General features: G+C 71.4%; 43 protein-coding genes and 7 pseudogenes (1 of these 50 only partly in view). 24 read left to right on the forward strand and 26 right to left on the reverse strand.

Annotated elements, in window-relative coordinates:
* Positions 1-52: 52 nt before the first annotated feature.
* Genes paaC through paaA form a run of 3 tightly spaced genes read right to left on the reverse strand, consistent with a single transcriptional unit; the run spans position 53 to position 2,227 of the window.
* The gene (gene paaC / locus ORI94_RS22540) at positions 53-850 is read right to left on the reverse strand and encodes a 1,2-phenylacetyl-CoA epoxidase subunit PaaC (RefSeq protein WP_266078543.1); all 798 of its coding nucleotides are present in this window, start codon (positions 848-850) and stop codon (positions 53-55) included.
* Positions 834-1,145, reverse strand: a complete 312-nt coding sequence (paaB, locus tag ORI94_RS22545) for a 1,2-phenylacetyl-CoA epoxidase subunit PaaB (protein ID WP_266078545.1) — start codon at positions 1,143-1,145, stop codon at positions 834-836. Before paaB ends, paaC begins: the two co-directional genes overlap by 17 nt.
* The gene (gene paaA / locus ORI94_RS22550) at positions 1,142-2,227 is read right to left on the reverse strand and encodes a 1,2-phenylacetyl-CoA epoxidase subunit PaaA (RefSeq protein ID WP_266078547.1); all 1,086 of its coding nucleotides are present in this window, start codon (positions 2,225-2,227) and stop codon (positions 1,142-1,144) included. The genes paaB and paaA overlap by 4 nt, the downstream gene beginning before the upstream one ends.
* 324 nt (positions 2,228-2,551) lie before the next feature.
* On the opposite strand from paaA, the gene ORI94_RS22555 reads away from it, so the two are divergent.
* From ORI94_RS22555 to ORI94_RS22565, 3 genes are all read left to right on the forward strand, one after another.
* The gene (locus ORI94_RS22555) at positions 2,552-2,803 is read left to right on the forward strand and encodes an acyl carrier protein (protein WP_266078549.1); all 252 of its coding nucleotides are present in this window, start codon (positions 2,552-2,554) and stop codon (positions 2,801-2,803) included.
* Positions 2,803-4,281 (forward strand): class I adenylate-forming enzyme family protein, encoded by a 1,479-nt coding sequence (locus ORI94_RS22560; RefSeq protein ID WP_266078551.1) that lies wholly within the window; start codon positions 2,803-2,805, stop codon positions 4,279-4,281. The genes ORI94_RS22555 and ORI94_RS22560 overlap by 1 nt, the downstream gene beginning before the upstream one ends.
* A 111-nt stretch (positions 4,282-4,392) precedes the next feature.
* Positions 4,393-5,106, forward strand: coding sequence for a 4'-phosphopantetheinyl transferase superfamily protein (locus ORI94_RS22565; RefSeq protein WP_266078553.1), 714 nt, complete (start codon positions 4,393-4,395; stop codon positions 5,104-5,106).
* 87 nt (positions 5,107-5,193) lie between these two features.
* On the opposite strand, the gene ccrA is transcribed toward ORI94_RS22565, so the two are convergent.
* The 3 genes from ccrA to ORI94_RS22580 form a co-directional block, all read right to left on the reverse strand.
* Positions 5,194-6,378: a crotonyl-CoA carboxylase/reductase gene (gene ccrA, locus ORI94_RS22570; protein WP_266078702.1), complete on the reverse strand. Its 1,185-nt coding sequence runs from the start codon at positions 6,376-6,378 to the stop codon at positions 5,194-5,196.
* Between the two features lie 109 nt (positions 6,379-6,487).
* Positions 6,488-10,300 (reverse strand): type I polyketide synthase, encoded by a 3,813-nt coding sequence (locus ORI94_RS22575; RefSeq protein ID WP_266078555.1) that lies wholly within the window; start codon positions 10,298-10,300, stop codon positions 6,488-6,490.
* Positions 10,293-19,007 carry a non-ribosomal peptide synthetase gene (locus tag ORI94_RS22580; protein WP_266078556.1) on the reverse strand — a complete coding sequence of 2,905 codons (8,715 nt, stop codon included), beginning with the start codon at positions 19,005-19,007 and terminating at the stop codon, positions 10,293-10,295. Before ORI94_RS22580 ends, ORI94_RS22575 begins: the two co-directional genes overlap by 8 nt.
* A 433-nt stretch (positions 19,008-19,440) precedes the next feature.
* Between ORI94_RS22580 and ORI94_RS22585 the strand changes: the two genes are divergently transcribed.
* Together ORI94_RS22585 and ORI94_RS22590 are read left to right on the forward strand one after the other, a co-directional pair.
* Complete coding sequence (locus ORI94_RS22585) at positions 19,441-20,790, forward strand: phthiocerol/phthiodiolone dimycocerosyl transferase family protein (RefSeq protein WP_266078558.1); 1,350 nt, start codon at positions 19,441-19,443, stop codon at positions 20,788-20,790.
* A 62-nt stretch (positions 20,791-20,852) separates the two neighbouring features.
* Positions 20,853-21,371, forward strand: coding sequence for an RNA polymerase sigma factor (locus ORI94_RS22590; protein WP_266078560.1), 519 nt, complete (start codon positions 20,853-20,855; stop codon positions 21,369-21,371).
* Positions 21,372-21,430: 59 nt separating this feature from the next.
* On the opposite strand, the gene ORI94_RS22595 is transcribed toward ORI94_RS22590, so the two are convergent.
* The 3 genes from ORI94_RS22595 to ORI94_RS22605 form a co-directional block, all read right to left on the reverse strand.
* Complete coding sequence (locus ORI94_RS22595; protein ID WP_266078562.1) at positions 21,431-21,976, reverse strand: helix-turn-helix transcriptional regulator; 546 nt, start codon at positions 21,974-21,976, stop codon at positions 21,431-21,433.
* A 721-nt stretch (positions 21,977-22,697) separates the two neighbouring features.
* Positions 22,698-23,021, reverse strand: coding sequence for a hypothetical protein (locus tag ORI94_RS22600; RefSeq protein ID WP_266078564.1), 324 nt, complete (start codon positions 23,019-23,021; stop codon positions 22,698-22,700).
* A gap of 849 nt (positions 23,022-23,870) precedes the next feature.
* Positions 23,871-24,188 carry a DUF6404 family protein gene (locus ORI94_RS22605; protein ID WP_266078565.1) on the reverse strand — a complete coding sequence of 106 codons (318 nt, stop codon included), beginning with the start codon at positions 24,186-24,188 and terminating at the stop codon, positions 23,871-23,873.
* A gap of 348 nt (positions 24,189-24,536) precedes the next feature.
* Between ORI94_RS22605 and ORI94_RS35360 the strand changes: the two genes are divergently transcribed.
* Positions 24,537-24,875 (forward strand): transposase family protein, encoded by a 339-nt coding sequence (locus ORI94_RS35360; protein WP_323056080.1) that lies wholly within the window; start codon positions 24,537-24,539, stop codon positions 24,873-24,875.
* Positions 24,784-25,107, forward strand: coding sequence for a DUF4259 domain-containing protein (locus ORI94_RS22610; RefSeq protein WP_323056079.1), 324 nt, complete (start codon positions 24,784-24,786; stop codon positions 25,105-25,107). The genes ORI94_RS35360 and ORI94_RS22610 overlap by 92 nt, the downstream gene beginning before the upstream one ends.
* Positions 25,108-26,663: 1,556 nt before the next feature.
* Here ORI94_RS22610 and ORI94_RS22615 read toward each other — a convergent pair.
* Both ORI94_RS22615 and ORI94_RS22620 read right to left on the reverse strand, forming a co-directional pair.
* Positions 26,664-26,820, reverse strand: a pseudogene (locus ORI94_RS22615) (IS110 family transposase); the annotation flags it as partial.
* Between the two features lie 13 nt (positions 26,821-26,833).
* Positions 26,834-26,995 (reverse strand): hypothetical protein, encoded by a 162-nt coding sequence (locus tag ORI94_RS22620; protein WP_266078566.1) that lies wholly within the window; start codon positions 26,993-26,995, stop codon positions 26,834-26,836.
* Between the two features lie 197 nt (positions 26,996-27,192).
* Between ORI94_RS22620 and ORI94_RS22625 the strand changes: the two genes are divergently transcribed.
* Complete coding sequence (locus ORI94_RS22625) at positions 27,193-27,798, forward strand: hypothetical protein (RefSeq protein ID WP_266078567.1); 606 nt, start codon at positions 27,193-27,195, stop codon at positions 27,796-27,798.
* Positions 27,799-27,935: 137 nt separating this feature from the next.
* Here ORI94_RS22625 and ORI94_RS22630 read toward each other — a convergent pair whose 3' ends face one another.
* The 3 genes from ORI94_RS22630 to ORI94_RS22640 are packed head-to-tail and all read right to left on the reverse strand — an operon-like array spanning position 27,936 to position 29,538.
* On the reverse strand, positions 27,936-28,829 hold the full coding sequence (locus tag ORI94_RS22630; RefSeq protein WP_266078569.1) for a potassium channel family protein: 894 nt from the start codon (positions 28,827-28,829) through the stop codon (positions 27,936-27,938).
* Positions 28,826-29,113 (reverse strand): hypothetical protein, encoded by a 288-nt coding sequence (locus ORI94_RS22635; protein WP_062192492.1) that lies wholly within the window; start codon positions 29,111-29,113, stop codon positions 28,826-28,828. The genes ORI94_RS22630 and ORI94_RS22635 overlap by 4 nt, the downstream gene beginning before the upstream one ends.
* The gene (locus ORI94_RS22640) at positions 29,110-29,538 is read right to left on the reverse strand and encodes a DUF1622 domain-containing protein (protein ID WP_266078574.1); all 429 of its coding nucleotides are present in this window, start codon (positions 29,536-29,538) and stop codon (positions 29,110-29,112) included. The genes ORI94_RS22635 and ORI94_RS22640 overlap by 4 nt, the downstream gene beginning before the upstream one ends.
* Positions 29,539-29,709: 171 nt before the next feature.
* Between ORI94_RS22640 and ORI94_RS22645 the strand changes: the two are divergent.
* Positions 29,710-29,903 (forward strand): annotated as a pseudogene (locus ORI94_RS22645) (IS5/IS1182 family transposase); the annotation flags it as partial.
* A gap of 379 nt (positions 29,904-30,282) precedes the next feature.
* Here the strand turns inward: ORI94_RS22645 and ORI94_RS22650 are convergent.
* The gene (locus ORI94_RS22650) at positions 30,283-31,422 is read right to left on the reverse strand and encodes a PucR family transcriptional regulator (RefSeq protein ID WP_266078576.1); all 1,140 of its coding nucleotides are present in this window, start codon (positions 31,420-31,422) and stop codon (positions 30,283-30,285) included.
* Positions 31,423-31,508: 86 nt separating this feature from the next.
* Between ORI94_RS22650 and ORI94_RS22655 the strand changes: the two genes are divergently transcribed.
* The gene (locus ORI94_RS22655) at positions 31,509-32,564 is read left to right on the forward strand and encodes a ferredoxin reductase (protein WP_266078578.1); all 1,056 of its coding nucleotides are present in this window, start codon (positions 31,509-31,511) and stop codon (positions 32,562-32,564) included.
* Positions 32,565-32,571: 7 nt separating this feature from the next.
* Positions 32,572-33,690 carry a fatty acid desaturase family protein gene (locus ORI94_RS22660; protein ID WP_266078580.1) on the forward strand — a complete coding sequence of 373 codons (1,119 nt, stop codon included), beginning with the start codon at positions 32,572-32,574 and terminating at the stop codon, positions 33,688-33,690.
* A 627-nt stretch (positions 33,691-34,317) separates the two neighbouring features.
* Here ORI94_RS22660 and ORI94_RS22665 read toward each other — a convergent pair.
* Positions 34,318-35,610, reverse strand: a complete 1,293-nt coding sequence (locus ORI94_RS22665) for a cation:proton antiporter (RefSeq protein WP_266078582.1) — start codon at positions 35,608-35,610, stop codon at positions 34,318-34,320.
* Positions 35,611-36,264: 654 nt separating this feature from the next.
* Between ORI94_RS22665 and ORI94_RS22670 the strand changes: the two are divergent.
* Positions 36,265-36,432, forward strand: a pseudogene (locus ORI94_RS22670) (universal stress protein); the annotation flags it as partial.
* A 190-nt stretch (positions 36,433-36,622) separates the two neighbouring features.
* Here ORI94_RS22670 and ORI94_RS22675 read toward each other — a convergent pair.
* Complete coding sequence (locus tag ORI94_RS22675; RefSeq protein WP_266078714.1) at positions 36,623-36,790, reverse strand: hypothetical protein; 168 nt, start codon at positions 36,788-36,790, stop codon at positions 36,623-36,625.
* Between the two features lie 42 nt (positions 36,791-36,832).
* Here ORI94_RS22675 and ORI94_RS35595 point away from each other — a divergent pair.
* From ORI94_RS35595 to ORI94_RS22690, 4 genes and pseudogenes are all read left to right on the forward strand, one after another.
* A pseudogene (locus ORI94_RS35595) lies at positions 36,833-36,997 on the forward strand (hypothetical protein); the annotation flags it as partial.
* Between the two features lie 13 nt (positions 36,998-37,010).
* Positions 37,011-37,370 carry a Na+/H+ antiporter NhaA gene (locus ORI94_RS22680; RefSeq protein WP_266078584.1) on the forward strand — a complete coding sequence of 120 codons (360 nt, stop codon included), beginning with the start codon at positions 37,011-37,013 and terminating at the stop codon, positions 37,368-37,370.
* Positions 37,325-38,344 (forward strand): TerC family protein, encoded by a 1,020-nt coding sequence (locus tag ORI94_RS22685; RefSeq protein WP_266078586.1) that lies wholly within the window; start codon positions 37,325-37,327, stop codon positions 38,342-38,344. The genes ORI94_RS22680 and ORI94_RS22685 overlap by 46 nt, the downstream gene beginning before the upstream one ends.
* Before the next feature lie 267 nt (positions 38,345-38,611).
* Positions 38,612-39,541, forward strand: a complete 930-nt coding sequence (locus tag ORI94_RS22690; protein WP_266078588.1) for an ATP-binding protein — start codon at positions 38,612-38,614, stop codon at positions 39,539-39,541.
* 93 nt (positions 39,542-39,634) lie between these two features.
* Here the strand turns inward: ORI94_RS22690 and ORI94_RS22695 are convergent, their stop codons facing one another.
* Both ORI94_RS22695 and ORI94_RS22700 read right to left on the reverse strand, forming a co-directional pair.
* Positions 39,635-40,480: an RNA polymerase sigma factor SigF gene (locus ORI94_RS22695; RefSeq protein WP_266078590.1), complete on the reverse strand. Its 846-nt coding sequence runs from the start codon at positions 40,478-40,480 to the stop codon at positions 39,635-39,637.
* Between the two features lie 615 nt (positions 40,481-41,095).
* Positions 41,096-42,286, reverse strand: a complete 1,191-nt coding sequence (locus tag ORI94_RS22700) for a PP2C family protein-serine/threonine phosphatase (RefSeq protein WP_266078592.1) — start codon at positions 42,284-42,286, stop codon at positions 41,096-41,098.
* Between the two features lie 811 nt (positions 42,287-43,097).
* On the opposite strand from ORI94_RS22700, the gene ORI94_RS22705 reads away from it, so the two are divergent.
* Positions 43,098-44,555, forward strand: a complete 1,458-nt coding sequence (locus ORI94_RS22705; RefSeq protein WP_266078594.1) for a serine/threonine-protein kinase — start codon at positions 43,098-43,100, stop codon at positions 44,553-44,555.
* Positions 44,556-44,662: 107 nt separating this feature from the next.
* Here ORI94_RS22705 and ORI94_RS22710 read toward each other — a convergent pair whose 3' ends face one another.
* A complete protein-coding gene (locus tag ORI94_RS22710) occupies positions 44,663-45,607 on the reverse strand; it encodes a MerR family transcriptional regulator (protein WP_266078704.1) in 945 nt (314 codons plus the stop codon).
* A 124-nt stretch (positions 45,608-45,731) separates the two neighbouring features.
* Here ORI94_RS22710 and ORI94_RS22715 point away from each other — a divergent pair, with 124 nt between their 5' ends.
* Complete coding sequence (locus ORI94_RS22715) at positions 45,732-47,237, forward strand: alpha/beta hydrolase (RefSeq protein ID WP_266078596.1); 1,506 nt, start codon at positions 45,732-45,734, stop codon at positions 47,235-47,237.
* Between the two features lie 901 nt (positions 47,238-48,138).
* On the opposite strand, the gene ORI94_RS22720 is transcribed toward ORI94_RS22715, so the two are convergent.
* Both ORI94_RS22720 and ORI94_RS22725 read right to left on the reverse strand, forming a co-directional pair.
* On the reverse strand, positions 48,139-48,432 hold the full coding sequence (locus ORI94_RS22720) for a hypothetical protein (protein ID WP_266078598.1): 294 nt from the start codon (positions 48,430-48,432) through the stop codon (positions 48,139-48,141).
* Between the two features lie 69 nt (positions 48,433-48,501).
* On the reverse strand, positions 48,502-48,696 hold the full coding sequence (locus ORI94_RS22725) for a double zinc ribbon domain-containing protein (RefSeq protein ID WP_266078600.1): 195 nt from the start codon (positions 48,694-48,696) through the stop codon (positions 48,502-48,504).
* Between the two features lie 121 nt (positions 48,697-48,817).
* Between ORI94_RS22725 and ORI94_RS22730 the strand changes: the two are divergent.
* A pseudogene (locus ORI94_RS22730) lies at positions 48,818-49,021 on the forward strand (ISAzo13 family transposase); the annotation flags it as partial.
* Positions 49,022-49,305: 284 nt separating this feature from the next.
* On the opposite strand, the pseudogene ORI94_RS22735 reads toward ORI94_RS22730, so the two are convergent.
* Positions 49,306-49,460 (reverse strand): annotated as a pseudogene (locus ORI94_RS22735) (short-chain dehydrogenase); the annotation flags it as partial.
* Positions 49,461-50,012: 552 nt separating this feature from the next.
* Between ORI94_RS22735 and ORI94_RS22740 the strand changes: the two are divergent.
* From ORI94_RS22740 to ORI94_RS35365, 5 genes and pseudogenes are all read left to right on the forward strand, one after another.
* Positions 50,013-51,083: an alpha/beta hydrolase gene (locus tag ORI94_RS22740; protein WP_266078602.1), complete on the forward strand. Its 1,071-nt coding sequence runs from the start codon at positions 50,013-50,015 to the stop codon at positions 51,081-51,083.
* 194 nt (positions 51,084-51,277) lie between these two features.
* Positions 51,278-51,523 (forward strand): DUF6411 family protein, encoded by a 246-nt coding sequence (locus tag ORI94_RS22745; RefSeq protein ID WP_416237869.1) that lies wholly within the window; start codon positions 51,278-51,280, stop codon positions 51,521-51,523.
* Positions 51,520-52,479: a polyphosphate kinase 2 gene (gene ppk2 / locus ORI94_RS22750; RefSeq protein WP_266078604.1), complete on the forward strand. Its 960-nt coding sequence runs from the start codon at positions 51,520-51,522 to the stop codon at positions 52,477-52,479. Before ORI94_RS22745 ends, ppk2 begins: the two co-directional genes overlap by 4 nt.
* A 302-nt stretch (positions 52,480-52,781) precedes the next feature.
* Complete coding sequence (locus tag ORI94_RS22755) at positions 52,782-54,167, forward strand: DEAD/DEAH box helicase (RefSeq protein ID WP_266078606.1); 1,386 nt, start codon at positions 52,782-52,784, stop codon at positions 54,165-54,167.
* 53 nt (positions 54,168-54,220) lie between these two features.
* Positions 54,221-54,583, forward strand: a pseudogene (locus tag ORI94_RS35365) (IS5/IS1182 family transposase); the annotation flags it as partial.
* Between the two features lie 108 nt (positions 54,584-54,691).
* Here the strand turns inward: ORI94_RS35365 and ORI94_RS22760 are convergent.
* From ORI94_RS22760 to ORI94_RS22770, 3 genes are all read right to left on the reverse strand, one after another.
* Positions 54,692-55,180, reverse strand: coding sequence for a hemerythrin domain-containing protein (locus tag ORI94_RS22760; RefSeq protein ID WP_266078608.1), 489 nt, complete (start codon positions 55,178-55,180; stop codon positions 54,692-54,694).
* A gap of 100 nt (positions 55,181-55,280) precedes the next feature.
* On the reverse strand, positions 55,281-55,583 hold the full coding sequence (locus tag ORI94_RS22765; protein ID WP_266078609.1) for an STAS domain-containing protein: 303 nt from the start codon (positions 55,581-55,583) through the stop codon (positions 55,281-55,283).
* Positions 55,583-57,671, reverse strand: partial view of a SpoIIE family protein phosphatase gene (locus tag ORI94_RS22770; RefSeq protein WP_266078611.1) — the 3' portion only. Its footprint extends 2,081 nt past the window's final position; 2,089 of the gene's 4,170 nt are visible here — the last part of the coding sequence; the start codon falls outside the window, past its right edge; its stop codon occupies positions 55,583-55,585. Before ORI94_RS22770 ends, ORI94_RS22765 begins: the two co-directional genes overlap by 1 nt.

The following is a 57,671-nucleotide window of genomic DNA, read 5'->3' on the forward strand; positions in this document are numbered from 1 at the left end:
GGGGCTGCCGTCCTGAGCGGTACCCGTCGCGTCGGCGAGGGGGCGCGACCGTTCACCAGCGGCCTCCCGGGAACTGGCGGTGCACCGACTGCAGTTCGGCGATCAACGGCCCGAACTCCTCGGTGTGCAGGCCTGTGCGTCCACCGCGGGCCTGCCAGCCAGGAGCCGGCACGGTCAGACCCGCACGGGTCACGACCTCGCCCACACACCGCTCCCACTCCGGGCGCAGCGGGGCCGGCGAGGGGACCGTGCCCGCCGCCACGAGGTGGCGGAGGACGTCGTCCTCGTCGAACAACTCGGCGGTGTAGGGCCACACCCGTTCCAGGCCCCGCTGCATACGGCGGGAGCTCTCCGGGGTGCCCAGTCCCAGCCGCAGCGTCCAGGTGTCGGCGTGCATCCGGTGGAAGGCCACCTCCCTGGCGGCCCGCTCGCCGAAACCTGCCGGCCGGGGATCCGCGCAGCCGGCCAGGGCCTCGTAGTACAGGACCGCGTAGTGGGTGTACGCGAGCTGCCGGGCGACGGTGACCGCGAAGTCCCCGTTGGGCAGTTCGGTCAGCAGGGCGTTGGTGAACTCGCGGTCGGAGCGGGTGAAGGCGAACTCGTCCTCGGTGCGTCCGGTCGCGTCGACGCGACCGCTGAGGGTGAGCAGCGTGCGGGCGTGGCCGATCAGGTCGAGAGTGATGTTGGACAGGGCCATGTCCTCCTCGATGGCCGGTGCCCGCGTGATCCACTGGCACAGCCGCTGCCCGAGGACGAGCGCGTCATCGCCGAGGCGCAGCAGGTGCACGGCGAGGTAGGCGTCGACGCGGCCGGTGTCCGCGACCGCGGCCGGGTCAGTCGAAGTGGTCACCTTCAGGGCCTTTCTCGGTCAGTGGCGCGAACTGCTCCGGATACCGGTAGGGCTTGTGCCGGGCGCCCGCGAAGAACGGGTCGCGTTCGTCCGGGGAAGCCGCGTGCACGGCGTCGGATCGGACCACCCACAGCGACAGCGGGTCGGCGCGCCTGGTGTACAGGTCCCGGGCGCGCAGCAGGGCCGTGTCGGCGTCGGCGGCGCGCACGGACCCCACGTGCTGGTGGGCCAGGCCCCGGCGCGGCCTGAGGAAGACCTCCCAGGACGCCGGGGCGCCCTCCCGCTGCGGGCTCATACGCGCTCACCCGCCCGGTCCCGCGCGGCTTCGGCCGCGTCCGCGTCCGGGGCCGCCTGCGGCACCGTGCCCGGGTCCGTGGGAGGCCCGTCGGCCCCGAAGCGCGCGGCGTACGCGGCGGACGCCTCCCGCACCCAGGCGCCGTCCTCGTGCGCCGCGCGCCGGTGCGCGACGCGCTGCCGGGACCAGTGCGTGTCGTCGCCGAGCGCGGCGCGGTAGACGTCCCAGTCGACCGGAGTGAAGTCGTAGTGGCCGCGTTCCTCGTTCCAGCGGATCGCCGGGTCCGGGAGGGTGAGTCCGAGGCGTTCGGTTTGGGGGACGCAGCTGTCGACGAAGCGCTGGCGCAGTTCGTCGTTGGTGTGGCGCTTGATGCCCCAGGCCATGGCGCGGCGGGAGACCGCGGCGCCGAGGGCCGCGGTGCGGGCGTCGACGCCCGCACCGGTGTCGGGCGGGCCGAACATCAGCGCCACGGCCGGCAGCCACCAGCGGTTCACCGCGTCCTGGGCCATCGCCTTCTGCTCCGGTGTGCCTTGGCACAGGGCGCGCAACATGTCGTACCCCTGCCGCACGTGGAAGGCCTCCTCCTGGCAGACGCGGCGCATCGCCCGGGCGTACGGCCCGTAGGACGTGCGGCACAGGGGCGCCTGGTTGATGACCGCGGCGCCGTCCGTCAGCCAGGCGATGGCACCGGTGTCCGCCCACGTCAGCGCGGGGTGGTTGAACGTCGCCGAGGCCCGCTGCTGCCCCCGGTGCAGGGCGTCGAGCAGGTCGGCCCGGTCCACGCCCAGTGTCTCGGCGGCGGAGTAGAGGTACATGCCGTGCCCGGCCTCGTCCTGGACCTTGGCGATGAGAACCGACTTGCGGTACAGGGAGGGAGCCCGGGTGAGCCAGGCGCCTTCCGGCTGCATGCCGATGATCTCGGAGTGGGCGTGCTGCGCGATCTGACGGACCATCATCCGGCGGTAGCCGTCGGGCATCCAGTCGCGGGGCTCGATGGTCTCCCCCGCGGCGATGAGGCCCTCGAAGTGCGCGGGCAGCTCGCCCTGCGCGGCGGGCGCGGTGTCGGTCGGCTGTGCGCTCATGCGGCGCTCCCGCGTCCGGATCCCGCCACGGCGGGCATGTAACGGCCCTCGGACCGGGCGTGTGGCCTGGGCACTGGCATCATTCCTTCGGCACTCCTCGGGCTCCGGCACGCCCGGCGCGTCACGGCGGGCGGTGGGTGCGGCCTCCGCCCCGGAAAGAGGCTCCGGACAGGCCCCGCTATCCCCGGGCCCGCCGGTGCGGACGCGTGACAAAGGTCACGCCGGGCCGTGGGGATTGTGCTGCGCCGAGCGGCCCTCTTGCTGAGGTGACAAGGACCCACGAGATCCGGCCGCCGGCCGCCGGCCGCGGTGAAAGGGGAAAGCATGAGCACCATCAGGGAGCTGCTGGTCGAACTCACCGGTACCGCGGAGTTCGCCGATGCCGAGCGGATCGGTGACGACACCGACCTCGCCGCGAGCGGCATCGACTCCGGTGACCTGGTGCGTCTCGTCCTGCTCGTCGAGCAGCGGCTCGGCGTGGAGATCACCGCCGACGACATGGAGGAGCTGCGCACGATCGCCGACTACGAGCGGTTCACGGCAGAGCGTTCCGGCGCCGTCGCCGGCGGTGCGTGATGTGGCTGACGCAGCTGCTGGAGCGCAACCGCCAATGCCACCCGGACCGGTTGGCCCTGGTCGACGAGCGGCGCCGGCTCACCTGGACGCAGTTCCACGACCGCGTGCTCGAACTCGCGCGGGGGCTGGCCGACCTCGGCATCGAGCGCGGCGACCGCGTCGCGGTGCTGTCCAGGGACCGCGTCGAGGTCCTGGAGGCCTACTTCGCGCTCGCCCGGCTGGGCGCGCTGTTCGTCCCGCTCAACCACAGTCTGGCCGTGCCCGAGGTCGCCGGCATCGTGGAGCGCGTCGGCGCGGTGGCCGTCCTCGGCGAGTCGGAACTGCTGGACCGGCACCCCGGGCTGCCGGCGTCGGTGCGGATCAGGATGGCGCTGGACAAGCCGGCGTTCGAGGCCCTGGGCACGCTGGCCGCCGAGCGGGACCTGCCCGAGGTGGCCGACACCGATCCGATCGCCGTGCTGCACACATCGGCGACCACGGGGCAGGCCAAGGGCGTCACGGTCGACGGCGCCTCGTTCCGCGCCATCGCCCTGGGCTGGCTGGTCATGGCACGCCCCACCGGCGACATCGTCATGGTCAACTGCTGCCCCCTCTACCACGGCAGCATGGTGGTGTCCCTGACCTACCTGGCCGCCGGCGCCACCATCGTGCTCATGCCCGGTTTCACCCCGCAGCGGGCGCTGGCCGCGGTGGAGGAGCACCGCGCCACCCACATGTGGCTGGTCCCGCAGATGCTCCGCTTCATGCTCCAGGCCAAGGGCGCCGGGCGCACCGACCTGTCCTCACTGCGGGAGGTCCTGTACGGTGCCGCCCCCATGCCCCCGGACGTGTACGCCGACGCCGTGGAGCGCCTCGGCTGCGGTTTCCGGCAGGTCTACGGCATGACGGAGGTCGGCGGCCCGTTCGTCACCCTCGGCCCCGACGAGCATCCGGCTCCCGGGGACGTCACCGCCCGCATCCCCTGCGGACGTGTCGTGCCCGGCATGTCCGCCCGCGCGGTCGACGGGACCGGACGGGAACTGCCCCGCGGCGAGATCGGCGAGATCGTCGTGCGCGGACCGGGTGTGATGCAGGGGTACTGGAACGATCCCGAGGCCACGCGCGAGATCACCCTCGACGGCTGGATCAAGACGGGTGACCTGGGCTTCGTCGACGAGGCGGGCCGCATCCACCTTGTGGACCGCACCAAGGACGTCATCATCCGGGCCGGACAGAACGTCTACCCCTCGGAGATCGAACGCGCCCTGGTGTCCCACCCGGCGGTCCGGGACGCCGCGGTCGTCGGCATGCCCGACGAGGACTACGGCGAGGTACCACTGGCGTACGTCGTCGCCGAGCCGGACACGCGGGCCACGGACCTGCTCGCCCACGTCGGGCAGCAGCTCGCGCCCTATAAGCGCCCGCGACGAGTGGAGTTCATCGAGCAGGTGCCGCGCAACCCCGCCGGGAAGATCGTCAAGAAGCTGCTGCGGGCCTGACGGGTGCGTCCGCGCCAGTGCCCTGACCCGACGGCCGGCCGTCCCCCGGGCGTGTTCCCCGGTGGGCCGGCCGGCCTCGGGCTGGGCGTCGTCACCCTGACTCCGCGGGCCGTGCCCGCCGGGGGACTCTCCGGCGCGAAGGCCCGTCAGAGCATCGACGTGGCCGCCCGGCTGCTGCCCCGACGGCCGACGTGGGCGGCGGCCGGTCTCGGCCTGGGTGTCGCCCTCACCTCGGATCCGCGGGCCGTGCCCGCCGGGCCCGCCGAGGAGGCCGCTGCCGCGGTGATGCCGTCGCGACGGCGGGGGGAGTTCCTGGCCGGCCGGCTCGCGGCGCGGCGCGCGCTGCACGCGGTGGGGCTGGACTGCGGGGAGATTCCGCGGGCGGGCCGCCTACCGGCGTTCCCGCCCGGGCGGGCAGCGTCGATCACGCACAGCGCCGGGGTCGCGGTGGCCGTCGCCCGGGCGCCGGGCCGGAACACCCCGCTCGGCTGCGATCTGGAACTGCGTCCCCTGCCCTCCCGAGCGGCACGGCTCGTCCTGTGCGAGGACGAGGAGGAACTGCTGCGCATCCCCGGGCCCGGGACGATGCCATGGTCGGTGACCTCGTTGTTCTCGGCGAAGGAAGCCGCGTGGAAAGCTCTGCACACCGGGCCGCGGGCCCTTCCCGCCGACGCGTTGAGTTCCCTGCGCGACCTGCGAGCGCACCCGTTCGCCTGCGGACTGCGCATAGAGCCCCGGTCGGACCCGGTGCTCGCCGTGCACGTCGACGTGGTTCCTGTCGGCGCGGGCGTCTTCAGCACGGTCCTGGGCCGGGCCGGCCCCTGACCCTTGGCCACGCCCCCTGGCTGCCGGCTACCGGTCACCGCGGCCCCCGCCCCGCGCTCGACGCGCGGGGCGGGGGCCGTCTCGGCGTCATGCCGGCGCGTTGACCAGCACCGCCATGTTGCCCGCGGGGTGGCGGTTGTCGTGGATGAGCTGGTGCGCCAGACCGATCTCCTCGAAGCCGAACGTCCGCGACAGGCACGGGTCGACGAAGCCCTGGTCGATCAACCGGGTCACCTCACGGGCCTCACGGGCGCCGGCCACGTGCGAGCCCTGCAGCCGCTTCTGCCGCATCCACAAAAAGCGCAGGTCCACGTCGCCGTTGTAGCCGGTGGTGCCGCCGCAGATGACGACCATGCCCCCGTTGGCACACAGGTACATGGACGTGGGGATGGTGTCGGCGCCGGAGTGCTCCAGCACGATCCGCGGGCCGCGACGCTCGCCGAGCACCTCCCAGAAGCGCCGTCCGAACGCGCGCGCACCGGCCAGCCAGCGGGCCGTCGCCGCCTCGTCAGAGGTGTCCGGCATCCGGCCCCAGTGGTCGAACTCACGCCGGTCGATCCACCCTTGCGCGCCGAGCTTCATGCAGAACTCGCCGCGCTCCTCGCTGGAGACGACGGCGACCGGGATACCGCCGACGTGTCGTACGAGCTGGATGGCGATGCAGCCCAGGCCGCCGGCCCCGCCCCAGATCAGCACCGGGTCGCCGGGCCGGACCGTGTGCGGCTCCCAGCCGAAGAGCTGGCGGTAGGCGGTGGCGGCCGTCGCCATGTAGCAGGCGGACTCCGCCCAGGACAGTCGGGCGGGCCTGGGGTGGCACATGTAGTCGTCGACGACGGCGAACTGGGCGAAGGAGCCGTAGTTCTCCTCGTACCCCCACACGCGCTGGGTGGTGGAGAAGGCCGGGTCGGCACCGAGGCGGATGTCCTCGGCCGTCTCGTCCCACCGGCTGGCCAGGACGACGACCTCGTCGCCCAGCTTGACGTCCCGCACTCCCTCGCCGACGGCCCACACGACACCGGACAGGTCGGAGCCGCCGATGTGGAAGTCCTCGGTGGCTCCGGCCTTCTGCCGGGCGGCGATCACGTCGAGCGGGTGCCCCAGGGACGCCCAGACGTTGTTGTAGTTGACCCCGGCCGCCATCACCTTGACGAGCACCTGCCCGCGTCCGACCGGGGGCACGTCGACCACTTCGGTGCGGAAGGCGTCGACGGGCTGCCCGTAGCGTTCGCGGCGGATCAACGAGGCGTACATCTTCTTCGGCACGGTGCCCATCTCGGGCGCGTCGCCGAGTTCGTAGAGGTCCTGGGTGGCTGTCGGGATCACGTGGGGTCTCCTGGAGGATCGGGGCCCGCTCGGGGCGGGGGCGGGCGGGGCCGGTCGGTCAGCGGGACGTCTCGCGCAGCGCCTTGGCGACGGCGGCGCCGATCAGCGCGAGGGGCTCGGGTTCGGTCATCTCGTAGTGGCCGCACGGCACCCGGTGGTCCTGGAGGGTGCCGTCGACACAGGTCCGCCAGCCGTCGGCCTTGCCGGGGAGCACCGCGAGGTCGCCGGGGAAGTCGGTGGCCCGCTCCCGGCCGGCGCTGAAGAACAGCACGTCCCCGCGGAAGACACCGGGCTCGAACTGGGGTGCCAGGCGCAGGTTGTTGCGCATGACCTCGGCGATGGCCGCGGCCTCGGCCCGGGTGACCGGCGAACTGGCCGGATCCACGGCCAGGTCGGCGTCGATGCGGTCCAGGACGTCGGCCACGCCCGGCGGCCTGCCCCCCGCCGGCTCGGGGGGCAGGCCGGCCACCCTCGCCAGCAGGGACGCCACCTGCCGTTCGGCCGCCGCGGGGTCGTAGGGCGTGCCGTGCGGCTGAGGCGCGTCCAGCATGGCCAGCAGTTCCACCCGTTCGCCCTGCTCCTGCAGGACGCAGGCCATCGCGTGTGCCACGAAGCCGCCGTAGGACCAGCCCAACAGCCGGTAGGGGCCCTGAGGTTGCACCCGGCGAACGAGGTCGACGTAGGAGGCGACCATGGACGCCGCGTCCGGCGCGGGCGGGCGGGTGCCGTCGAGGCCGACGGCCTGGATGCCGTAGACCGGCTGGTCGCCACCCAGATGGGGCAGCAGACCTGTGTAACGCCAGGACACGCCCGCCCCGGGGTGGACGCAGAACAGGGGCGCGGCGTCTCCCTGTGCCCGCAGCGGCAGCAGCGGGGCCAGCGCGTTCGGGCCGTCGGGCGTCTGTGCCGAGGTGTCGTCGGCCGCCGCGAGGAGTCCGGCGACGGTGGGCGCGGCCAGCAGGGTCGCGGCGGGTACGTCGAGCACGCCGGCCTGGCGCAGCCGGCCCGCCAGTACGACGGCGCGCATCGAGTCGCCGCCCAGATCGAAGAAGTTGTCGTGGACGCCGATGCCGTCGATGCCGAGGGTCTCCCCCCACAGGCGGGTCACCGCCTGTTCGCGCTCGCCGCGCGGCGGCACGTACCCGGTGGTCAGGCGGGGCCGCGGCCCGAGGACGGGCTCGGCGTCCACCGGGGTCCCGGCGTCCGGTGCGCCGGGGTCCGTGCGGGCACCGGGGGCGTCGATCCAGTGGCGGCGCCGTTCGAAGGCGTACGGGGGCAGGGGGGCGCGTCGGGGTGTGCCCGGCACCTCGGGGAGCGCGCTGTCCACGCCCGTGCTCCACAGCCGGCCCAGCGCCTCGGCGAGGACGAACCCGTCGGTGGCGTCGGCCTTGGCGTGCCGCATGGTGGTCACCGTCACCGGTGTGTGCTGCGCGAGCTGAGCGGCGGCCAGCTTGGTCAGGGTGTCGCCCGGTCCGATCTCCACCAGGACGGGGCGGCGCTCCCACAGGGTGGCGACGCCGTCGGCGAACCGCACGGTGTCGCGAGTGTGGTCGATCCAGTGCCGGACCGAGGTCGCCTGCGCGTCGGTGATCCAGGTGCCGGTGACGTTGGTGACGAACGGGATCCGCGGCGCGCGCAGGGTGACGCCGCGCAGGTGCTCCTCGTACGTCTCCAGCACCGGGTCCAGGACGTGGGAGTGCGCGGCAGCCGGGATGCGCAGCCGGCGGAACGTCAGGCCCCTGCGGGCGAGTTCGGCCTCGAAGCGCGCGACGGCGCCCTCATGCCCGGCGACGGTGCAAGCGGCGGGGCCGTTGACCGCGGCGAGGGACAGCTCCTCGTCGAGGAGCGGCAGCACGTCCTCGACGGGGGCCGCCACCCCGACGGTCGCCCCGCCGGCGGAGCTGATGAGCCGGAGGCGTGCGGCGACCAGGGGCAGCATCTCGTCGAGGTCGATCACCCCGGCCAGGCAGGCGGCCGTGTACTCGCCGAGCGAGTGGCCGATGAGCGCGTCCGGACGCGCCCCCGCCGCCATGAGGGTCCGGGCGAGGGCGTACTCGGTGACCACCAGGGCGAGGAACATGCTCGTGCTGTCGGCCTGCCGCCGTTGGAACAGGGTGTCGCGCAGGTCTGCGCCGAGGGTGGGACGCAGGATGCGCGCGCACTCGTCGACGGTGTCGCGGTAGGTGTCGTGCTCGTAGTAGAGGTCCGCGCCCATGCCGGGGTACTGGGTGCCGCCGCCCGGCAGCAGGAACGCCACCTGTGCGGGTTCGTCCGGCAGGGGCGGGGTCGCGGGCACGGCGGTGCGCAGCGCGGACAGGGCCTCCTCACGGGAGGCGGCGGTCACCGCCAGGCGGTGGCGCAGCGCGGGGCGGTCGGTGCGCAGGGAGTGCGCGACGTCGTCCAGGCGCAGGTCCGGCCGCCGTTCGAGGTGGCGGGCGAGCGCCTCGGCCTGGCCGCGCAGGGCGCCGGCCGTGCGCGCGGACAGGGGCAGCGCCAGACGGCGGCCGTCCACCGGTTCCCGGGGCGGGGCGGGCGGTGCGGGCGGCGCCTCCTCCAGGATGACGTGGGCGTTGGTGCCGCCGATGCCGAAGGCGCTGACCGCGGCCCGCCGGGGGTGCTCGCCCGCGGGCCAGTCCTCCAGGGTGGTGGGCACCCGGAACGGTCCGGTAGCGAAGTCGATGTGCGGATTGGGTCGTTCGAAGTGCAGGCTCGGCGGGACCTGCCGGTGCTCCAGGGCCAGCACGGCCTTGATGAGCCCGGCGATGCCGGCGGCCGCACCGAGGTGGCCGATGTTGGTCTTCACCGAGCCGAGGGCGCAGTAGCCGCGGCGCCCCGTGGACTGCCGGAAGGCCTCGGTGAGCGCGGCCACCTCGATGGGGTCACCGAGGCGCGTGGCGGTGCCGTGCGCCTCGACCAGTCCGATGGTGCCGGCATCGGTCATCGCCTGGGCCTGCGCCGCGAGGATGACCTCGGTCTGCCCGGCGGCGCTGGGGGCGCTGAAGCCGACCTTGCGGCGTCCGTCGTTGTTGACGGCGCTGCCCCGGACGACGGCGCGGATGCGGTCGCCGTCGACGAGGGCGTCCTCCAGCCGTTTGAGGACGACGGCGCCGACGCCGTCGCCGGAGGAAGTGCCGGCCGCGTCCTCGGAGAACGCCCGGCAGTGTCCGTCGGGTGAGAAGGGCCCGTCGGGCACGTACTGGTAGCCGAGCAGCGCCGAGGGGTTGACGGAGACCGCGGCGGCCAGCGCGGTATCGCACCGGTAGTCGAGCAGGTCCTGGCAGGCGGTGTGCACGGCGACGAGCGCCGTGGAGCAGGCCGTCTGCAGCGACACGCTCGGGCCGGTCAGCCCGAGTTCGTAGGAGACGCGGGTGGCGAGCGTGCCCAGGGAGTTGGCGGTGGCCGCGTGCACGAGTTCCACCGATCCGGGCCGCCCGGCGTACCGCGGGTGCACGTGGGCCGGGTAGTAGCGGCTGTCGCCGCTGCCCGCGTACACGCCGAACGTGCCCGTCGCGGCGCCGGAGCCGAGGCACACGGCGTCCTCCAGGGCGTGGTACGCCGTCTCCAGCAGCAGCCGCTGCTGGGGGTCGACGACGGCGGCCTCGGCAGGGCTGTAGCCGAAGAACCCGGAGTCGAAGCGGTCGATCCCCTCGATGACCGATGCCATGCGGACCAGCGTGGGGTCGTCGAGGGCGCGCTCGGATCCGCCGGCGGCCAGGAACTCCTCGTCGGTGACGGGGCGCACCGACTCCCGTCCGGCGGCCAGGTTCTCCCAGAACGCGTCCAGGTCGTCCGCGCCGGGGAAGCGGCCCGCCATGCCGATCACGGCGACGGCCGGTGCCTGCTCGTCCTGCGGTTCGGTGGTCTCAGGCATGGCCCCGGTCCTTCCCCTGCCGTGCGGAGCGGCGGGCGCGGGCCACGCGCTGCCGCTGAGCTCGTTCCTTGGCGCGGTCCAGGCCGCTCGACCCGGTCCCGGCGGTCTCCGGCGGTGTCTGCGGGTCCGCCGGCGGTCCGGCGGCCGCGGCCTGCGGCCCGGTCAGGGCCTCCAGGTGGCGGGCCAGGTCGCGCACGGTGGGGTGCGCGAACAGGTCGACGACGGGCAGCTCGATGCCGAAGGCCCGGTCGACCGCGCTCTGGGCGGCGACCAGGAGCAGCGAGTTGCCGCCCAGGTCGAAGAAGTTGTCGTCCCGGCCGACCCGGTCGCGCCCCAGGACGTCGCACCACAGGTCGGCGAGCCGCCGCTCCAGGTCCCGCAGCCGCTCGCCCTGGCCGGAGGGGGCTTCGGCCTGCGCGGCGCCGGCCGCGCACAGTACCCAGTGCTCCCCGCCGGCGGCTTCGGAGGCGGCCCGACAGAGCGCGCCGAGCTCGGCGCCGTCCTCCAGGGTGACACGTCCGGCCAGTCGCCGGACCTGCCGGGCGGGTTCGAGGACGTGGCTGCGGACCCAGGGAGCGCTGCGGTCGGCGCCGATCAGCAGGTGGGGTTCATCCAGGGTGCGGGCCAGGTCGAAGGAGCGCAGCGCGGCGGTGGTGTCCAGGACTCGGTAGCCGCGGGCCTCGGTGAGCGCGGCGAGCCGGTAGCCGCTGCTCATGCCGCGCTCGTGCCACATGCTCCAGGCCAGGCTCTGCGCGGGCAGACCGAGGGCCCGGCGGTGCAGGGCGAGCGCGTCGAGATAGGCGTTGGCGGCGGCGTAGGCGGTGTTCAGGGCGCCGCCGAACCAGCCGTTCACCGAAGAGAAGGTGACGAAGGAGGAGACCGGGTGGTCCGTGCTCACGCGGTGCAGGGTCCAGGCGCCGCGCACCTTCGCGTCCAGGGCCTCGTGCCAGGCGGCGGGGTCCAGGTCGCCGACGGGGCGTTCGACGAGGGCTCCAGCCAGGTGCAGGACCGATGCCAGGGGCGCGTCCCAGTGTTCGGCGGCCGCGCGGACGGCTTCCCGTACCTGCCGCTCGTCGGTGACGTCGGCGCACGCGTACCGGATGTCGCCGAGTTCGCGCAGCCGCCGGTAGGCGTCGATGCGGGCGGCCGCGGTCCCTCCGGCGGCGAGGTGCTCCGGCCAGGTGTCCTCCGGGGGGAGGGGGGTCCGGCCGAGGGCGAGGAGCCGGGTCCCGGGCGTGCGCAGGAGGTGGGCTGCGAGTTCGGTGCCGACCCCGCCCAGACCGCCGCTGAGGAGGTGGAAGCCGTCGTCGGCGGGCGGTTCGGTCCGGGGTGCCGGCTCGGGCAGGGGGGCCAGCCGACGCACGTGGCGCCGTCCGCCGCGGTGGGCGACTTCGGTGTCGGCGGGGGTGCCGTCCACTTCGGCGAGCAGTACGGGTACGGGGTCCTCGTCGCCGTGGGGGTCGAGGTCGAGGTGGACGCACCGCAGCCCGCTCACCTCCTCCCGCAGCGACTTCAGGACGGCTCCGGCCTGGGCGTGCGCCGGGGAGGGGCGGTCTGCGGCGGTGACCGCCTGGGCGCCCGCCGTCACGTACAGCAGGTTGGCCGGGCGCGGCCCGCCGGGCCGGTCGGCGAGGGCCCGGGCGAGGGCGAGCAGGGAGGCGGTGACGGCCTCTGCGGACACCGGGTCGGCCGCCTCGCCGGTGTGCAGCGCGCCGAGGTGCACGACGGTGTCGACCGGCCGCCCGTCGGCTTCGAGAGCTCGCAGCAGCGCCTGATGGTCGGCCTCCTCGGCGGGCCGGATGCGGTGGTGGGCTGCGTCGAGCCGGGCGTACGACGTTCCGTCGGTGATCTGGGTGCACAGCCCGCCCTCGGCCCGCACCGACCGCGCCAGGTGCCGGGCGAGGTCCTGGGCCCGCGCTTCGCCGCCCGCGAGGACGAGGACGTGCCGGCCGGCCACCGCCGCACGCGGACGGTGGCGTTCGGCCCGCTGCCACATCGGCCGCAGGAACCAGTCGGGCAGGGTGGCGGCGGTGCCCATGAGCAGCTGGGCCTCGCGGACCGCGTCGTCGAAGACGCCCGCCTCGAAGCTCTTGCGCAGCTTGGTCCGCTGGATCTTGCCGATCTCGGTCTTCGGGACGGCGTCGGCGTCGACCGGCACGAGGAAGGCGGGGCTGACGCCGATCTCCCGGGTCACCTTGCCGGCGATCTCCCGCAGCGCGGTGGCGGGGTCGGCGCCGGTGGCGAGGTGGACGAACAGGGCGAGTTCGTCGGTGGTCGCCGCCGGGTCGGAGCGCACCGCGACCGCGGCGGTGAAGCTGCGCACGGCGTACGGAAGTTCCTCGACGCAGGCCTCGATCTCATGGCTGTAGTGGTTGACGCCGTTGACGATGATGACGTCCTTGGCGCGGCCGGTGATGTACAGCTCGCCGTCGCGCAGGAAGGCCAGGTCGCCGGTGTCGAACCAGCCGTCGTCCGTGAACGCCTCGGCGCTGGCCGCCGGGTTGTCGTGGTAGCCACCGGTCACGGAGGTACCGCGGACCTGGAGCAGGCCGACGTCGCCCTCGGTGAGGACAGTGCCGTGCTCGTCGACGATCCGCATGGCGAAACCGGGGTAGGGCAGGCCGCAGCTGACGAACGTCTCGTCGGTGCCCGGTGCGACGGCCGGCAGCACGGCGTCGGTGACCACCGAGCAGGTCTCCGACATGCCCCAGCCGGGGTGCATCACGTCCTGGGGCAGTCCGAAGGGCCGCAGGACGTGCAGGAACCGGCGGGCCGCGGGGGCCACGACGACCTCTCCGGCATTCATCACGAGCCGCATCGGCGTCAGGTCCCACTGCCGGTCCCCGAAGCGGTCGGACTGTTCGGCCAGCAGGCCGAAGGCGAAGTTGGGCGCCCAGGTGACGGTGACCCGGTGCCGGTGGGCGAGGTCCATCCAGCGCAGTGGGTCCTGCAGGATCCAGGAGGTGGGCGCGTGGATCTGCCGGCAGCCCAGGTACACGTCGCGCAGGTGGAACATCACCACGCCGGTGACGTGGTCGAGCGGGATCCAGTTCAGGGAGACGTCCCGTTCGTCGAGCCCGTTCATCTGCTCGGTGGCGGCGGACCGGGTCAGCACGTTGCGGTGGGTCAGACGCACGGCCTTGGGCAGACCGGTGCTGCCGGACGTCATCAGCATCAGGACGAGGTCGTCGGGCCGGGCGGCGTACCAGTCGCGGTCCTCGGGCGCGTCCCGCAGCGCGTCGGCCGTCGTCAGCCGCAGCCCGGGCCAGTCCTGCCGGGCCGCCAGGTCGCGCAGGCCGGCCTCCAGGCTGGCGGAGCACACCATCCAGGGCCGGCCGAGCATCCGCCAGATGCCCTCCAGCTTGGTCAGTGCCGCCGAGGGGGTGGCGTAGGAGGCGGGGACGGTCAGCGGCACGATGACGAAACCGCCGAGGATGCAACCCCACAGCACGGCGAGGAAGTCCTCGGTGGCGTCGCACTGGAGGATCACCTGGTCGCCGGGGCGCAGTCCGGCCCGCCGCAGTCCGGCGAGGACGTGGGAGGCCTCGGTGAGCAGGGACGCGTAGCCGCGTCGCGTCTCGCTGCCGTCGGTGTGCACGTGCACGATGTCGCCGTGGTCGCGCTCGGCGGCCCGCACGAGGGCCTGCGCCCAGCCGGGCACGGTCGGTTCGGCCAGCCCCGGTCCCTCGCTGAGCGCCGGGACGGCTCCGGTCGCGGTGCGGGGCCCGTCGGCCGGTGCCGGCGGAGCGGTGCGGTGCGCGGGGCCGGCGTGGCGGCGGGTCAGTTCCTCCGGGGCGGCCTCCACCACGACCTCGGCCGTGCGGACGCCGGGGACGCGGTCCAGGCGCTGCCTCCAGGCTCCGGCGGCGGTGCGGTCGACCGGGGACAGGGCGCGGAGCGCACCGGTGTCGAGCCGGCCGTCGGCGGTGCGGGGCAGGGTGTTGACCGCCGTGACGCGGAGCGCGCCGTATCCGGCCTCGTCGAGGACCTGTTCGACGCGTTCAGCGGCGTCCGCGCGGCCCGGCACCAGGTACAGGTGCGGCGGCGCGCCGTCGGAGCCGGGCAGGGCGACCGCGTCGCGGATGCCGGGCACGGACAGGGCCGCGTCCGCCACCTCGGCGACGTCGATCGCGGCGGGGGCGGCAGGGGCGCGCGGGGGCGGCGCCGGGAGGTCCCCGATCCTGCGGGCCGGGTCCGCGCACACGGCCCGCAGCAGCTTCCCCAGGGCGCGGGCGACCCCCTCGGCGGTGGAGGCGTCGTACAGGTCCGTGGCGTACTCGACGTGCAGGTCGAGACCGTCGGGCGCGCCGTCCGCGCCGCGCCGTTCGAGGACGTCGACGAAGAGGTCGAACTTGGCGGTGCCGGTGGCGGTGGGCCGCAGCGGCACCTCGCGGTCGTCCAGCCGGAGCACGGCGGGTTCGTTGTTCTGCAGGGCCAGCATGACCTGGAACAGCGGGTGGCGGCCGGGGCGGCGGGGCGGGTTGAGCTCGTCCACGAGCCGGTCGAAGGGCAGGTCCTGGTGGTCCAGGGCCATCAGGTCGTGCGGGCGCACCCTGGCGAGCAGGTCCCGGAACGCGGGGTCGCCGGAGGTGTCGGCGCGCAGCACGAGGGTGTTGGCGAGCAGGCCGACCAGGTCGTCCAGGGCGGGTTCGGAGCGGCCCGCGACGGGCGTGCCGACGACGATGTCCTCGCCGGCTCCGCAGCGGGTGAGCAGGGCGCTCACCGCGGCGTGCAGCACCATGAACAGGCTGGCGCCCTCGCGCTCGGCCAGGTCCAGCAGGTCCCGGTGAAGTGCGGCGTCCACGGTCTCGGTGACGTGCGCACCGCCGCCGCGCGCGACCTCGGGGCGGGGCCGGTCGCCGGACATCGTGCACTCCTCGGGCAGACCGGCCAGCGTCTCGCGCCAGTGCGCGGTCAGCCGCTCCAGCCGTCCCGTGCCCTCGGGTTCGGGAGCGAGCAGGGCGCGTTGCCAGACGGCGTAGTCCGCGTACTGCACCGGCAGCGGGTCCCGGGCCGGGGCACGGCCCTCGCGGCGCGCCGCGTAGGCCGCGGTCAGGTCGTCGGCGAGGGGGCGCAGCGACCAGCCGTCGGCCGCGCTGTGGTGCAGTACCAGCAGCAGTGTGCGCTTCTTCCCCGTACCGAACAGCCAGGCGGCCAGGGGGCTTTCGCCGGACAGATCGAAGCGGTGCCGGGAGGCCGCAGCGACGTGCGCGGGGATCTCGTCGGCCGGGCAGTCCACGCGGCGCAGCGTCGGACGCAGCTCCCCCGGCGGCAGGATCCGCTGGTGGGGCAGGCCGTCCCGCTCGGTGAACACCGTCCGCAGGCTCTCGTGCCGGTCGGCGAGGTCCCCGAGCGCCACGTGCAGCGCCTCGGTGTCCACGGCGGGGCCGAGCGGCACCACCAGCGGGATGTTGTACGTGGCCGCCGACCCGTCGAGCCGGTTCAGGAACCACATGCGTTCCTGGGCGTAGGACAGCGGAAGAAGCTCGGGACGGTCGACGTCGCCCAGGGCCGGGCGGTCGGGGGCGGTGCCGGGCCGGTCGGCGAACCGTCGTGCGAGCGCCGCCGGTGTCGGCCCGTCGAACAGGGCGGTGATGGGCACCTCGACACCGCTCACGTGCCGCAGGCGGGCCAGCAGGCGGGTGGCGAGCAGGGAGTCGCCGCCCAGGTCGAAGAAGTTGGCGTCGACCCCCACCGTGTCGCGCGGCAGCCGCAGCACGTCCTCGAACAGGCCGCACACCAGTGCCTGTTCGGGGGTCTGCGGGCTCGCGCCCACCGCGACGGCGGTGAAGTCGGGCGCGGGCAGGGCGTCGGTGTCGAGCTTGCCGTTGGCGGTCAGCGGGAGCGCGTCGACGCTCAGGCAGGCCGCGGGGACCATGTGGTCGGGCAGGTGCGTGGCGGCGTGGGCGCGCAGTTCCGCCGGACTCGGCGGCTCCTGCCCGGCGGAGACCGTGTAGGCGACCAGCTGCCGGGCGCCGTTGTCCGCGCGGCGCACGACGACCGCGGCCCGGGAGACCTGCGGGTGGGCGGCGAGGACGGCTTCGATCTCGCCGGGTTCGACGCGGAAGCCGCGCAGCTGGACCTGCTGGTCGGCCCGGCCCACGTACTCCAGGGTGCCGTCGGCGCGGCGCCGCGCCAGGTCGCCGGAGCGGTACATCCGGCCGCCGGTCGGGTCGAACGGGTCGTCGAGGAACCGCTCGGCGGTCAGCTCGGGCCGGCCGAGGTATCCGGCGGCCACGCCCGCGCCCGCCACGTGCATCTCTCCGACGGCGCCCGGCGGCACCGGCCGGCCCACCGGGTCCAGCAGGCGCACCCGCAGGTCCGCCAGCGGCCTGCCGATGACGCTCGTCCGGCGGGGGTCGGTCAGGTCGGCCGGGGTGATGCGGTGGTGGGTGACGTGCACGGTGGTCTCGGTGATGCCGTACATGTTCACCAGCGCCGGGCTGTCCAGTCCGTGCCGGTCGACCCACGGCCGCAGCCGCTCGGGACGCAGGACCTCGCCGCCGAAGACGACGTGGCGCAGCGCGCCTGCCGGGTGCGGACCGCTGCCCGGCGCCCGCTCGGCGTCCGCGTCCATGAGCTGTTCGAAGGCGGACGGCGTCTGGTTGAGGACGGTGACGCCCTCGCGGTGCAGCAGCCGCAGGAAGTCCCGGGGCGAGCGGCTGACGGCGTAGGGGACGACGACGAGCCGGCCGCCGTGCAGCAGGGCACCCCAGATCTCCCACACCGAGAAGTCGAAGGCGTAGGAGTGGAACAGCGTCCACACGTCGTCCGCACCGAAGTCGAAGTGCTCGGCCGCGGCGGTGAAGAGGCGGACCACGTTGGCGTGCGCGACGGGCACGCCCTTGGGACGGCCGGTGGAGCCGGAGGTGTGGATGATGTACGCGATGTCCGACGGGCTCCTCGGGCCCCGTCGCTCGGCGTCGGTCAGCCCCTCGGCCGGGCGTGCGGCGAGGTCCGCCTCAACGGCGGGGTCGTCCAGGACGACGGTGGGGACGCCGCCGGTGAGGCGTGGCACGAGGTCGGTCTCGGTGACGAGGAGGACGGGGGCCGCGTCGTCCATGACCGGTCGCAGGCGCTCCGCCGGGTGGCCGGGGTCCAGGGGCAGGTAGGCGGCGCCGGTCTTGAGGACGGCGAGCAGGGCGGGCAGCAGCCGCAGGCCCCGGTCCAGGGCCAGCGCCACCACCCGGCCGGGGCCCGCGCCGCGTTCGGCCAGCAGCCGGGCCAGGCGGTTTGCCCCGGCGTCGAGTTCGGCGTACGTGAGCCGTTCGCCCTCGTACGTCACCGCGACGCGCTGCGGTGAGGTCCGCGTCTGCCGCTCGAACAGGTCGGTGAGGGTCGCGGTGACGGGAAAGTCCCGCACGGGGTCGTCCCGCGGGTGCTCGCCGGGCAGCAGCAGGTCCAGCTCTCCCACGGGTGTCTCGGGCGCGGCGTCCGCCAGCCGTTGCAACAGGGCCAGGAACCGGTCGCGATGCAGGGCGAGTTCGTCCTCCTCGTACAGGGCGGGGTTGGCGTCGAAGGCGAGCCGGAGCCCGCCGGGCCGGGGTCCGGGCCGGACGGTGATCTGGAGGTCGTCGACGGCGCCGCCGGAGAGGTGGTGCCAGGTGGCCGGGTGGCCGCCGAAGTCGAGGGACTCGGTGAACGGGACGATGTTCAGCACCGGCCCGTACAGCTGGCGGCCCGTGCCCAGCAGGTTCAGGTCGCGGCGGATGAACTCGCCCCTGTACTGCTGGTGCCGGCGCAGTGCCTCCAGTTCGCCGGCGACCGTGCGGACCAGGCAGGCGACGGACGTGCCGGGGCCGGCGGCCACGCGCAGCGGCAGGACGTCGGAGGCGGTGCCGGGGGCGCGCAGGGCGGCGCTGCCGAGCCTGCTCATCGTGGCCATGCCCAGCACCAGGTCGTCGGCGCCGGTCATGCGGTGCAGGTAGGCGGCGACGGCGGCGGTCAGCAGATCGGTGCGCGTGGCGCCGAGCCGGGCCGCGGCGGCCGACAGGGCCTTGGCCTCGGCGTCCTCCAGCTCCGCGGTGCGGCGCAGGAACGAGGCGACGGGCGGGGCGTCGCGGCGGGTGAGCCGCGCGGGTTCCGGCAGTCCTGCCAGCCGTCGTCTCCAGTGGTCCCGGTCGCGGGCGCAGCGCTCGGAGGTGAGATAGGCCGCCTCCTCGGTCTGGAGGCGGCTCACGGGGGCGAAGGCGGCCGGAGCGGGTTCGCGCCCCTCGGCCAACGCGTTGTAGACGTCGGCGAGACGGCGGCCCAGCAGCTTGTAGCTGTAGCCGTCGAGCAGGAGGTGATGCGCCCTCAGCAGCCACAGGTGCCGGTCGGGGGCGAGGGTGAGCAGGGTGTGGGAGAACAGCGGCCCCTTGCCGAGGTCCACCGGTGTCGCCAGCTCCGCGCGGACGTGCCCCCAGACGGTCCCCTCCGGGTCGTCGGCGTCGCCGACGGCGATCCGGTGCAGGGTCCAGTCGTGCGCGTCCGGGGCCGGGTGGCAGCGGGGGCCGTCGTCCGTGTCCAGGAAGCGCAGGGCGAAGGTGTCGGCCTCGCCGACGGTACGGCGCAGCGCGGTCTCGAACAAGCCGGTGTCCAGGGCACCGTGTATCTCCACCGCCTCCGCGGTGTTGTACGCGGCGCTGTCGGACACGAGCCGCCCGGCGTACCACAGTCCCTTCTGGGCTCCGGACAGCGGTCGGTGGTCGTCCTCGTGGAGTGACATGGCACAGCCCTCCCGTGACAGGTCGTAATGTCCCGGCCGGGGACGCCCGGTCGGGTGAACGGGGATGCGGCTTCGGCCCGTGCGGCGGGAAAGGAACGGTCGCGCGCCGAGGGCGTGGGGTCGGCACGACCCCGCCGCCGACCCTGCAAGTGTCCTCAGGATGCGACGGGGCGGCGAAACCGATCAAGCCCGGACCGGCCTCACGGCGAGAGTTTAGGTATTTCCCTGAACTGTCCCGGAACCGGGATAGCACCGGCTCCGGTCAACCTTTAGGGGATTCCCGAAACTTTCGCCCGGCTCCCTGTTCCAGGTGGATTCGCCGGTGCCCGGCATTGCATTCTCGAACGGGCGTCGGACTTGCGCGGCCCCGGTGGTGACAGGACGTCACATGCTGTGAACCAGGAAAAGAGACCAACGGAAAGAGGTGGGCGGCATGCACCGTGTGTTGTGTCCGGTCGAGACGCTGTACGTCGGGCAGCGAAGCAGAGCAGTGCTCTCCTGCGCCTTGCGCGGACGGGTGGACGTCGGTGCGCTGTCGACGGCGTTCGACGCCGTCACGCAGGCCCACCCGACTCTGCGCACGCGCATCATGCCGGATGGTCAAGGCTTCGTCCTGCAACTCCTCACCGAGGACGAGCGGCCCCGGCTGATCACCCGCACCGGCGGCGAGGAGGCCTACGCGGCGGAGCTCAACACCCCCCTGCCGGTCGGGGGTCCGCTCAGCCGCGCGGTCCTGGTCAGCACACCGGAGGGCGACCGCCACCTGTTCGTCCTCGTCGTGGACCACACCGTCACGGACGGGCACAGCAGCATCACCCTGCACAACGCCGTCTGGGACCACTACCGCGCCTTGGTCGAGGGCCACGAGAGCGAGGAGACGGTGGTCACTGCCGGCGCCGCCCCAAGTGATTCCGGCGACGGCCCTCAATGGCCGCAGCCGGTCAGCCGGTTGCTGCCCGACGCCGACCCGACGGCCACCGCCGCCTACCTGGAGCGGCGCGTCGAGGAGACACGGCGGCACCCCGTCGAGCTCGTGCCCTACGACGTGCCGGGCCCGGCCGCCCCCAGCACCGGGCAGAACACGGCAGCGGCCGGTGACATCGACATACAGCGGCTGGCCCTCGACGAGGAGCTCACCGCCCGGCTGCGTCGGACCGCGCGTCAGGCCGGCGTGTCCGTGCACTCCCTCGTCGCCGCCGCGCTCCTCACGACGGCACGGCATCGTCTGGGGGGAGACGGCCCCCGCACCCTCGGCTGCCTGTCCCCCGTGGACCTGCGGTCCCGGCTGTCCCCGCCGCTGCCCGCCTCGGTCATGGTGTCGGCCGTCACCACCCACCTGCAGACCCTGGACGTCGCCACGGACACCGACCCCATGGCACTGGCCCGTACCGTTCACACCCGGCTGGGCGACTTCATCGCCCGCGCCGACCACTACCACGAGATGCGGATCACGCCGGAGATCCCCCGCAATCCGGCGTTGCAGCTCGCCACCGTGATCGCCACGAACATGGGAGTGGTGCCCGGCCCCCGGCTGCCGACCGGGCTGCACGTCACGGACATCCGGCTGGTGCCCGCGCGCGAGCACTACTTCCCGCAGGCGGGCCGCAGCCCCGTCATGGCGTGCGTCGTCTCCTTCGAGGGGCGGCTCGCCATCGAGTTCCCCCACTCCACCGCCTGCTTCAGCCCTGCCTTCATGCAGGCGTTCCGCGACAACGTCCGCACCGGGCTCCTCGCCTTCACGGACGCCGCCGAGTCCCTGCCCGCGCTCGCGCCCGCACGGTGAGGACGGCCACCCCGGCCCACCGCGCACGACCGCACCGGCTGCCACAAGGAGCACCCCACCGCATGAGCACCCTCGGCCAGACACCCGCGCCCCTCGCACTGCTGCCCCGAGCCCAGGCCGGCGACGAGCAGGCGATGAACCACCTGCTGACCGGAATCACGCCGTACGTGGCCCGTTTGTGCCGGTCCGTCACGCACGACGACGGCGCCGACGCCACCCAGGAGGCGCTCCTGGCCATCTACCGCGGGCTGCGTACCCTGCGCGAGCCGGACGCCTTCTACGGCTGGGTGCGTGCGGTGACGCTTCGCGAGGCCATCCGCACCGTGAAGCGGACGGGTTCGGAGGGCACCTGCATGCGGGTCGACTCGGGTCCGGAGGTGAACCCGCTGGACGCCGTGCACATCAGCGACGTCCTGGAGCGGCTCTCCCTCTCCCACCGGCAGGTGCTCACCCTGCGCGCCTACGGACTCACCGAGGAGGAGATGGCGCAGACCCTTTCCTTGCCGGTGGGGACGGTCCGCTCCCGTCTGCACCGGGCCCGCCGCCGGTTCCGGGAGGCGTGGCTGCCTTCGGCGGCGTAGGCGGCCGACTCCGCCCGCCCCGGGGCGGGCGCCTCGGCGAGAGCGGAACCGCAGGGCGGTTACTCCACGAACTCGGGGAGGACGCGGGGGGGCCACTGCCCCCCGGCGAACATGCCCAGCCCGTGGGCGCGCGCCACGAGTGCGGGACGGTTGGAAGCGTCGAACCTGCGCAGCAGGCGTCCCACGCGGTACTCGACTCCCTGGCGGCTCATGTAGAGAGTGCTGGCCAGCTGCGTCGTCGACGCGCCGCCCGCGACCCCCTCGAGAACCCGTGCGTCGAGTGCGCTGAGCGTCTGCTCGCCCTGCGGTTCCGAGGGATCCGGCTCTTCACCGTGGCCGAGGAGGACGACGAGTCCGGCGGGACCGTCCGGGCCTGCGACCGCTATGGCGGTCAGGGTGGCGCGGAAGGTCCGGCCGGTGCCGTCCCGTCCGGTCACCCGTTCCGTGAACCAGCCGAACCGACCCTCGCAAAGACCGGTGAACCGGTGCCGCAGGCACGCGGGGGACCGCGCGAGCAGGAGGTCGCAGAGGTTGTGGCCACATATCTCGCCCGGGCTCAGCCCGAACCGGTCGGCGAACTCCGCCTCCGCGGCGGTGATGGTCATGTCCCGGGGCGACAGATGGGCCGTGTGCAAGCGGCGTCGACGAGTACCGGCGGTGTCCTGCGGTAGAGCCTGCGAAGCGGCCCTGGCGGCGGCCTTTCTGTCGCCGGGGGAGCCGTGGGAAGCGGCGATGCTCGTGGTGACCACGGACGTACCGTCTTTCTGTGCACATGAGGGGGGTGCGATGCCCCGCGACCGATGAACAACGTTGTCAGGCCCGGTTTCCCCCTGGAGATGTCCGACCGGGGTGCTCAGGGGCTACCAGCTGCGTACCCGCCAGGGCCGCTGGATCGGTCGCCGTGGCCTCGGAGGCGGATGCCGTGACCATCGCTGCGGTCGATCTCCGTACTGAGCCCGACCGGGCGCAAGGGAGCACAGGAACCTCCAGAAGCGAGACGCGATCACATCGGGACGGCACCTTGGAGACTAAAGCCGGGGAAGATCGTTGACAAGAGTTTGCCTGACTGATCCTTCGATTTACCAACGATTCATCAGGGTGCACTTTCAGCCGCCTACGGACCGACGCCCAGATCGCGAGGAGGGCACCATCCGGCGAAACGCAACGGTCGAGCCGGAGTGCCGTGCGCCTGCAGATGTTTCGATCACGTTGCAGACGGTCCGTGAAATACGGGTGGTTTCCGCAGGTTGCCCGCGAACCGCACGGAAGGGAGCCGATCGGTCAGCAGTGGACAACCCGCACCCGCTCCCCCGCAGCATGACGACCTCAGCTCTGCGCATCCGCATCGAGGTACGCGAGCCCCTGCTCCCAACGCCGACGGCGTTCGTCCTCGGGCTGGTCCCACCACGGGGTGCCGCGCTCCCCCAACGCGACCTTTGCCCGGTTCACCCGTGCGCGCGCCGTCCGTTCGGCCTCCGGGTCGCCCGCGGTCGTCGCGGAGCGCACCGCGCGACGGGCCGACATGAGGTGACGCCGGAGACGGGCGGCGATCTCCTCGGGAACGGACGGATCGGTCGCCCGCCACTTCCGCCCCTTGACGACGACGAAGTGTCCGTCAGGGGTCTTCTCCGGTGGCCGGTGCGCTTCCACACGGACAATTCTGTCCGCTCGGGCTCGCCCCCCGCAGCCGGCGCGCGGAACCTCATCGGCCGGTCACAGCGTCGTCGGCCGCGCCCTGGCCGGCCGGCAGGCCCTCACCAACGGGCGCGCACCCGTGGACAGGCTGGTCGTTCTCCGCCGGGTGGGCCGCTCAGAGTGAATACGGAAAGAGCTCATTGTGCGGGTGAAGGCGGAACTCGGGCTGGTGCCGAGCCAGGCCCGGTCACGCTTCTCCGACATGATCCACAAACCGGGTAGGGGACGAAGAGACGAAGGGTGTGGGCGTCGGCGGAGCTGGAGAAAACAGGGCCGGAGGTGCGTTCCGGGCGCCAGATCAGGAAGGTGCCTCATGAACGCGAAGCCGTCGGCCTCCGGACTCTCCAGGGGCGACACGTTCCCGCGAGTGACAGCGTCGCCGGAGGTGACCCGGGCCGCGTCCTTCGACGCGTTCGGGCTGCCGCCGGACCTGGAGGAGACAAGGGGACGGCTAAACGAGCTCGTGCACGGTAAGCGGTGAAGTGTCGAGCTCGTTAGGGCTTGTCGCAGGCGGCTGCGGAAACACCCGCACCGGGGCTACCTGACCCCGTTGGAGATCAGGCAGCGACACGAGCAAGGACACGCCCTCGCGGCGTAAGTAGCGGGGCGGTGCCCTCGGCCAGTGACAACCGGCTGGTCGGCGCCCCGCCACCCGCGAAGGGCGGCAGGTTGAAAGAAAGGCCGTCAGCCGGCCTTGGCTGGCTGTTCGGCCCGGGTGGAGGGACCCGCCAAGGCCGGCTGACCCGCGCACGTCCCACCGGCCGGGGGGACGGAGACTGACCGCCCCTTCGGGCCCCGACCCTCTCAAGATCCGTCCCATATTCCCAGGCGCTTGAGCCGACGCTGACGGAGCCGCTCTGAGGCGGCTGTGAAGAGGCTGAAGATCAGCCCCATGAGCAGCCCGCCGATCACGGCGAGCAGGAGGTTGTTGGGCTCCTCCTCGTCCGACACCAGCCAAAAGAAGAGCCCGAAGAAGATCGCGGGGGGCAAGGCCACGCACAGACCAGCTTTGATCGGGTGTCGGCCCACCCACTTCTGGAACCGAGTCGGACGCCGTTGCCCACCCAGGGCCCTGTCGAGAGCCCAAAACGCATCAACCAGAGACCGCCACCATTTCGCCACGGCAGAAGGATAGGGCAGCCGATCGGCTGTTCTATGGGCAAGGCTTCATGGCTGAGTAGCGGACTGTCTGCCGCCGCCTCAGAGGCTGACGTCATTTCTCGGGCCCTGGCTCAACCTCTGTGACGCGGCCACTCGGAGTGGCGGTCGAGCCTTTTGGAATCGTACGAGAAGTCGCCCGAAAGTGGTCCGTAGACCGGGCAGTTGGGCCGACGGTTCGGGGCCGTGGAAGAGGTCGTACTCCGGCTGAAGGAGTTGTTGTTCCCGTCGGTCGCGGACGTTGCCGTGCTGTCGGTGGACGGGAGCATCGAGAAGGTGTGCGTTGATGCGCAATGCATCGCGGACGGCGCCGTGTGTCCGGTCTGCGGGGTCTGGCCGAACCGGGTTCATGATTCCTGCCTGCGGTTTCCCGCTGATGTTCCGAGCGGTGGCCGAAGCGTCGTCCTCCAGCTGAGGGACCGTCGGTTCGCCTGCGGGAACTCGGGCTGCACACGGCGTACCTTCGTCGAGCAGATACCCGGCCTGGCACTCCGACACGGTCACGGGCCGTCAAGCAGCTGGCCGAGGCTGCGGCCCCGGAGGAACTGTTCACCGGCCAGTGGCAGGACCGACCTTCGCCAACTCTCTCGACGCCGCCAAGCCCGAGGAACGCGAGGCACTGATCCGTGGCGTCCTCACGCGCACCGTTGATGCCACCGGCTGGCTCACCGAAGGAGAAGAAGCGGTGGCCGCAGCCGCACTGATTGCGGCGCAATGCCCTGGCGGCGGCCCGATCGACACACCGTACGGCCCTGAAGAACCCATGCCCGCCTTCCCTGACGATCTCCGGACGCTCGCGGACAAGGCCCTCCCCCGCATCGTCAACGACGAGGCCGGGCCGGCCTCGGACTGGGTCGACCCGGAAGACCGGAAGCAGTGGTGAGTCGACCTCAACCGCCTGCGCACAGTCCTTGCTCCGCCATCACCGTCCGTCCCGCTGTTCGATGTCGAGCAATGACAGAGCGTCACCCGCCACAAGACCCGAGCCAGAGCCAGGGGTGAAGTCACTTGTCGGTGGGTGGGGGGCACTGGGGTTCTTGCCAGGGCAGCGTCGAGGTGCTCCTGGTGGAAGGTGCTGGTCATGCCGCGGATGTCGAAGGTCGAGCTTGAGCGCAGGCCGGCTTCCCACGCGAGAAACCTCTGCGGACCTTCGACTTCGACGCCAACAGGCAGTCGGGCGCGTCCCAAACCGGACCAGTGCGTGGCGCAGGGCCTCGAGAGCATGGCTGCATCCTTGATGGGGCGGGATGTCGGTGGCAGAGGGGTGACACAGTCCCAGGCTGTTCGCGGAGCAGTTGCCCCCCGGCACTGGAGGATCGAGCCGGGCGATGAGGGTACGGCTGCCCCGCTGGAGTGTTTCGTCAGGGTCGATGCTCTGGAACTGCCGCCGCGTCGGGGATGGGCCAGTTGCTCGCGGAGCGGGGGTAGGGCTGCGGCCGCAAGGGGCCCATGCGGTCCGGGCAGGCCACGCCGTGGTTGGCCGTCGCGGAGTTCTGGGCCATGGCCTGCAGCAGGGCGTCCAGGACAACCGGGGCCTCGGCCTGGCCGCCGATCTCCCAGAGCGCGGCCGCGCAAGTGCACCCGAACCCATTCGTAGTCGTGCGTCAGGAGGCTGGGCAGGCGCGGCAGTGCGGCGGAAGCGGGCGGACCTCTCTCGCCGAGTAGATCGGCAGCGTCACTGATCCGGAAGGTGATCGAGGCGTCGAGGAGGCCAAGCAGGAGCGGCGTGACCTCGGCCAGGTCGCCGGCGACGGCCCACAGCGCGTCGGTGACGGCAGGGCGTACGTGCGCGTCGGTGGCGGTGGTCGGCGACCGGATCGTCTCCCGTGCGCCGGTCGCCGCCGGGCCGGACGCCCCGAGTGCCTTCAGGGCTGATCGCGTGACGCTGTGCTGCTCATGGCGCTCCGCGGCGCCGAGCGTGTCCGCCACCCCGGGGACCGCGGCCGGGTCGCCCAGCGCGGTCAGGATCGCGTTGGCGCTCATCTCGGTCCACTGCTGGGAGGGATCGATCCGCCGCAGGTGGTCGCAGAGCCGGGGCACCAGCGGGTCCGCCGCCTGCGGCGGATGCCCTGCGACCTGGATCGCACGCCAGGCGTCGACGTCGCTGCCCAGCGCGGTCAGCAGACTCGGCAGGGCGCGTGCGTCGCCGAGGCGCGCCAGGGCCCGGGCGGTTTCTTGGTGGCTCCTGTGTAACAGCGTCTGCGGTGCGGCCCCTACGTGAGAGCCGTGCGCCGCGCGTTGGGCGTCGATGTGCGCGGCGGGTGCTTCCCGGGCCGGGGCGGCAGGACTCCAGGACGGCCGCGGCGGCGGCCTCCTCATCGGATGTGGTGAGCCGGTCGGCGAGCAGCGGGAGGAGGCGGGTGTGGTCCCCGTGCCAGGTGCGCATCAGATCCCCGCTCATACGGACCGCGTCCGGACGCGAGCCGGGCGCGAGCCGGGGTCGAAGCCGGCCGGCATGGTCAGCTCCGCGGTGGCCTCGTCGGTCAGGTCCGTCGAGGGTGCGCAGGGTGTGGGGCATGGTGCGGGCGGCGCCCGCGAGGACGGCCGCGTCTTTCGCGTCGGTCTTGGCCTCACCGGGGTAGAGGTCGGCGATCCGCAAGGGGCAACAGTCATGCCGGGCCCGGAGGCCAGCGGCCCTCTTGCAGGACCACGAAGAAGACAACGGGGAAGGTGAAGTCTTCCCGGCAGACGTCCAGGAACGCATCACGGGCGGCCACCACGGCCTCGGCACGCATGCCCGGTTTCCGTACGCCCAGCGTGTGCCCAGCCAAGCTGACGGCGTAGATCAGACCCGCCCGAGCAGCGGGACGACACATGAGTTCAGTCTCGGTAAGGCGGGCCGTGGTGGGCGTCTTGCACGTTTACCCGGGGAGTGCGGTGGAAGAGTTGTTTTCGGCGACCGGCCGGACGAGTCGTCGGCGGGGCGGCCGATTCTCCTCGACCGCCTGAACCGAACAGGAGCCCGCTGTTGCGCCTCTACGCCCAGACTCCCGCACGCCGGAACCGTCAGGTGCTCGTGGATCTGACCGCCGTAACCCTGATCGCTGTCGCGGTGTGGGCGGCCTTCTTCGTCCGCGACACGATCATGCTGCTGGCCGAGCCGGGGCAGAAGGTCGAGAGTTCCGGAGACGGCCTCGCCGAGGAACTCGGTAACGCCGGGGACGCGGCGTCGAATGTACCGTTCGTCGGCGATGTCCTGGAGAAACCGCTCCGGTCCGCGGCCGACGCCAGTACCGGCTTTGCGGATGCCGGTGCATCGCATCAGGAGACCGTCGCCCAGGTCGCCGATGTGGCCGCCACGACTCTCGCCGTCGTCCTTGTGCTTTTCATCCTGGTGCTGTGGCTTTTCCCGCGCCTGCTCTGGATTCGCAGCAGCATGACCGTCCGTCGTCTCGCCGATGCGCCGGGCGGTGCCGACCTGCTCGCCCTGCGTGCTCTCGTCGGCCCGTCGGCCGTCCTCGTCAAGCTGCCGACCCCGCCCGGCGGTTTCGCCGACGCCTGGCGCCGGGGTGACCAGGAGACCATCGCCGCCCTCAGCACAGTCGCCCTCGCGCATGCGGGCCTGCGTCGCTGACGGACGCTTCCGAGGAGGTCCTCGGTGGGCAGCCGCCGGCCGGCGGAGCCGGCGCGCCGAGACCGGTCGTCGGCACCTCGGACGGGCGGCCGTTCCCGGGCGGGACGTCCGACCCGGACCATGTCCGCCTTCGCCTGTCAGTTCCCGGCCGGCCGACTGCCCCGGTCGTGGTCCACCGCATAGGCGTGCAGCACCGCCACAGCCTGGTCGTTCTTCAGGCGGAGGAACTGCCGGTTCAACACCACCGCGAGGTCGTCGAGGGCCCGGCCGAGCATGGCGGCGGCCGTGCGGACCTCGGCGCGGGACGATGTCTGTCCCTGAAGGGCCAGGTCGGCGGCGTAGCCGGCCATGGCGGCGAGGGACGTGTCGTCGTGGCCGTCGTGGAAGTAGTAGGTCTCGGCGTGCTGGGTGAGATCGACCCGGACCTGGATCACGTCCGCGGCCAGGCTCGTCAGCAGGCCGGCCGTCGTCACCGGGTCCAACCGGTCGGCGGGAGGTTCGGCGCGGCGCAGCAACGCCAGACGCAGGGCGAGGGTCCTGCGCCGGGTGAGTGCGGGATACACCTGGGAGATCCAGGAGACAACGGCCGTGAGCAGGGTGAACCCGAGGACCGCCTCGAGGGGGGCGGCGATGCGCAACCACCCGTCGGCCGGGACGATGTCACCGAACCCGAGGGTGGCCACCGTGACCGCGGACAGGTAGACCGCGTCGAGGAAGCCCGCCCGTTCTGCCGTATTCAGACTGGCGCCGTAGGAGAATCCGCTCGGCAGATGAGGCCAGTAGATCAGCGCCCAGCCCAAGATGATCGCCATCGTCCACAGGGCGGCCACCAGTGCCAGTGCCAGGGGACCGGTCACCGCGGCGAGGCGTCCGTCGGCACGGCCGGCCAGCCGCCACAGGCCCGCCGTCAGCCACCGGCTCACCTCCCCCCGCCCCGACGGCTGCCACAGAGTCCGGAACACATCCCGCAGTACGGCCACAACGAGCCCCGCCCCGGCCAGCGAGACGAGCCAGCCCACACCCCCGCTCACCTCTGGACCTCCGGATTGGGCACACCAGGGACCGGCACGCCGCCGCGCCGACCGACGGCCAGGCCCACGCTGATCAGCTTGCGCAGCGCGATGAGGGCGGCCGCGAGCAGGATGCCGTCCCAGGACAGGTCGCCGGCGAGACGGACGAGACCGGCGGCGACCAGGAAGTCGAGCAGTACCGCCACAGCCGAACCGGCGCTGCGTACCATTCGGTAGGCCGCCACGGCGGAGAGGACTCCGCCCGCGGTGATCAGCACGGCGGCCGGCTCGAGCCATCCGTTCATGTCTGCTCCCCTCCGCCGTGCCGCGACTGCGGCCGGGTCTGCTCCGGGGACGATCCGGCGTTCTTCAGTTCGGCGTTCTCCTGCGCGATCTCCCGGCCGAGGAAGTAGTTCAACGCTGTACGGATGGCCGCGATGGCCGCCAGCTGGCCGATCTCGGTGAAGCTCGGCGCCACCGCCGTGCGCAGCACATCACCGGCCAGCTGGAACTCCAGCCCGAGAACCAGGAAGCGCCCCAGCCGCAACCGGATCCGGTTGAACTCGGCCCCCTGGCCCCGACCGCGCACCCCGGAGGACACGAACTGCCAGAACGCCCAGACGGCCCCCGCAAAGATGACCACAGCGCCGGCCGACTCGATCAGACGTACAAGGAAGCCGATCACATCACGCAGCGCGGACTCCGGCAGCAACTCCAACGACAAGGGCATGACCCCGCCAGTACCCGCACACAGCTGCTCAATACCGGCTGGCCTATGAGGCAGGAGGCCTGCGCCGTCGGCGCGCAGACCGGGAGGGCGTATGGACAATCAGTCCTCTTGGGGTGAACCGGCACTGGAGGTTGTCCCGTAACTGCCGGCCAGAGGTGAGATGATCTTGACGTGGCTGGTGTGGTCACGGCGTCGGAGCCCTCGTGCATAGGCCCGTTCACCGGGCTGAGCCCTCGGCAGTTCAACAAGCTGGTCACCACGTGGAGCGCGAGGGAGCCGATCCGGTCCGCAAGGGCCGGCCGTGGTCGCTGCCGCTTCAGGACCGGGTGCTGCTGGTGACCGCGTACTGGCGCACCAACCTCACCAGTGGTGGTCCCCGGCGCGGGCGGCCCGGCCCGGCCGTCCCGCCGGTCACCCAGCTGCAGCCCGCCCCGCGCGCCCGTGGGTCGGCTCGTGCCAGAACAGCGCCCCCCCACGACGCCGTGAAAGCCGTCTTCCAGGGCGCAGCGGACCAGCTCACCGACCAGATACCCGATGAGCGCGTCGACGAGCGGGCCGGTGCGCATCGTCCCCCGGATCCAGTCGAGCCGTATCCGCCACCGCGCTTCTCGGAGACAGCGCCCCCGACGGGCTTCTCGAGGTCTTGCCTGGTCTTCACATCAACCCCTGGTCTCCACTGGCTCATACCGCTCTTCCCCGGGCCGTATGAGCCAGCTGATGGCACCGAGAACGAGGCAGTACTGGTCAGCTGACCCGAAGACCGACCGCCAGCGTCAGTTCAAGGACCCGGTGCGGCGATGCGAGATCCGGAAACAGCTCCCGCAGCTGCGACATCCGGTACCGGACTGTCTGGGGATGGACGAACAACGCCGCCGCCACCTCGTCCCGCCTGCCCTGGTGCAGCAGCCACGCCCGCAACGTCTCCTCCAGCCGCCGTGCGGTCGCGACAGGCAAGGTCCGCAACGGTGCGAGGGCTCGGGCACGCAGGTCTGCGAACGCGTCCCCGTCGGCGCTCAGCACCAGCTCGGGCAGGTGGTCCTCGGTGTCGCGAATATCGGAGGAGAGGGAGCGCGCGCGTACGGCTCGTGCGTACGAGGCGGACGCACGAGTCCAGGGCCGGGCCGGGCCGACCACGGCGGTGCGGTCGGTCAACTGCCGCAGGAGATGTGATCGGTCCGCATCGGGGACGAGCAGCACACCGGTGGCGTCCGGCAGATCGTCGAGGACGAGGGTGCTCGGGTCGAGCGCGCGGTAGGCAGGCCGGGCCTGGGCGGCGGGCAGCAGGACCGCGGTCAGCGAAACCGGAGGCTGCCACCCGGCCCGTTGGACAGAGGCCAGCAGCACGTCCGGGCTCGCGCCGGCGAGGAGGTCGCGGGCCAGGTGTTCCAGGTGGCGCTCGTGGGCCCTGCCCCGGGCGGCCAGTTCGTCGGCGTGGCCCGCGGCGCTCGCGGCGGAGAGCTCGTCGATGTAGGCGAAGGTCAGCTCGGCGAACTTGGCGATTTCGGCGGCGGGCAGACCCGCGGGTACGGCACCCGCCGCCAGGCATCGCCAGGCCACGCGGGCGCCGACGCGGTAGGCGCTGAGTAGGGCGTCCATCGAACGGCCGTCGCGGACCTCGCCGCGGCCCAGCTCGTAGGCTGCGTCACCGGCGTCGCCGCCTGTGGCGTTCCCGCTCGCGAGGTCCAGGTAGTGCCCCAGAGCGGTACGGACGGCTCGGCGGATGGTGGCGCCCATGTGGCCCGAAAGGGCGTTGGCGTAGGGAGGGACCTCGTCGATGATCGCCTGGACGACCTCGTCGGCGGTGGTCTTCAGCGCGGCCCGAAGTGCGGTGACCGTCGTCTCATCCAGGGCCAGTTCGCTGGCCCTTTGGATTGCATGGTTCACGTTTTGTTCCCTGCGAACAATTCTGTCGACCAGATTTACGTCCTGCGGTCAGGACTTTACGCCCTGAGGCGCAGCAAGCTGGAGTCATGACGAGTGCAGCCCTGCGAAGCAGGGCGTGGAAACTGCTGGAGATGGTCACGACGCCGCTGCTGCCGTCGGACTACCTCGACCTGGTCAGCCCGCTGCGTGCGGGCGCTGACCTGCGGGGGCGCATCGAGGCCGTGCACCCCGAGACGAGTGACGCCGCGACCGTCGTGATCAGGCCGGGACGGGGCTGGCGCGGCCACACAGCCGGTCAGTACGTGCGGATCGGGGTCGACGTCGACGGGGTGCGCCTGTGGCGTGCCTACTCCATCACCTCGCCGACAAACCGCCGGGACGGCCGCGTCACGATCACCGTGAAGGCGATCCCGGACGGCAAGGTCAGCAACCACCTGGTCCGCAGGGCGAAACCGGGCACGCTGATCCAGCTCGACCAGGCGACCGGTGACTTCGTGCTGCCGCAGGCCAAGCCCGCCAAGGTGCTCTACCTGACGGCCGGCAGCGGCATCACGCCCGTGATGGGCATGCTGCGCGACATCGAGTTCGACGACGTCGTCATGGTCCACTGCGCGCCACAGCCGCAAGACGTGATCTTCCGCGACGAAATACACGACCTGGTCGCGGACAAGAAGCTGCGGCTCACCGAGGTGCACACCGACGCAGACGGCATGCTCGACATCGCCCGTCTCGACGAACTCGTGCCCGACTGGGCCGAGCGCGAGACCTGGGCTTGCGGGCCCGCGGGCCTGCTGGACGCCGCCGAAGAGCACTGGGCCGGGCACGGCGTACGAGAGCGCCTGCACACCGAACGCTTCCGCCCCAGCATCGTCGTCGCCGGCGACGGCGGCGAGGTCACGTTCAGCGCCACCGGCAAGACCGTCGACGCGGACGGCGCCACGCCGTTGCTGGACATCGGCGAGGAGGCCGGCGTGCTCATGCCCTCCGGGTGCCGCATGGGTATCTGCTTCGGCTGCATCACGCCGCTCAAGGCGGGCGCCGTCCGCGACCTGCGCACCGGCGAGATCACCGAGGCCGAGCCGGGCGTCCTCATCCAGACCTGCGTGTCCGCCGCGGCGGGCCCCTGCGACATCGAACGGTAGGAGTACCTTGACCGCCATCGACCCCACCGCCCACCTGACCGCGGAGCAGATCGAGGAGCTTGGCCGCGAGCTGGACGCGATCCGCGACGAGGTGATCGCCAGCCGCGGCGAGAAAGACGCCGCCTACATCCGCAAGGTCATCTCGGCGCAGCGCAAGCTCGAGCTGGTCAGCAGGGGCGTGCTGCTGTTCTCGATCTTCCCGCCCGCGTGGCTGCTCGGCACCGCCGGTCTGTCCGTGGCGAAGATCATGGACAACATGGAGATCGGCCACAACGTCCTGCACGGCCAGTGGGACTGGATGCGGGACCCGAAGATTCACTCCACCACCTGGGAGTGGGATCACGTCTCGCCGTCCGAGCAGTGGAAGCACTCGCACAACGAGCTGCACCACACGTACACCAACGTGATCGGCAAGGACAACGACCTCGGCTACGGCATCATGCGCGTCGACGAGGACCAGAAGTGGCACCCGTTCCACCTCGGCCAGCCGCTGTGGAACTTCATCAACGCCTGCTTCTTCGAGTACGGCATCGCAGCGTACGACCTGGAGCTCGGCAAGAACCTGCACAAGCGCCGCCGCAAGGACCCGGAGTTCCGCGCGCGGGCCAAGGCCGTGGGCCGCAAGATCCGCAAGCAGGTACTCAAGGACTACGTGATCCACCCGCTGCTGTCGGGCCCGTCGTTCCTCACCACGCTCGCCGCCACGTTCACCGCGAACCTGGTCCGCAACATCTGGTCCCACTCGGTGATCATGTGCGGACACTTCCCCGAGGGCGTGCAGGTCTTCGAGCGCCGGTCGATCAAGGGCGAGACGCGCGGCCAGTGGTACCTGCGCCAGATGATGGGCTCGGCGAACATCAGCGGCAGCAGGGCCATGCACTTCATGACCGGCAACCTGTCGCACCAGATCGAGCACCACCTGTTCCCGGACCTGCCGAGCAACCGGTACGCCGAGGTCGCGGTGAAGGTGCGCGCGCTGTTCGAGAAGTACGAGCTGGAGTACGTCACCGGGCCGCTGCCCAAGCAGGTGCTCTCCGCGTGGCGCAAGGTCTTCCGGCTCTCGCTGCCGAACAAGAAGCCCAAGGTCAAGACGCCAGACCGCGAGCAGGAGCTCGTCGCGGCCTGATTCCCGGGGTCGGGGTCGTGGCCGGGCCGACCACGCTGGACAAGGGGGCCGGGTCTGACCCTTGCGGCCCGATTCATCCCATCCGGACGGAGGAGAGAGTTCTCCGTCCTCTGTCCACAGGCTGACGGGCCGACCCCGCTGGGACATCGCCGTGGTCGGCACGGCGACCGTACGTCAGGAGCTGCCGGTCTCCCCCATCGCTACCTCGCTGCCCCCGCACCCGGTCCGGCTCGGCTTCGACACAACGGACACCTCGACAGCTGCATCGGTCTTCGAAACAGCCCCGAGCACGCCCGCCGATCAAGCCGGCGCACCGGGAAACTCCGAGATCCCCGGCAGAGTCAAGCTAAGCGATCTCCCAGTCCTGGCGTGCCAGGTCGGTGTCGAGCAGGGCATCGAGGGGGTCGGTCGCCCGTAGCCGGGTGCCTGGCAGCGCGGCCAGTGAGCGCCCTGTTGCAGGGTCCGCGACTTCGTGAGCGCTGTCTCCTGCAGAACCATGGAGATCCGTGCACGGTGAGCAGTGGCGGCATCGGTGGATGTTGAGCGATGACTGGTCCTCCGCGACTCGGTTGGTAACGGTGAGTTGCAGTAGGTATCAGTGGGTGCGTGAGCAGCGGCCGATGTGCATCACTGCTGCTTGCGCGTCATATGCCGTCGCGTCGCGGGGGGCGTGGCGGCAGTCCGCAGCCGGTCGAGCCGGGCGACGACCGGACCTGCTGTGACGCCATGCAGCACCACCGAGGCGAGCACGGTGAACGTCACTACCGCCCATAGCTCCCGCGCCGGCACCGGGAAGTCGTGTTGTCCCAGACCGTAGGCGAGGTAGTACAGCGAACCGATGCCTCGGATGCCGTAGCCCGCGACAACCCAACGTTCCTTGGCGCGCATGGGGCTCCCGAGCAGCCCGGCCCACCCGGACAACGGCCGGATCACCAGCAGGAGCACCAGCGCGGTGACAGCGCCCTGCCAGGTCAGAGAGGCAAGGCCGCCCAGCGCGATGAAGGCGCCCAGCAGAAACAGCAACGTCGCGGTGAACAGGCGCTCAATCTGTTCCACGAAGTCGTGGAGGATGTTGTGGAAGCCGTGGGCGCGTTCGGCCGCCCGGATCGCGCAAGCGGTGGTGAACACGGCGAGAAAGCCGTAACCCCCTATCAGCTCGGTCACCCCGTAGGACAGGAAGGTGGCACCCAGCGCGACGAAACCGTCCCGGTGTTCGGACATGCGCAACACCGGCGAGCGGGCCCGGAAGAACAACCAGCCGAGCAGCCGGCCGACGAGCAACCCGCTCAGGACACCCACGGTGCACTTGAAGGCGACGTCCTCCACCGCCCAGGCGCCGACCCAGGCGACCGACCAGCCGCTTCCCGCGGCAGCGGCCAGCGCGACAGCCGCGTACGTCAGGGGGAAGGCAAGCCCGTCGTTGAGGCCCGCCTCGCTGGTGAGGGCGAAGCGCACCTCGTCCTCGTCGTGCTCGTCCTCGGTGGGCTCACCGACCCGCACCTCCGAAGCGAGCACCGGATCAGTCGGGGCGAGGACGGCGGCCAGCAGCAGGGCGGCGGCCGGCGGCCAGTCCAGCAGCCACCACGCCACAAGGGCGGTGCCCACGACGGTCAACACCATCGTGACGCCCAGCAGCCGCCAGGTCGTGCCCCACCGACGCCGGCCGACGGGTCGGTTGAGCGCCAGCCCGGCGCCCATCAGCGCGATGATCACGCCGATCTCGGTGATGTGTTCAGTCAGCTGCCGGTCTTCCACCGGATCGATCACAGGCAGCGGCAGGGGCAGCAGGTACACGCCGACGCCAGCCACCAAGAACATCAGGGGCATCGAGAGCGGACGTCCGGCCACCACTCTGGGGAGCACTGCCGCAAGCAGCGCTCCGGCTCCCAACCACGCGAACACCGCATCGGCGATTGTCACTGCGCTGCGCTTGTCCTTCCTTCGCACCACCCTGTGGCCCCGCGCTCATGCCGCACGGAACCGCGGCCAACTGTCTCCGAAGATCACATGCCCGCAGGAAACCGGCGCGATCTTGATCCCAGCCCGCATACCCACTATTTCAGCGGCACAGCACTACGCGACGGACGCCGCCTGCCGGCAAACCCACGAAGCGGCGCCAACACCTGGTTCCAGAAGGGAAACGCGGCTATCCGCCGGACTACTCGGAACACCCGATCGGCGGCAGACGTATGGGTGCCGGCATCGGCGACGACCAAGGGATGCCGCCGACGTGCTCTCCGCCTCGGCGGGCCGGTAGTGGGGCCAAACCGGGCGGGTGGAAGGACCACGGCCACACGATGATCCCCTCGATGGCCCATGGCCGACGTCAGCCGTGCTCCATGACAGGCGCTCGGCCAGTACAGGGCGAGGAAGAATCCCGCGGTCCCGACGGCACCCCACGGTCTCCGGCGGACCGACACGGTGACGGATCGTGGGCGGCCCGTTGAGGCAGGCGCAGCGGAAGGGGATGCTGCTCCGCTCGGCGGGCTGGGCGGGCTCGGCGCCTCCGTGCGCGCCGCGCCACGGCGCTTTCTCACCGGGCGGATCACCGAGTTGGCCGGACGGTACCCGGCGGTGGGTGTCGGCCTGCGTATCGACTGGGGAGCGCATCCGGCGACGAACTTGACGGAGCTGTCCAGGAAGGCGGACCTGCTCGTCGTCGGATCACGGGGCCGAGCGCGACTGCGCAGGCTGCTTCCCGGCTCGGTCAGCAACGATGTCCCGCACACGGCCCTGTGCCTCGTTGCCGTCGCTCCGGGACCAGCGAAGCAAGGATGGGCGCACCTGGGCAGCCCGGGGGCATCCGCCGCCGAGCCGCCGACGACCCGCCGGCACGGCTGGTATCCCTCGGGGCGAGTGGTGGCGCACGATCCGCCCCGTTCGCCGGTCGGCGCGGCGTCGGTCACCACCCACCCAGGAGTCGTGCGGGCGCTCAGCCGTGTCGGCTGCCGCCCCTGCGAAACCGCAGCGCAGTATAGGCGAGTGCGCAGACGAAGACCACCACGCCGATCACGAGCAGGTACAGCAACCCCTCGATCACGGCACCGGCGATACCCAGGACCACTGCCACGAGGATCAGGAACAGCAACAAAGCCATCATGACCGCCTTCCGTGATACCGTCGTGCCTGATTTGTGGCTTTGATGCCGACTTCCCTCTTTCTCTCGGTTGATGCCACCCCTCGTGCTGCTCATCCGGGTCGTCGTCGGCCCAGCTCCGGACGCACGCTGATACAGCCGGCCAGCGCGTTCCTGGTGGTTCCGCTTTTCGCGGTGGCTGACGCGGGGGCCGACCTACGCGGCGGCGCGCCCGGCGACGCCTTTGGCCGACCGGTGGCCTGGGCGATCACCACCGGTCCCCTCCTCGGTAAAGGTCGCCGGCGTCGATGGGGTCGCCCATCCGGCGCGTCGGCTGGGCTGGGGAACTCTGCCCACGGACATGCACCGCCGCGAGACCCTCGGCGCCGCCGTACTGGGCGGTATCGGGTTTACGGTGTTGCTGTTCATCACCGACCTCGCCTTCACCGACGCCGCCCTGATCGGCCAGGACAAGGTCGGTATCCTCACCGCCCCGGCCGACACCGCCACCACCTCGCCGCCGAACGAGGACCGACCCGGAAACCGATTGGAGGACCGGTGCTGGACATCAGCGCACTCACCTGGGCCGTCACCATCGCCCTGATCCTGGGGCTGCTCGCCGTCGACCTGATCCTGGCCGCCGCGCGCCCCCACCGGGTCGGCTTCGGCGAGGCCACCGCCTGGTCGGTGTTCTACATCCTGGTCGCGGTGGGCTTCGGCGTCTGGTTCGCCGTGCGATACGGCGGAGAATCCGGCACCGAGTACTTCGCCGGCTACATCGTCGAGAAGAGCCTGTCGGTCGACAACCTGTTCGTCTTCGTCATCATCATGACCACCTTCGCCGTGCCGGAGGAGCACCAGCACAAGGTGCTCACCTTCGGCATCGTGCTCGCCCTGGCCATGCGCGCGGTCTTCATCCTGCTCGGCGCCGCCCTGCTGGCGCTGTTCTCGCTCATGTTCCTGCTGTTCGGCCTGCTGCTGATCTACACGGCCGTGCAGCTGTTCCGGCACCGCGACGAGGACCCCGACATCGACGACAACGTCATGGTCAAAGCCGCCCGCCGGCTCCTGCCGGTCACCGGCGACTACGTCGGCGGCAAACTCACCACCCGCATCGACGGACGCCGGATGGTCACCCCGCTGTTCATCGTCCTGCTCGCCATCGGCAGCATCGACCTGCTCTTCGCGCTCGACTCCATCCCCGCCGTGTTCGGGGTCACCCAAGAGCCCTACATCGTCTTCACCGCCAACGCCTTCGCCCTGCTCGGCCTGCGCGCCCTGTTCTTCCTCGTCAAGGGACTGCTGGACCGGCTGGTGTATCTGTCCGCCGGACTGTCGCTGATCCTCGCGTTCATCGGCGCCAAGCTCATCCTGCACTGGGCGCACGTCGACCTGCACGAGGGAGTCCCCGAGATCTCCACCCCCCTCAGCCTCACCGTGATCGCCCTCGTCCTCGCAGTCGTCACCGTGGCGAGCCTGATCAAGACCAGGCACGACCCGACCGCCAAGGCCCACCCCGGCTCACTGCGCGCACATCCCCCCAAATCCGCGGACTCCGACCAGGACGCCGCACGATGAACCGCACCCGTCCGGGGCTCGGGCCAGCTGGACCCTGTCGGCGTACACGTGAACGTGAACGTGGCCAGTGAGGTACAGCGATACGTCCCCACCCTGAAGGTAGCCGTGTGCAGGTCAGAGAGCCGGGGCCACCTGTTTCCCAGGGTGCGGGACACGACGGTCAGTCAAGGGCGCCCTACGGGCGTCGTCACGGGATGGGGCTGCGCCGCCCCGTACCGCCCGCCGGGTCCCGAGGCTGTCAGAGAGGGGTTCGCCACCGCCCAGCAGATGGATCTGTCCGTCACGAGCCTGCGGTGGAGCGAAACCGACCGGCTCGTGATGCTGGAGTCGACGGGCGACCTCCCGCCGCTGACCATCACCTGGACCACCAGGTGCGCACCCACCTGCAGTCCCGGCAGCACCACGTTGTGGACCAAGCAGCCGATCAGCGTGGGACAGCGGCTGGAGAAGACGTACACGATCTCCGACACACCCACGACAACGTACGACTACCTCGACGTGACCTACGAGCTCGACATCGACGCCCCCAACGCCGATCAGCTCACACCCCCGATCAGCTGGGACTCCGAAGCACGCCGCGACGACAAGCTCTCCATGGAAGAAAGCGGATCACCGGCGCCGGCAGCGGCTCCGTGCCGGACAGCAGGACCGGCGGCGCCCATGAACAGGACGGCAGCGGGTAAGCGAAATCACGCGATAACGACGCCTTGCGATGAAAAGACAAGGAACAACCCACGGGAAGATTTTATGGTCATCCAGCTTAAAAATCGGGCACCGGATGAGCAGGGGTCTGCAGCACCCCTGCGATACAGCGCCGCCTGGGACACCGCAGACGCACCGATCGCTGAAGCCCGAGCGGCCGTACGCACGCTGCTGGCCCAGGCCGGCCACGACCCCGGCCGCAGGCCGAGCCAGGACGCCCAGCTCATCGTCAGTGAGCTGGTCACCAATGCGCTGCGTCACGCCCCCGGTCCGGGCAGCCTGGCGTTGGAAGTGGCACCCGACGCCGCCCTGCTGCGCATCACCGTGAGTGACAGTTCCCCTCATCCGCCCGAGCTGCGAGCACACGACGCCCGCCGCGTCGACAAACACGGTCTGCACCTGGTCACCCAGCTGTGCGACCAGGTGCACACCATCGCCCGGGAAACCGGCAAGCAGGTGGTCGCCCACTTCCACCTGCGCAGACTTGCCGACTAGCCGGCGGCTGCGGCAGCAGCGCAGGCCCGAAGATCCGGGAAGCCGCCGGCCCACCGGCGGACGGCTGCGTCCCCGCCGTACTCGGGCGCCCTCTCAGCGACTGGTGAGCAGACCTTCCCGCAGCCGGACGAGCGTACGCGACAGCAGCCGGGAGACATGCATCTGGGAGACGCCCAGGCGCTCGCCGATCTGGGCCTGAGTGAGTTCTTCCACGAACCGCATGTGGATGATCTGCCGGTCCCGCTCATCGAGTTCTGCGATCAGCGGGGCCAGGGCGTGGAAGTCCTCCACCAGTTCCAGAGCCTGGTCCTGGACGCCGATGAAGTCCTGCAGCGCGGCTTCGCCGCCCTGGCCGGCGCCGATGGTGGCGTCCAGGGAGGAGGAACTGTAGCCGTTCGCGGCGAGGCGGGCCTCCCGTACCTCTTCCTCGGGAAGGCTCATCAGCTCCGACAGTTCCTTCACCGTCGGGGTACGGCCCAGGCGGCTGCGGAGCTCCTCGGTGGCGCGCGCGAGCTGGACGCGGGCTTCCTGGAGCCGGCGCGGAACGTGGACGGCCCAGGTGGTGTCGCGGAAGAACCGCTTGATCTCGCCGACGATGTAGGGGATGGCGAAGGAGGTGAACTCCGCCTCCCGGGACAGGTCGAACCGGTCGATCGCCTTGATCAGACCGATCATGCCGACCTGGACGATGTCCTCCATCTCCTGCGGCCCGCGGCTGCGGAAGCGGCCGGCCGCGAAGCGGACCAGGGACATGTTCATCTCGATCAGCGTGCCGCGCGCGCGGCTGTACTCCGGCGTGCCCTCCTCAAGCACCGCCAGCCGGTCGAAGAACAGCCGGGACAGCTCGCGGGCATCCCGGGGCGCCACCTGAGCGGGGTCGGCAACCTCCGGCAACTGGTGCGCCTGCGTGTTCGCTGCCGTCACCTTCATGAGCGCCATGACATACCCCTCCCGGCGTCGAAGCCCACCGTGCAGTCGGCCGAACGCAGCCGACGCCGCCTCGCGGATACCCCCTCCTGTTGCATCCATGCCTGCGCTCGCACGGACGAAGCAAGAACCACACGTGCCGAGCGGTCCGGCGCCCGAGGTGGCCGGTCCAGTGGCACCCCGGGCATATCGCACGACAGAACGGCATCACGGCCGCTGGATTCACAGGGCGGGACCGGGCGCGCCGCGCTTCTCACCCCTGCCCTGTGCGGCGCCGAGCCGGACCTCGCCGGTGGATCCGGAGTGGTCTGCCGGGCGACCCGGCCGGCGTCGACGAGGTGCCCGGCTCCCGAGGCGGTCCCGGTCGGGCAGGCACGCTGGAGACCGGCAGCGCCCATCGGCCGGCAGGCGGGGGTGCGCAGGCCGTCGTCATGCGCGAAGGTCCCGGCAAGACGGCCGGACCTCTCCCAGCCGGTGGCGCCCGCGGACATCAGAGTCAGAGGGCCGGGCCCCCGCGCGGTCTGGCCACAGCGGCGCAGCGGCACTCCGTGCCGGACGGCCGCGTCCGGCACGACGGCGCCGTCAAGGACACGGGGGCAAAGCGGTGGCGTACGGCGGGTGCGGCCCTCACCGCGGGCCCGATCCGGTGCCGGCCGGTCTGCGACGTCCGCCGTGCCAGTCCAGTATCAGGACCGTGGCGTCGTCCTTGAGACTGCCGTGGCAGGCATCAAAGACCGCGGCGGTCAGGCTCCGGACGGCTTCCCTTGGATGCAGGGCGCGGGTGTCGTGAACGACCGAGGCCAGGTCGACGGCTGCGGCACCGCGCTCCTGCATTCCGTCGGTGAGCAGGATCAGGCGGTCTCCGGGCTGCAGGCGCAGTTCCTGCAGCCGGTAGGAGGTGGGTGCCGCCACACCGAATGGCAGGTTGACGGCGAGTCCGACCTCTTCGACGGTGCCCTCACGCAGCCGCAGCGGCCAGGGATGGCCGGCATTGACCAGTTCGCACAGACCCGTTTCGAGGTCTATGCACAGCAACTGTCCGGTGGCCAGGCCGCAGTTGTGGCTCAGCAGGGCCTGATGGGCGTGGTGGGCCTGCTCAAGGGCGTCGCAGCCGCTGCGGCGTGCCCGCCGCAGCGCGCCGACCAGCAAGGTGGCCAGCAGAGCGGAGTTCGTGTCGTGGCCCATGGCGTCGGTGATGGACAGGTGCAGGGTGTCGCGGTCGAGGGTGTAGTCGTAGGTGTCGCCACCGATGTCGTCGGCAGGGATCAGCCCGGCGGCGAGGGTGAACTGGGCCGCCTCGCAGCAGGGGGCCGAGGGAAGCAACTGGTGCTGGATCTCCGCGGCCAGGCTGGTCTCGGTGGTACGCCGGCCCAAGTGGTACAGATCGGTGAAACGACGGTCCGTGACGATGATGTAGGCCAGCGCGTGTGCCGCCTCGCGCACTTGCCGGAGCACGGTGTCGTCGGCGGACTGCAGGCTCACCTCCAGAACACCGATGCAGTCGCCACGATTGGTGACCGGTGTGATGACCCGGCGTCCGCCCTGGCCGTCCGCTTCCACATGCTGACGCTGGCTCCGCAGAACACGGTCGTAGACGCTGTCCAGCAGATCGATCGGCCCACCGCGGTCCGCGGCATCATCACCGGCCGCGGCGAGCCGTACCAGCCGCTGACCGACGAGGTCGACGAACAGAAAAGACACACGCTCCGCACCGAGCCGCTTCTGCAGGTCGTGCGCCACCACATCCACTGACTCACCGGGCGGCGCCGCCTCCGCGGCGGCCAGCAACTCGCCCAGCTCCAGATCTCCACCCACCACGACAACCTCCCGTCGGCTGCCACAACTTTTTCCCCAACTTTCCGCGACATCACCCCACGCGCCCGCCCCACCCGACCAGGGCAGCGAGCCGAACCAGCGCAGACAGGTCCCGGATCCACCCGGTGGCCCCCCACGACCGGGCTGCCGGTGCACCGGCAGCCGAAGGACAGGAACACGCAGGAGACAGCACACCGGCACACGCCAGGCAAGCCAAAAAGGCCCAAGCAGACCGGGTACACCAGGGCTGGCGGACCACCCCCGGCTGCCACCGCGGCCCTCACTCCCCCAAAACCCCCGGCACACCACTCGCCCCCGCCTGCCCCGGCCCGTTGTCCAGGCCGGCACCGGCAGCAGGCCCCACGCCAACGCCCCCTCGGCATCGCCCATGTCCGAGTCGTAGCGCCGTATCCGGCCGGGCCGGTCCCCCACGTTCCCGAACCGGCGGGCCGGGCAGCCGCGCCCCCGGGTGACCCGGCCGGACTCCCCGGCCACCACCACGCAACACTTCGGCACCAGGGCCACGTGCCGTTCTTCGACCGCTTCTTCCCGAACGCCGACCACCAGGCGTTGTCCCGGCAGATCCGTCACGCGGCCCGCTCGCTCATCACCTCACCGGCACTCGCCGCTTCACCGGTGAGGAAGCGGCAGCCGGATTCAGGGGCGTCGAGGCGGGCGCCGGTTTCGCCTCACGAAGTGCCCTCGCGGTGCCGCGCCGGGGGTATCCCAGCTCTTCGTGGGTACCTGCGTGCGGTGGCGCGTCGACCACGGCTCGCCAGGGGCATTCGCACCTCGATGCAGCAGGGGAGAGAGAATGAGGCTTCGTGAGTCGGCCCGGGCCACGGCTTCCCGGTGTTCAGCCGAGGTACTGAGCGGCCGGTACCGCCTGGACGGTCTCCTTGGTTCGGGCGCTGCCGCGAATGTCCATCGAGGTTTCGATCTGCGATTGAGACGACCGGTGGCCGTCAAGCTCTTCCGGTCCGACACCGGCATCGGCACTGAGGAGAGCTCGCACAGCGAAGCAGTGATCCTGGCCCGGTTGCACCACCCCGGACTTGTCACCGCCTACGACGCCGGACAGCACAACGGACGTGTCTTCCTGGTCATGCAACTGATCGAAGGCACCACACTGAGGAACCGCATCGCCAAGGGCCCGCTGCCCCCCGAGGCGACCGCCGCACTCGGCGCCGACCTGGCCCACGCACTGGCTCACGCACACGACGCAGGAATCGTCCACCGGGACGTCAAACCGTCCAACATCCTCCTGGACGCTTCTCACCGCCCCTACCTGAGCGACTTCGGCATCTCCCGACTGCTGGAGGACGCCACCACCCGCACCGCCACCGGCACGCTCATCGGCACCGCCGCCTACCTCTCCCCCGAGCAAGTCCTCGGCCAGCCCGTCGGCCGACCCGCCGACGTGTACGCCCTCGGCCTGGTGCTCCTCGAGTGCCTCACGGGCAGGCTCGAGTACGACGGCGGCCCCCTTGAAGCCGCGATCGCACGACTGCACCGCCAACCCGTCCTGCCCCGCTGGCTGCCGGAAGACCTGGCCCTCCTGTTGCGGGACATGACAGCCCTGAACGAGGAGAACCGCCCGTCAGCCAGCGACTGCGCCCGCACACTGGCCGCACTGGCCGAGACAGCACGGCTCGAAGCCCGCCCGCCGGCACACGCCACGAGCCTCATCGCCGGCCGCGGACCAACGCAGACGGCCGACCGCACGCACACCAATCCGCTGCCCGGCAAGGACCGCCGGGCTGCTCCCCGCACCACGCCCGCGCGTGGGCGCACCCTCGCGGCCGGCGCGACCGTCGCACTCGCCGCGGTCATGGCAACCGCCTTCGCCGTCACCGACGACTCCGCCCCACCGGGCGATGACCGAAGCGCGACCAGGGCCACGAGCACCCCCACGGGAAAGCCGGATCCTCCTGAGAGCACAGGGCGGAAAGAGGCAGCCACGCCGTCCACGGAGGCGCCCTCCGACCACAGCGCATCCGCCGACACACCCCCCGACGACATACCCGGGCAAAGCGCCGGCCCCGCTTCCCCCGGCCCGAACCGCAGATCCGCCACCGACGCAGCCACACACACCTCTGCGGCCAAGACCGCACAAGCCGCACCGAGCCACACGGACACCCCCCCGGAAACACCGCAGGGCGGCGCGGCGACCGGGCCCCCTCACCAACCCCCCGGCCAGGCAAAGGAAGCAGGGAACGCCAAGAGCAAGGCACAGCAGAAGGCCGCCAGGAAGGCCGCCACAAAACGCTGACGGTGCGAGCAGGACACCGACCGGCTCCGCCGTACAAGAAGGCCTCGCGGGGCCGTGATCCGCTGGATCTGGTGGACGGCCACGACTGTCAGCTTCTTTCCTGCGCTCTACGCCGCTTGGGCGTTGTCCCGCTCCAGTGCCGCGCGCAGCCAGTCGTCCGCGGATCCCGGGGTCGGCTCCGGCCGGCCATCCGGCAAAGTGAGCACCACGGCCGTCAGCTCCCAGTAGCGGTCCAGGCGCGGTCCGGTCGCGAGCCGCGCGGCCAGCAGGCGCCGGAACTCCCGGGTGTCCCGGCTGCCGTATGCGCTCGCGTACGCCGCCACGTAGGCGTCCAGCGCCTCACCCGGGTACGGATTTCGTGCCCGGCGCAGCTGCGGGCCCGCGATCTCGTACGCCTCGGCGAGACCCGCGTACAACGCGGCCGCTCCGCGGGCCCCGGCCACCCGGTGCACCTCCGGCTGGGGCTGCCGGCCGTCCGGGCAGGGAGCCGTCGTCATCGCGTGCAGCCCGGCGAAAGCGAGCACCTGCGCCGGGGCCGGCTCGTCGGGCGGCTGCGGGACGGCCACTTCCAAGAACGCCGCCGTCGCCCGGGCCGGCATCCGCGGCGGCAGCCAGGCACGCCAGAACCGGGCCAGCGATGCCGTGCTCGGCGGGGTACTCACCGCGCCGAGCAGCCGCAGTCGGCCGGCCCGCTCCGCGGCCGGGCACTCCTGCACCAGCCGCAGCGCCGCCTCCCGCCAGCGCAGCGTCTTCAGCTCACTGCCCAGCTCGCGCAGGCGGCTCGCGACGGCCTCCTCCAGCACACGGCCCGCCGCGTCCTCGTCATCGAGGACGCGGCGCACCTCGGGCAGCGACAGGTCGAGGGCGCGCAGGGAGCGGATCAGCCTCAGTCGCTCCAGCGCCTCGGGGCCGTACCGGCGGTGTCCGCCGCCGCTGCGGGAGGCCTCGGGCAGCAGACCCCGGTCGGAGTAGAAGCGGACGCTCTTCACAGTTGCCCCCGCGCGCTCGGCGAACTCGCCGATGCTCCACAAAACCTCGTGTGATGCGGACAGTTGAACCTCCCTCTGGGGGAGCTCCTACGGTATCGGCACGCACGGGCCGGGGGTACGCCCCGGTCCGCGGACCACGGCGTGCGCGACCGGCGCGATGTCGTGTGACGAACCCGAGGAGAGATCCATGACCGTGTTCATCATGGTGGCGGGCGTGTTCACCGGCGCCCATGTGTGGCAGGAGACGACCGCGCAGCTGGCCGCGGCGGGCAGCGAGGCGTACGCGGTCCCGCTCACCGGAGTCGACGCAGGCCGCCCCGCCGCGTCAGCCCGCATCGGTCTGGAGACACACATCGCGGACGTGGTCGCGGCGATCGACGCGGCGCTCGACCGGGAGATCGTGCTCGTCGGTCACGACTACGGCATCCATCCGGTGCTCGGTGCCGCCGACCGGCGGCCGCAGCGCGTCGCCCGCGTCGTGTACCTGGACTGCGGGATGCCGCAGAACGGTGTCCCGGCCCTGGCCACCGTACCGGACCAGGCCCTGCGCGCACAGCTGGCCGAGCGGGGCCAACGCGGTGATTGTGAAGGTGAGTTGGCGCCTCCGGCCCGTGACGAGTGGCAGCGCTGGGGCAGTACCGCCGGCGTCTCCGAAGCGGCACTGGACCGGCTCACCGCCCTCGCCGCACCGCAGCCGCTGGGCACCTTGCTCCAGCCGCTGCGGCTGACCGGATCGGCGGTCGCGGTGCCCACCACCGGAGTGCTGTGCACCCGTAACGGTGTCAGCGTCGACCTGGTGCAACGGCTCGTCGACTTCGGCGACCCCACGCTGGCGGCTCTGACCGGCCCTCAGGCCACCTTCTTCGAACTGCCCACCGGGCACTGGCCGATGCTGTCCTGCCCCGCCGGGCTGGCGGATGCCCTGCTGCGGGCCGCGGCCGGCGAGGGGCACCGTCTGCGGCCGACCGGCTCCCAGCCCGCCCATCTGCGCCCGTTCCCGATGGATGTACCAGAGCTGCCCCGGGAGCGCAGAGGACCTACCGACCTGTACGTCCCCGACGCCGAGGGTCCGCGACCGGCCGTGGTCTTCGTGCACGGCGGTCCGGTGCCGGCCGGGTCCCGGCCGGCACCACGTGACTGGCCGACCCTGGTGGGCTACGCCCGTCTGGCGGCCGCCGAGGGCATGATCGGCGTGACCCTCGACCACCGGCTGCACGACATCGCCGACTACGAGCGCGCCGCCGCGGACGTCACCGCCGCGGTGGAACTGGTACGGGCCGACCCCCGGGTGGATGCCGACCGGGTGGCCCTGTGGTTCTTCTCCGGTAGCGGCCTGCTCACCGCGGACTGGCTGACAAAGCCTCCCCTCTGGCTGCGCTGCCTGGCCGCCTCCTACCCGATCCTGGCGCCGCTGCCCAACTGGGGGCTGACCGGCAGCCGGTTTCACCCGGCCCGTGCGATCACGCACGCGGGCACACTGCCCATCGTCCTCCTGCGTGCGGGACGAGAGGCACCCCAGATCGCCGTCACCGTGGAGGCGTTCACGACCGCCGCCGAGAACTGCGGGGCGGACCTGGAACTGATCGACGTCCCGAACGGCCACCACGGCTTCGAGACCCTCGATGCGCCCGAGGAGACCCGACCGGCCCTCCACCACGCGATACGCTCGGTAGCGACCCACCTGACCAGCTGACCCCCGGACCGCGTACCACGGGCCTCGCCCCGGGCAAAAAGCCCCGAAGTCACCGGCACCGCGGTGACAGACCTACACCTCCGGCCGGTCACCGACGTCACGCGGTCAGCCCGCCCACCCAGCAACAACAGATCACCCGACGCGGGAAAGGCATCGCTCTTCCAGAGTGGTGAGCAGCCCCGCACCCACCGGACACGACCGGCACAACGAGAAGCGGAGCGCGGCCGTGGTCGGGGGGAAGCCGTCGCGCGATGGTGGTGAAGCCGTAGCCGCCCATGTGCAGAAGGCGGCAGGTTGACGCTCCATCAGGCGGAGAACCCTTGCGGATCCTGGCTCCGGACCCGAAGACGCCATGGTGCGCCACCCCGGGCATGCACGGGCCGTCACCCGAAAGCGGGTAGCGGTTGCTTCGCGTTGCAGCCTACCCGCATGTGAAGGAGCCCTGATCCTGCCACGGCACAGGAACAGGGCTCCTCATGGAGCGCTGGGCAGGCCTCGCACCTGCATTTCCCCGCAGGAAGCGGGGCGTCTTTCCTTGGACGACCAACGCACAGACTGCAGAACCGCCGAAACGGCCCGCGCCTTCTGGAGAAGACTTTAGCGCAGGCCCGCCAGCAGCACACACCAGGCCCCACACCCGCGCAGCCACCCCGCCGGGGCGGGGCAACAACTCCAGCCGCAGAGCCGGACACACGCCGAGCCGCCTTGCGCACCGACCCGGAGATGCCGCCCCTCCCCCGCCCCCTGTGGTTTCCGTACCGGTCCGCACCGTGCGCTGCGCCACCGGAGTGACCCCGCGGACAAGCCTGCCCGGTCGGCTACGTGTGCATCTACCGGTAGGCCGACTTCGGCGGCTTCGCTTCAGGCCTCAGGCGGGTGGTCCGGACCGACTGACGGCTGGTCAGGCATGTGCGTGTCGTGGTGCAGTCGCCTTCCGTGGCGCGGCATGGTGTGCAGGAGTGCCCGAACCCGCGGCCTCGAGACGCCGCAGCCACAGGGAGGCTGCGAGCAGGAGGCCCGTGAAGACGGCCAGAAGGAGGGCGGACACCCACATCTGCCGGCTCCCGGGGAACTGCCAGCCCGTCCAGGCGGTCGATGCCGCCCACAGCAGGATGCCTGCCAGGTAGAAGGCGCGGACCCGGCGCAGTTGCCGCACGGCCCGCAGGGACATGACGCGATCAGTCTTGGATGCCATGCCGGCCCGTATACCCCCGTGCGCGATGTTCAGTGGTGCGGGTTCGGCCCTGCTGTTCCACTGGTTCGGTCACCTCGGCTCCTGCTGCTGGGTGCGTCCTTCGAAGTTGCTTCGTACTGCCGCGCCCTGGTCTTCGATGAGTCCTGCATCGTCGGGGAGGTCCAGTACGGCACCGCAGTGCCTGCACAGTTTCCCGTCTTCGGCCGGTGTACCGCACGCCTTGCAGAACCGGTTGCCCTTCTCGTTCTCGGTCTTCTGTGTCATGGCTCTCCGGGGCAGGGGGGATGGTGAGGGATGCGGAGTACCCATGACGTCGGTGTTGATGCGCTGAGGGTTCGCCGATCATCAACATGTTGCTTCCCGTCGCGGAGCTCGTTGGCGTGGTGTGCGCGTCCCGGACGAGACCGGCGGGCAACTCGCCGCGAGGGCTGCAGTGTTGTTTCCGCATCCGGACGAGCGGCAGGGCGACTGCTTACGGCTGCCGAGGGCTGAGGGCCGGGAGCTGGGGCACGGCGGTGTCAGGGCAGTCGCACGTGCGGTCGCGGTGAGTGGGACGACGCTCCGCAAAGGTGAGTTCGAGCTGGAGGCCGCCTTCAGCGCCGCCGGCCTGCCGACCGCCTGGACTGGGGTCGAAGTGCCTGAGATCAGGATCTGCGCGGCCGCACGCCGCCCCGGATGCCCGACCCTGGCTTCCCGCCGTCAGGTCGGCGCCTCCTCGTAGGCGACCTGCTCGACGGTGGTGCGCAGGCGGTGGGCGGCGGACGTGCTGTCGGTCATGGCATCTTCCAGTGCTGCCGTCGGCCGGGAGCACGGCTGTACGGCCGGGGCGGGGGCCACCGGTCGTGCGGTGCGGGGTCGTGAGCGGCTGTCCCATACGCCGAGGTGGACGCGGCCGGAGGCGTCGATCACTGGCCGGTCACCCGGCGGGCCTCGTCGCTCGTCACGAGCGACACCACGTCGGCGATGTCCGCGGGGGTGCCGAGCCGGCCGAAGACAAAGACGTCCGCATACCTCTGGCGGATCTCCGGGAGGCAGCGAAACGGACGACTGACTCCGTCGGCAGACCGTCACGAAGGATCGAGGTCAACGCTCCAGGCGTAGCTGAGCGTTCCGTCAGACGTGCAGGTCACCGACCGACACCGGAAATCAGGATCAATCTCACGCGCCCGGGACGAGGGGAGAAACCACACCGGTCAGGGCGGGGAAGCGTGGGCGCGCAGGGCCGGGGTGGGTGTGTGCCGGCCTGCTCGACCCGCCTACTTCCGCCGCAGTAGCCGCCGACTCCCCGCGTCGGACGTCCGGACCTCTCCCCTTCCTTAGCGTCGTAGACATGACCGGGGCGAGAGAGCCCACCAGACGCTTCGGTGGCAAGACCGCCGTCGGCGGCTGTTCTGCGCCCGTCCGGCCCTGCCCTGTGAGCAGCCTCCTCGGCCCAGAACGGCGTCGACGAATTCAGCCCCATGCGCACGGTCCTCGGCCTGGACGCCCTCACGTCGAGCGCTGTGGCCGGCCAGCCGTACCGGGAGCTGCGCGCCCTCGGCGCGTGACCACCCGTACGATCCATGAATCGAGGAACCCCCATGACTCCCCTGCACAAGCCCCACACCCGCGCAGCCCTCGTCACCACCGTCCTCATGCTCATGACGGGCGCGGCCCAGGATGCCGCCGCTCCTTCAGAACCGGACCAGCACGGGTCCGACGCCGACGTCGTCGACGAAAGGCGCGTCGCGCCCCGCATCGTCGACCTGACCGTCGACTCCCCCGCCATGGGTGGCGAGGCCAAGGTGCGGCTGCTGACCCCGGACGGCTGGGAGAGGGGCGAGTCCGGCAAGAAGTGGCCCGTGCTGTACCTGCTGGCGGGCGGCGACGGCGACTACGAGACCTGGACGGAAGAGGAGAGCTACGCGGTGCAGGAGGTGGCGGAACTGAGGGACGTGCTCGTGGTGATGCCGCAGATGCCGATGTTCGGTTTCTACACCGACTGGCACAACGGTGGGGAGAACGGGCCGCCCGCCGTCGAGAGCTTCCACCTCAAGGAGGTCCTTCCGATCCTCGAACGCGACTACGGTGCGGGCTCGACGCGCGCGGCCGCCGGTGAGTCCCAGGGCGGCTTCGGCGCCCTTTCGTACGCCGCGCGCAACGAGTGGATGTTTGAGGCCGTGGCCAGCTACAGCGGATACGTGCACCCCTTGCAGCACACCCACGCGATCGAGACCGCGGTCGACCACCTGAACAAGGCCGACCTCATGGACACCGACTGGAAGGACATCTGGGGCGACCCGGAGACCAACCGGGAGAACTGGAAGCGGCACGACCCGTACTACCTGGCCGACAAGCTGCGCTCCGTCCCGGTCTACCTCTCCAGCGGCGACGGCACCGCGGGCGTCCTCGACCCTCCGGGCTTCGAGGACGAGTACGTCCCCGGGCTCGAGGACCCCGATGAGCCCTTCGCCGAGGACGTGGTCTCCCCGACGGAGACGCTGATGGACCGCGAGTCGAAGGCGGTGGCCCAGCAGCTGCAGAGGACCGGTGCGGACGTGACCACGCACTTCTACAAGGGAACGCACTCACCCCAGTACTGGAAGCGCGAGTTCCAGCGCTCGCTCCCGATACTGCTGTACGCCCTCGGTACCCGGCCGGCAGGCCGCTGACCGCCACACGCCGACCCCGGTGCGTCATGTGCCCCACGGTGAACCGTTTCTCCCGCCAGACGCGGGACTGGGTTGACCGGGCCCGTCCCGGATCGGAGCCTTCGCTGCTCACATGAGTGGGCCGGGGCGGGGCATCCGTATGTCCGTCCACCAGCAGAGGGAGCCGATCATGGTAGTCGCCGTCATCGCCGTGTGTGGTCCTGGCCTTTCTCGTCACCCGTCTCTCCCGCCGTCCCGAACGCGGCACGCCACGCACGCTCGGTACCGGGGCGCGGACCGGTGGCAAGGCGCCCGGCATCCTGGCCCGGCTCTTCAGCAAACCCTTCCACGCCAGTCCGCGTGCGGTGGGCCGCAGTGGTTCGGCAGGTCGCCGCTCCCGCGGTCGTATGCCCTTCTGGCCACCTGTGCGCACTGAGCGAACTGAGCGGAGAACCCGGTGACGAACGCCGAAGACGCGGACAAGCTGCTGGACGGGCTGACTGTGGATGCCCGTCGGCGGGAGCAGCCGATCGTGCTGGACACGGACGGGCGTCCCATCCGGACGTGGCGGGAGAACCATCCGTACGACCGCAAGGTGGGCCGCAGGGAGTACGAGCGGACCAAGCGCATCCTGCAGATCGAGCTGCTCAAGCTCCAGCGGTGGGTCAAGGACACCGGCACACGCCTGGTCGTCGTGTGCGAGGGGCGTGACGCGGCGGGCAAGGGCGGCACGATCCAGCGGCTCACCGAGCGGCTCAACCCGCGTGGCGCACGCGTGGTCGCCCTGGACAAGCCCTCCGAACGCGAGGCGGGCCAGTGGTACTTCCAGCGGCACATCGCGCATCTGCCGACTGCCGGTGAGATCGTCTTCTTCGACCGCTCCTGGTACAACCGGGCCGGCGTGGAGCGCGTGATGGGATATTGCTCCAAGGACGAGTACAAACTGTTCCTCGACCAGTGCCCCGCCTTCGAGCGGATGCTGGTCGACGACGGCATCCTGCTGGTGAAGTTCTGGTTCTCCGTGTCCCGCTCCGAGCAGCGCACGCGCTTCGCGATCCGACAGGTCGACCCGGTGCGCCAGTGGAAGCTCTCGCCCACCGACCTGGCGTCACTGGACCTCTGGGACGACTACACCGAGGCGAAGGTCGACATGTTCCGCGCCACGGACACCGCCCACGCCCCCTGGACCGTCGTCAAGAGCAACGACAAAAGGCGCGCCCGACTGGAGACCATGCGCAGTCTGCTGTCGCGCATCGACTACGCCAGCAAGGACGGCGAGGCGGTCGGCACGCCCGACCCCCTCATCGTCGGCGCCGCCGACACACTTCTGGAGCCCGGCGAGGAAGACACCGCCCTGTCACCCACTCCGTTGTCCCCCGGCGCCGAGGGGCCCGGCAAGCACCCCGGGACGAACTGACGCCCATGAGCCCTTCACGAGAGGGGCCGGACCTGCGTCATCGCTGCGCGGGGGCGCGCCTTTCCATGCGATGGTCTCGTACTACTCCACGCGGTCACCGCCACCACGGCAGCCGGACCGACCGCGCACCGGGGAGGGGACGAAGAGACGAAGGGTGTGGGCGTCGGCGAAGCTGGAGAAAACAGTGCCGGAGGTGCGTTCCGGGCCGCTGATAAGCTGTGTCCGCGCTTCATCGCACCGGGGTCCGTACCGTTCGGTACGGACCCCGGTGCGTTCCGGGCGCCAGATCAGGAAGGTGCCTCATGAACGCGAAGCCGTCGGCCTCCGGACTCTCCAGGGGTGACACGTTCCCGCGAGTGACAGCGTCGCCGGAGGTGACCCGGGCCGCGTCCTTCGACGCGTTCGGGCTGCCGCCGGACCTGGTGGAGACAATGGGACGGCTCGGGGTGACGAAACCGTTCCCCATTCAGGCGGCGACGCTGCCCGTCGCGCTGGCCGGCCGGGACGTCCTCGGACGGGCACGGACGGGATCCGGCAAGACGCTGGCCTTCGGTCTCGCTCTGCTCGTCCGGACGGCGGGCCGGCGGGCGGAGGCGAAGCGGCCGCTCGCGCTGGTCCTGGTGCCGACCCGGGAGCTCGCCCAGCAGGTGAGCGACGCCCTGGTGCCGTACGCGCGGACGCTGAACGTACGGCTGGCGACGGTGGTCGGCGGGCTGTCCATCAACCGGCAGGTGGCGGAGCTGCGGAGCGGCGCCGATGTGGTCGTCGCGACGCCGGGGCGACTGGCCGACCTCGTCTCGCGCCGGGACTGCCATCTGAACCACGTTCGGATCACGGTGCTGGACGAGGCGGATCAGATGTGCGACCTGGGGTTTCTGCCGCAGGTCTCGGACATTCTGGAACAGGTCCCCTCCGACGGGCAGCGGCTTCTGTTCTCGGCCACGCTCGACCGTCACGTCGAGCAGTTGGTGCGGAGTCATCTGAACGACCCGGTCCACGCGTCGGTCGACCCCGGGGCGGGCTCGGTGAGCACCATGGACCATCACGTCCTGACCGTTCATCTCGCCGACAAGTACGCCACGGCGACCGAGATCGCCGCTCGGGACGGCCGGGTGCTGATGTTCCTGGACACCAAGGCGGGCGTCGACCAGTTCACACGTCATCTGCGGGCCGGCGGTGTGCGGGCCGGCGCCCTGCACAGCGGCAAGTCGCAGCCGCAGCGCACACACACGCTTGCCCGGTTCGCGGACGGTGACATCACCGTGCTGGTGGCTACCAACGTCGCGGCGCGGGGCATTCACATCGACGCGCTCGACCTCGTCGTCAACGTCGATCCGCCGACCGACCCCAAGGACTACCTGCACCGCGGCGGGCGCACAGCGCGGGCCGGACAGTCCGGGACCGTGGTCACCCTGGTCACTGCCGCCCAGCGGCGTGAGGTGAACCGGATGATGTCCGATGCCGGTATCCGGCCGACCGTCACCCCGGTCCGCTCCGGCGAGGCGACGCTGACCGCCATCACCGGTGCGAAGCGACCGCCGGCTGGGACGAAGGCCAACAGCGGCAATGTGCCCTTCCGCGGCCTCGGCAGCCGTCCGGGCCGTCCCGTCAAGGAGTCCCGCAAGGCCGCCGAGGCCCGCAAGGCGGCGGAGGCCCGGGCGGCGGCCCGAGTGCGCAGGGGTCACTGACCCCGGACAAACCCCACCTGCCGATCGTTACCGCGAGCGTCATCGACTCCCGGCTGGTCACCGCGGCCGGGAGGCAGGACGCGATCGCCGGCCGGACCCTCATCGAACGGGTCGCCGCCGAGCAACCCACCGTCCGCGAGACCTGGGTCGACGGCGGTTACCGCAGGCACCTCGTCGAGCACGCCGCCGCCCTGGGCATCGACATGCGTGCCGTCCGCCGCGATCCCACAACCAGGGGGTTCACTGTTCTGCCCCACCGTTGGGACGTCGAGCGGACTCCGGGGCGGCTCATGAACCACCGGCACCTGGCCCGCGCCTACGAAGCCCACCCGCACCGGCCCGAAACCATGATCCGGGTCTCGACGATCAGCCTCATGCCCCGCAGGCTCGCCACTGAACCTCCCGACACGGCGCGGCGCATGAACCATGAGCGACCCGGCGGTCCAGGAGGAGAGAACGGGAGGAAACGCCCTTCAGGGCTTGCCGCTGGCACACCGCGCGCACGTGGCGACGGCTGTGAGCCGCTACCCCGCCACCAGCTTGCGTACGTTCTCCACGCTGCCGCAGTCGGTCTCCAGGTACCTTGCGCGCGCTTCACGGAACGCCGTCCCGAGCTGAGCACGGCGATCGTCGGCCACGTTTTCGCGGGCGTCGTTGAGGACGGTCCGCTCTTCCTCGTCCATGTGGTGGTTGACCGCCGTGACAAGCTCTTCGAGCTTGTCCTCCCATTCCTGCGAAGCGGTGTCTTCCACTTCCAGCAGAGCAAGCAGTGCCTCGTTTCCCTCCTGGTGTTCGTGCACACCGTGGTCGACTTCGTCGCCGTCCACGTTCTTGTAGCGTCGTAGGGCCGGGTAGACCTTGTCCTCCTCGGCCGAGGCGTGCGCGACGAGCAGGTCCGCGAACTCCGCGAGGGCGGTGGCGCGGTCGGCCTCCACGTTGCGCATGGTGCGGAAGAGGTCTTCCATGCGGCGGTGGTCCCGCAGGATGAGTTCGACGACATCATGGGACGACACAGTGGCTCCTCACCTGTGAGCGTTGGTGTTCGGGTCTCCCGGCTACCCCCTTTCCCCCTGGTGAGACATTTCCTGTTCCGTCTGCCGCTCGTGACCGGGCTCAGCTCTCAGGCGTGTCGAGGCCGTGAACGGTGGTCAGGTCGGCAAGCCCTGAAATGTTCAGGACCGGGGCCAGCAGGGGGGTGGCGATGAGCTCGATGCGGTCGGTGTGAGTGAACAGCACGCTCAGGCCGGCGCTGTCGAGGTACTCGACGGCCGTGAGGTCGATGACGAGAGGGCCGTCGGTCGTCTCGATGGCCGCGGCCAGGGCATCGGTGTTGCTCATGTCGATTTCACCGACGACCGTCAGCAGGGTTGCACCATCGGAACGCCGACTGGGGGTGAGAGTGAGCGGGGTGGTCATCAGGCGATCCTCGTATGCATGTCGACGGTGGTCCCGGCCGCGCCGGAGGTGATGGTGACCTGCTGCATCAGAGCGCGCATCAGGGCCACGCCTCGCCCACGGTGGGTGTTGAGGTCAGGCCGGGGTGTCTTCCACCGGCCCGTGTCGGCGACGGTCAGGCGAAGATCGTCGACGAGGGCTTCCGCGCGTAGCCGGATCGTGTCTCCGGGGGCGTCGCGGTGCCCGTGCTCGATGGCGTTGGCGCAGGCTTCTCCCGCCGCCACCAGGATGTTCTGGGCGGTATGAGGTGGAAGCTCACACTGGTCGAGCCAGCTGCGCAGGGCCTTGCGGACCGGCGCAAGCTGTGACGACTCCGCCGGGAAAGCCACGTCCAGCGGTGCCGGGTGCCGGTAAAGCAGAAGAGCCACGTCGTCGTCGTAGCCGTCGGTGGGTGCAAGCCGTGTCATGACCTGGGTGGCGAGGTCGTCGACGGCTGCGTTGCGGCCGTCCTTGATGGCCTGGCCGGCCTGGCCGATGCCGACGGTCAGCGGGCGGCGCCGACGTTCCACGAGGCCGTCGGTATACAGCAGGAGGGTGGCGCGTGCGGGCACGGTGCAAGCGCCTTCGGGACGGTGCTTGCCCGGGCGTACGGCCAGAGGGATGGACCGTCCTTCGTCCAGGAACAGGGTGGTGCCGTCGGGGTGGGTGAGGATGCCCGGCGGGTGCCCGGCGCTGGAGTAGGCGAGGTGGCCGGTCTCGGGGTCGAGGACCGCGCAGAAGACGGTGGTGCACATCGCGCCGGGGACGCCTGCGGCGAAACGGTCCAGGGCCATGAGGGTCCGGGCGGGGTTGGCGTCCTGGAGGAGCAGGGCGCGGCAGGCGCTGCGCAGTTGGCCCATGACGGTGGCGGCTTCGAGACCGCGTCCGACGCAGTCGCCGACGACGATGCCGATGCGTCCGTCCTGGAGCCGGACGATGTCGTACCAGTCGCCTCCGACTTCCAGGGGCCGGGTGGCGGGCTCGTAACGGACGGCGAAGCCGTCGGGCAGGTTGGACGGGCCGAGGATGGCTCGTTGCAGGGCGATGGCCGTCTCGCGCTGCTGGTCGATCTGATGGGCGCGGGCCAGCCCCTGGGCGAGCTGGCCGGCCAGCAGGGAGAGCAGCAGTTGGTCCTCATCGGTGAAGGGGCGATGGTCCCCGAGGTCGATCCACACCACCATGGCCCCTTCGGGGTGGTTGACGGTGATGGCTGCACCCGTGTCGTCGTCAACCTGAGTGAGCGGGGGCTGGTCGAGCCAGGCGGTGAGTTTGTCCCGGCGGTCGGCAGGCAGGTCCTGCCAGCGCAGATCGGCATCGGTCGCGGTCACGGACGCTTCCTGACCGGTTGCGGCGACGACCGCCAGTACGCGTTGGGCACGCCACAGGTGCTTCAGCTCGGCCAGGACTCCTGTCAGCGCTTCCGGCAGGCTGGTCGCCTGGGTGAGCCGCATGCTCAGGGCGGCCTGGGCGCTCTTGCGCTGGATTGCGTAGTGCTCGGCGGTGACGTCGCGGAAGGTGCCGACGGTGACCTGGCGTCCGGTGTCGGGGTCGTGGGCCTGGTTGAAGTTGGCGGTCACCCACAACCGGTGCCCGTCGCGATGGCTGACCGGGATGGTGTAGGAGCCCTTGGGATTGCCCAGCAGTTGAGCGAAGGCTTCGGAGACCTGGTGGTGCGCTTCGGGGTCGGTGTCGGCGTCCGGCCACCAGGGGTGCACCGGCGAGTAGGGCAGGCCCTCGGATCCGTAGCCGAGGATGTCGGTGAAGGCCGCGTTGATCTCGACGACGGCACCTTCCTCGTCGCAGACGAAGAAAGCCTCCTGAAGGGAGTCGATCAGCGCGGTGCGCCAGCGCGCCTGGTGATTGCGCAGCCGCGCCAGCTCGACGTTGGCCCGCACCCGTGCGAGGAGTTCGGCCGCGGCGAACGGCTTGACGAGATAGTCGTCGGCTCCCGCCTGGAGCCCCTCGATGGACGCCTCCTGCCCGGCCCTGGCGGACAGCAGCAGCACCGGCACGGAGGAAGTCCGAGGGTCGGTGCGCAACGTCGTCACCAGTGTGAGGCCGTCGAGGCCG

Source organism: Streptomyces sp. NEAU-W12 (genome assembly GCF_026242095.1).
Taxonomy (GTDB): domain Bacteria; phylum Actinomycetota; class Actinomycetes; order Streptomycetales; family Streptomycetaceae; genus Streptomyces.

Excerpts from the sequence above, each read along its gene's own strand:
- ORI94_RS22765 (WP_266078609.1), bottom strand. The coding sequence starts at position 55,583 with ATGACCACCCCGCTCACTCTCACCCCCAGTCGGCGTTCCGATGGTGCA.
- ORI94_RS22640 (WP_266078574.1), bottom strand. The coding sequence starts at position 29,538 with ATGCCCTTGTCGTTGGAGTTGCTGCCGGAGTCCGCGCTGCGTGATGTG.
- ORI94_RS22715 (WP_266078596.1), top strand. The coding sequence starts at position 45,732 with ATGACCGTGTTCATCATGGTGGCGGGCGTGTTCACCGGCGCCCATGTG.
- ORI94_RS22705 (WP_266078594.1), top strand. The coding sequence starts at position 43,098 with ATGAGGCTTCGTGAGTCGGCCCGGGCCACGGCTTCCCGGTGTTCAGCC.
- ORI94_RS22635 (WP_062192492.1), bottom strand. The coding sequence starts at position 29,113 with ATGAACGGATGGCTCGAGCCGGCCGCCGTGCTGATCACCGCGGGCGGA.
- ORI94_RS22725 (WP_266078600.1), bottom strand. The coding sequence starts at position 48,696 with ATGACACAGAAGACCGAGAACGAGAAGGGCAACCGGTTCTGCAAGGCG.
- ORI94_RS22740 (WP_266078602.1), top strand. The coding sequence starts at position 50,013 with ATGACTCCCCTGCACAAGCCCCACACCCGCGCAGCCCTCGTCACCACC.
- ORI94_RS22575 (WP_266078555.1), bottom strand. The coding sequence starts at position 10,300 with ATGCCTGAGACCACCGAACCGCAGGACGAGCAGGCACCGGCCGTCGCC.
- ORI94_RS22695 (WP_266078590.1), bottom strand. The coding sequence starts at position 40,480 with ATGGCGCTCATGAAGGTGACGGCAGCGAACACGCAGGCGCACCAGTTG.
- ORI94_RS22675 (WP_266078714.1), bottom strand. The coding sequence starts at position 36,790 with ATGATGGCTTTGTTGCTGTTCCTGATCCTCGTGGCAGTGGTCCTGGGT.
- ORI94_RS22560 (WP_266078551.1), top strand. The coding sequence starts at position 2,803 with ATGTGGCTGACGCAGCTGCTGGAGCGCAACCGCCAATGCCACCCGGAC.
- paaB (WP_266078545.1), bottom strand. The coding sequence starts at position 1,145 with ATGAGCCCGCAGCGGGAGGGCGCCCCGGCGTCCTGGGAGGTCTTCCTC.
- ORI94_RS22755 (WP_266078606.1), top strand. The coding sequence starts at position 52,782 with ATGAACGCGAAGCCGTCGGCCTCCGGACTCTCCAGGGGTGACACGTTC.
- ORI94_RS22595 (WP_266078562.1), bottom strand. The coding sequence starts at position 21,976 with ATGACCATCACCGCCGCGGAGGCGGAGTTCGCCGACCGGTTCGGGCTG.
- ORI94_RS22590 (WP_266078560.1), top strand. The coding sequence starts at position 20,853 with ATGAGCACCCTCGGCCAGACACCCGCGCCCCTCGCACTGCTGCCCCGA.
- ORI94_RS22555 (WP_266078549.1), top strand. The coding sequence starts at position 2,552 with ATGAGCACCATCAGGGAGCTGCTGGTCGAACTCACCGGTACCGCGGAG.
- ORI94_RS22655 (WP_266078578.1), top strand. The coding sequence starts at position 31,509 with ATGACGAGTGCAGCCCTGCGAAGCAGGGCGTGGAAACTGCTGGAGATG.
- ORI94_RS22580 (WP_266078556.1), bottom strand. The coding sequence starts at position 19,007 with ATGTCACTCCACGAGGACGACCACCGACCGCTGTCCGGAGCCCAGAAG.
- ORI94_RS22690 (WP_266078588.1), top strand. The coding sequence starts at position 38,612 with ATGGATCTGTCCGTCACGAGCCTGCGGTGGAGCGAAACCGACCGGCTC.
- paaA (WP_266078547.1), bottom strand. The coding sequence starts at position 2,227 with ATGAGCGCACAGCCGACCGACACCGCGCCCGCCGCGCAGGGCGAGCTG.
- ccrA (WP_266078702.1), bottom strand. The coding sequence starts at position 6,378 with ATGGGCACCGTGCCGAAGAAGATGTACGCCTCGTTGATCCGCCGCGAA.
- ORI94_RS22585 (WP_266078558.1), top strand. The coding sequence starts at position 19,441 with ATGCACCGTGTGTTGTGTCCGGTCGAGACGCTGTACGTCGGGCAGCGA.
- ORI94_RS22720 (WP_266078598.1), bottom strand. The coding sequence starts at position 48,432 with ATGGCATCCAAGACTGATCGCGTCATGTCCCTGCGGGCCGTGCGGCAA.